Raw genomic sequence first — 55441 nt, forward strand, 5'->3', positions numbered from 1 at the left:
CCGGGAGAAACCCGGCGGCAACTTCCTTGACTGGCTACTGCCGTTTCGGCGGCAATTCGCTACGGCGTCGGTTGCATCGCGGCGGCTGCCTGGTCGATCTTGGCGGCAAGGACGCCCTGGGCCCAGGCCGTGACCTCGGCGTCGACGGGCTTGTTTGCCATGTCCGTCAGCGCCGCGTTGAGCGATGCATCATCGGTACCGGCGGATGCCGCCTCCGCCGCGTCATTGGCGGCGGTGACCACTGCCTCCTGGGCGGCGACCTCGGCCTGCAGAGCCGATATCTGCCCAGGCAGAGCCGCCTGGTCTTCGGGCGACATGGCGGCAATCTGATCGGGCGTCAGCGAAGTCAGCGCGCTCAACTGCGCATTCAGCGCATCCAGCTGAGCTTGGGCCGCGTCAGCCGCGGCCTGGGCGACCTTGGCTTTCGCGGACTGCGTTACGAAAGCCTGAATGGCAGCGAACTTCTTGCTCTTCGAGTTCATGTAGGCATTGATGTTGCGCTGCAGCGAGTTCAGCCGGCCGAGTTTGGCGTGGATGTTCTTCTCCTTGTGCACGGACGAGACCTGTGTGGTCGCATCGACCGTGGTTTTCGCCTTGGCTGCCCGCCCCGGGGCCGACGACTTGCCGTGCGAAGCGCCGCTCTTGCCATTGCCATGGCCGCTGCCACCACCGTTGCCGCCGGCATGGCCGCCACCACCGCCTCCGCCGTGCCCGTGGCCGCCAGCTCCGGCGAGCGCCGGAGACGCCAGAAGCACCAATGCGGCAAGCCCCGCGAACAGAGTTTTTCGACTTGTCATGGTAACCTCCTCGGGGAATCGCCACCCTTCGACCAACCGCTAGGGAGCGTCGTATGAGAAATCGCTAATTGTATAGAGTAAACTTTAGACAAATGCGGTCTCAACACGTGATCTTGCAACCAAGTGGCACCATAACCATTTGATATCAAACACAAATCAATTCCCTTAATTCGCCGTGGTACTGAAGTCCCATGTCGGGCCGGACCATAGTCCTACGGTCGGCCAACGGCACGGGTGACGGTCGTGGAATAATGTGCCGGAAAGGCGTTGAATGAGGGAAGCCGATGACAAAAAGCACAGGCCTCAAGCGATGCTCTCGCCGCCGTCGATCACCAAAGCCTGGCCGGTCATGAAGGATGACCGGTCGGAGACGAGGAACAGGATCGCTTCGGCGATCTCCTCGGCGCTCGCCCAGCGTTGCATTGGAATCTTGGTGCGGACATAGCGTTCGATCGCATCGCGCCCGCCCATCTGGGCGATGAACGGCCCGTTGAACGGCGTGTCGACCCAGCCCGGACAGAGCGCGTTGACGCGGACATGGTGCCTGGCGTAGTCGAGAGACATCTGCCTGGTCATCGCCACCACGGCATGCTTCGACGTCGCATAGGCGATCATCTCACGGTCGTAGAACACCCCCGAATTCGATGCGGTGTTGAGGATCACGCCACCCCCCTGCGCGACCATCGACGGCATGACGATCCTGGCAGCCAAGAACTGCGCCCGCACATTGATCCGCCAGGAGGCGTCCATGCCGTCGGTACCGACCTCGGTCAGCGTACCGCCGACCTGGATGCCGGCATGGTTGTGCAGGATATCGATCCGCCCATGCTTGCCCAGCGTTCCGATGATGAGCTGCTCGACCGCCGCGTCGTCGCCAACATCGGTCGCGATCGCTTCGGCGCGACCGCCGACAGCGCGGATGTCGCGGGCCGTTGCTTCGCCGGCTACCTTGTCCCTGTCGGCGATCACCACCGCCGCCCCTTCCCGGGCCATGATCATGGCGCCGGCGCGTCCGATGCCCGACCCTGCGCCTGTCACCACGGCGATGCGATCTTTCAGAATCATGAACCGTCTCTCAGTGCGATGGTTTTCGTTGGCGCAACTGCCATTGGGCAAGCACCACAAGCAGAACCGAGGCGACGAGCACGATCGTCGCGATGGCGTTGATTTCCGGCGTCACCCCGCGCCGGATCGAGGCGAAGACATAGATCGGCAATGTCGTCTGCGCGCCCGCCACGAAGAAGGCGACGATGAAATCGTCGAAGGAGAAGGTGAAGGCGAGCAGGAAGCCGGCGATCACCGCCGGCATGATCTGCGGCAGCACAATCGAGCGGAATGTCGTCAGCGGGGTGGCGTAGAGATCGCTCGATGCTTCGACCAGATTGCGGTCGAGACTGCCGAGACGCGTGCCGACGATCATCGCCACCAGCGCCATCGAAAACAGGCCGTGCGCGGCGATGATCGAGCCATAGCCGAGCGCCAGGCGGGGCGGCTGATCGTTTGGCCACAGCGAGGCCAGGAACGGATTGACGACCCCGAACAGCTGGACGAGCGCCACCAGCGTGGAGATGCCGATGACAACGCCCGGAACGACGATAGCCGCGCCGAGCAACGCGTCGAAGACAGCCCGGGTCCGCGCGCCGACCCGCTGCAGGCCAAGTGCCGCCGCCGTGCCGCATAGCGCTGCGAGCAAGGCGCTGGTGGTGGCGATGAACAGGCTGTTCTTCAGCGCCTCGACCAGGAACGGATTCGACAATGCCTTGCCGTACCATTGCACCGAGAAGCCGGTTAACTCGCTGGCATGGTGGCCGGCGTTGAACGAGAACAGCACGACCAGCGCGATTGGCAAATACAGGAAGCAAAAGACCGCAACGACGAAGGCGCGCATCAGATCAGATCCACCCGGCGAGCGCCCGAGAGCCGGGTCGAGATACGGTTGGCGGCAATCAGCACCACCACCGATACCAGAACCAGCGTGATGGCGATGGCCGATCCGAACGGCCAGTTGCGTGACTGCAGGAACAGGTCGACCAGCGCGTTGCCGATGAAAAAGACCTTGCCGCCGCCAAGCAGCGTCGGGATCAGGTATTCGCCGAGCAGCAGGATCATCACCAGCGAGAAACCGGTCATCACGCCGGGCAACGACAGCCGCAGCGTCACGCCGAGGAAGGTCGAGACCGGCGTCGCGCCGAGATCGGCGGAAGCTTCCAGCAGCCGGCGGTCAAGTCGCTCGAGGCTGACATAGATCGGCAGGATCATCAGCGGCAGATAGCCATAGACGATGCCGAGCAGCACCGCGCCCGGCGTGTTGATCAGCCTGATATCCTCTATCCCGACATAGGCCAAAAGCGCCGGTATTCCGCGTCCGCCCAGGACATACATCCAGGCATAGGTGCGCATCAAAAGGCTGGTCCAGAACGGGATGACGACGAGCGCAAGCAGGATCAGCCGCCACCGCTCCGGCGCGCGCAAGGCGAGATAATAGGCAACCGGATAGGCGACGAGCAGACAGGCAAGCGCGCCTGCCGGCGCCAGCACCATCGTATTCCAGAAGGCGGTCGCGCGCGCCGGCAGGTTGGCATATTGCGCCAGCGTGAAGGCGGCCTGATAGCCGCCTTCCGGTGCCCGCTCGCCAACGCTGAAGACGGTGATCGCGATGAATGGCAGCACCAGGAACACCACCAGCCACGCGGTCGCCGGGCCGAGCAGCAAAGCAGTCAGAAGATTGTGCCGAAACCTGTTGCCGTGCATTGAAAAACCGCCCCGGTGCCGACGGGCGTCTGCCCGCCGGTAGCTGTCCGCATCGTGCCCGTGGCCGCTTGGCTCAGGCCGATTTGAAGCGTGCCATCAGTTCGGCGCGACCCGGATCGGTCAATGTCGCCGCCGCACCGAATTCCAGCGGTTTCAGCAGGTCGGCCGCCGGGTAGAGGATCGGGTTGTCCAGCACCTCCTTGGGCAACAGCTTGTTGACCCGCGCGTCGGTCGACGGCGCACCATTGGCCAGGTGTTCCTTCACCGCGACCTGCGGGGTCATCAGATAGTTGAGCAGAGCATAGCCGGCGGGCTTGTTCGGCGCATCCTTCGGAATGGCGTAGAAGTCGGTCCAGATCTCGCCGCCTTCCTTGCCGAGCACATAGGCGATCTCGGGAATGTCGCGGTGGAGTTGCGCCCCGTCATTGGTCCAGCACATCGTCATCCAGGCGTCGCCGGCACGCATCGACGGCTGATAGTCGCTGGAGACCGCGAAGAGGTGCGGCTTGACCTTCAACAGCAGTTCCTCTGCCTTGGCGAGTTCGTCCGGCTTCAGCGAATTGAACGAGAAGCCGTAATATTTCAGCGCGTTGCCGATCGTGGTGAGCTGGTAGTCGTGCACCATGGTACGGCCGTCGCCTTCGGCCATCGCGGTGTCCCAGAACTCCTTCCAGCTGGTCATCGGCTTGGCGAGCTTCTTGGTGTTGACGGCAAAGCCGGTGGTGCCCCAGTTCTTCGGCACGGCATAGGTCACTCCGTCGATCGTACCTTCCGAAGTGAAGCGCGGATCCTCCTGCGAACCGTCGAAATTCGCCAGCTTGGCCATATCGAGCGCTTCGATGATGCCGAGCTTCTTGTAGGTGGAAATCGTGTAGTTGGTCGGCACGAACAGGCTCCAGCCCGAAGCGCCGGCCTGCAGCTTGGCCAGCATCTCCTCATTGGAGCCGAACACGTTCACCTCGACGGCAACGCCCGTATCCTTCTTGAAATTCTCGAACGTCGCCGGGTCATGATAGTTGGGCCAGGTGGCGATCGACATGCGATCGCCCAGGTTTTCCGCGGCAAAGGCCGGCGTCGGCATGAGGCCGATCTCGCGCGCCATCACCGCCGTTGCAACGCCAAGGCCGGTGAGGCCGAGAAATTCGCGCCGGCCGATGGAACCGCGCTTGAGACGCATCAACTGATCGACGAATTTGTCAGGGCTTATCGGCAGTCCGTCACGATATGATTTCGACATGTTGGTTTTCCCTCTGGTTGGTCCCGTTGTTCTTGGGTTGCGGAAACGCCAGCGGCGCCCCGGCGGCAAAGCCGATGGCGACGGGTTCGCCCGGCTTGAAGAGGTTGCCCTGACCGATCTGGTGATCGGCCTTGGCAAGCAGTGATCCGATGCCCTGGACCTCGATCGCATATTCGGCGGTGGACCCTAGGAAGATGCGGTTGCGAACAATACCCCTCAGGCTGCCGTTTCCGGGCGGCCCAAGGCTGAGCATTTCAGGACGCAGGCTGACCGATACGGTGTCGCCCTGGCTGAGCGGAACCCGCCTGCGCGCGGCAATCACGGTGCCATTGGCAAGCGCCACGTCGACGAGGTCACCCGACCGCCCGGCGACCTTGCCGCTCAGAAGGTTGGTCTTGCCGACGAAGTCCGCGACGAAGAGATCGGCGGGCTCGTCATAAATCTCGCTCGGCTGTCCAAGCTGGACGATGCGGCCGCCATTCATGACGCAGACGAAATCGCTCATCGACAGCGCCTCTTCCTGGTCGTGGGTGACGAGCACGAAGGTGATACCGATCTCGCGCTGCAGGTTCTGCAATTCGATCTGCATGTCGGTGCGCAGCTTCTTGTCGAGGGCGGCCAGTGGCTCGTCGAGCAAAAGCACGGCCGGCTTGTTGACCAGCGCACGGGCGAGCGCGACGCGCTGCTGCTGTCCGCCAGACAGTTCATGGATCTTGCGGCGGCCGTAGCCGGCAAGCCGCACCATGGCCAGCGCCTCGCCTGCCCTTGAGGTGATCTCGCGCGTCGACAGTCGCGGCCTTGCCTGGCGCAATCCGTAGGAGATGTTGTCCTCGACATCCAGATGCGGAAACAATGCATATTGCTGGAACACCATGTTGACGGGCCGCCGATAGGGCGGCGTGCCGGCCATGTCACGGCCACGGATGAACACCGCGCCTTCGCTTGGTTGTTCGAAGCCGCCGATCATGCGCAGGCAAGTCGTCTTGCCGCAGCCTGATGGTCCGAGCAACGCGACAAAAGCGGAAGGCGGGATGGCGAGATCGATGCCGCTGACGGCGGTCACGCTGCCATAGCGCTTGGTGACGCCGCGAAACTCGATGTCGGGCACTGCGGTCAAGGCTGCGGGCTCCAGCTAATATCGAAACGCTAGCAGAGCCAATGGCGGCTAGTATATACCTCGCAGGTGGTATATTCGATCAATTTTCTCGTTCAAAGGGGTATGGATTGAACGTGTCCCGCAGCGACGAATACAGCCAGCTCGCTACACTCATCGCGATGACACGGGAAACGAGCGGCGATCTTTTCGGCAAGGCAATGGTCGCCTGGCTGCGGCAGCATGTCCGTTTCGATCACTGCGTGATCTTCGGCTATCGCGGCGCCTCTCGCCCGCCGCTGCTGTTCGAGACATTCTCTCCGGCCGAAAACCACGTCTTCGTGGCGCTGTACCAGGAAGGGCCTTATCTGCTCGATCCGTTCCATCACGCGGCGGTCGAGCGCAAGGAAGGTTTTTGGCGCATGCGCGAACTGGCGCCTGACCGCTTTTATGCCAGCGAATATTACCGCTCCTACTACAGCCAGACCAAGCTGGCCGAGGAGGTTGGCTTCTTCGTGCCGCTGCCGGGCAAGGATGCGCTGGTGCTGTCGCTGATGCGATTGCGCGCTTCAGGGCCATTCGGAACCGCCGAAGCCAGGCTGCTGCGCGATATGGCGCCGGCTGTGATCGGTTTCGTCAGGCTGCGTTGGCCGGCTCTTCCGAATGACGACCCGGCGAGGACGAAACAATACGAAGCGATCGCTCCGGCCCATGAGTTCGACCGCGCCCACATCTGGAAGAGCCTTTCACTGACGCCGCGCGAAAAGCAAGTCGTCGACCTGGTGCTGCAGGGCCATTCCACGGAATCGATCGCCAGGGCCATGCGGATCGTGCCGGGAACGGTGAAGGTTCACCGCCGCAATATCTACCGCAAGCTGAAAATCAAGTCTCAGGCCGGTCTCTTCGCGCGCTTCGTCGAGATCATCGACGCGCGGATCCGATGATTCCCCAGAGCATTTTTGCGGCCAAGTAGAATCAACTGGCATCACACAAATGCGGCTAAACAAGCAGATAGAGCGGGATGCCTGGTTCGATTTGAACGTATCCAGCTCTAGCCTCACCACTCATCGCGCGATCAGACAGTTGCGCCGGCCTCCCAGGAACCGGTTTCAGCCATCGTCTTAAGCAGCGGGGCCGGCTTGAACACATCCTTGCCGGTCCGCTCGTGCCAATGCTCCAGCCGCGCGACGATCTTGTCCGCCCCTTCGAGGCCGGCCCAGAACATCGGCCCGCCCTTGCCGACCGGAAAGCCATAGCCATTGACCCAGACGACATCGATGTCGGAGGGGCGGGCGGCGATCTTCTCCTCGAGGATTTTGGCGCCTTCGTTGACCAGGGGATAGAGCGTGCGCTCGATGAGCTCGTCAGTGCCGATCATACGCGGCGCGATGCCCTTTTCGGTGGCCTTGGCACGGATCAGCGCTTCGACTTCCGGGTCGGGAACCGGTACGCGTGAACCGTTCTCATAGAGATAGAAACCCCTTCCGGTCTTCTGGCCGAAACGCCCCTGTTCGCACAGCGCATCGGCGATCGCGGCTGTCTGGCCGCGTGCCTTGCGGTTGCGCCAGCCTATGTCGAGGCCGGCAAGGTCGCCCATCTGGAACGGCCCCATCGGCCAGCCGAAACCGGTGAACGCTTGGTCGATCTGGCTGGGCGTCGCGCCTTCCAGCAGCAGCGCCTCGGACTCGGCGCCGCGCGCGGCCAGCATGCGGTTGCCGACGAAACCATGGCAGACGCCGACGACGACCGGCACCTTGCCGATGCGCCGCGCCAGCTCGACGACCGTCGCCAGCGCGTCCGGCGCGGTCTTCTCCGCGCGCACGATCTCCAGCAGCTTCATGACATTTGCCGGCGAAAAGAAATGCAGGCCAAGCACATCCTGCGGCCGCGAGGTGGAGGCGGCGATTTCGTTGACGTCGAGATAAGAGGTGTTGGTAGCCAGGATCGCGCCCGATTTGGCCACTGCGTCGAGCCTGCCGAACACATCTTGCTTGACCGCCATCTCCTCGAACACCGCCTCGACGATCAGGTCGCAATCGGCGAGATCGCCATAATCCGTCGTACCCTTGAACAGGCCGAGCCGGCGGCGCTTGGCCTCTTCGCTCAACGAACCGCGCGCGACGGAAACGGCATAGTTCCTGTCGATCGTCGCCAAGCCGCGTTCCAGCGCCGCGCCGCCGGTTTCCAGCAAGGTGACGGGGTAGCCGCCATTGGCGAAGGCCATGGCGATGCCGCCGCCCATCGTGCCGGCGCCGATGACGCCGACACGGGCGATCTTGCGCCGTGAAAGATCTTTGCCGGGAATCTTTGCCGCCTCACGTTCAGCGAAAAACAGATGCCGCTGCGCGCGCGACTGATCACCTCCCACCAATTTCAGGAACAGCGCGCGCTCCGCTGTCAGCGCTTCGTCGAAGGGCAGCGTGATGGCATTGCGGACCGCCTGCGCGCAGGCCATCGGGGCTTCGAGGCCTCGCGCCTTCCTGGCGAGATCCGCTGCCTCGGCGTCGAAGCTCACCAGGTCGGTTTCCCCAAGCCCGTCGTTGCGATCGCGTACCGGCGTGAAGGGACCACCCTTGCGGGCGATTTCCCTGGCGAAATTCACGGCATGCGTGGTCAGATCGCCTTCGAAGACGGCATCGACGAGACCGGCAGCGTGCGCCTCATCCGCACCGATCGGCGAACCGGACACGATCATCCTGAGCGCTTTCACCGCGCCGACCAGGCGCGGCAGCCGCACCGTGCCGCCCCCGCCCGGCAGCAGGCCGAGCTTCACCTCGGGCAGGCCGAGCTTGGCGCCGGCATCGGTGATGCGGAAATGGCAGCCGAGCGCCAGTTCCAAGCCGCCGCCGAGCGCCGTGCCGTGGATGGCGGCGACCGTCGGCTTGGCGATGGTCTCCAGCACGGCCACGATGGCGCGCAGATCGGGCTGCTGTACCGGCTTGCCGAACTCGGTGATGTCGGCGCCGGCAACAAAGGTCCGGCCGGCACAAGCAATGACGATGGCATCAACCGACGGATCATCCCGCAAGGAGACCAGCGCCTGCATAAGCGGTTCGCGGACATGAAAGCTCAACGCGTTGACCGGCGGATTGTCGATGGTGACTATGGCGACATTGCCGTCATTTGTAACGCTGACGAAATCGGACAAGCAGAACCTCCCGCAATAGCAAACCGCGCCTGCGGGTGTTTACAGGGCCAGTATCCCGATTGGAACCGGATTTCCGGCGAGGCCGGTATTCTGCCAGCGCTGGATCAATGGAAGCAGGCGCCCTCAGCGCAACGCCTTCTCCCCACCCGCGGCCGTAATCACCCCGACGATGATCAGTCCGGTCAGCACCAGCCGCACGCCGGCGCTGACCCCAAACGTATTGAGCATGGTCAGCAACAAGACAAGAAACAATGCGGCGCCCCAGACGCCCGGCACATTGGCCTTGCCGCCCGCCACCGAGGTGCCGCCGATGACCACCACGGCGATCGAGGCCAGCAAATATTCATTGCCGATATCGACATTGGCGCCGCGGAAATATCCGGCAAGCAGCGCCCCGTCGAGGCCACCGAGTGCGCCAGACAGCGTGTAGGTGAGGAAGCGGATGCGGCCGACATTGACGCCGGCCAGCCAGGCGGCGCGGATGTTCTGGCCGATCGCCAGCACCGAGCGGCCATAGATCATGCGCTGCAGCGCGATCGCCGCACCTATGGTGAACAGCACCGTGAGGATCGCCAGAACCGGAATCCCCAAGATCTGCCAGTTGGTGAAATCGGCAAAGCCAGGCGGCGGCTTGATCTGCAGGCCGCGCCCATAGCTGATGTCAATCGACTGGATGATGAAGCTGGCCGACAGTGTGGCGATGATCGGTGGAATGCGCAGCGCCCAAATCAAGAGATAGTTGGCGGCGCCGATCGCCATGCCGCAGGCGAGCGCCGCCAGCAGGCCGACGGCGATCATCGCATCATTGCCGTCCATCACTTTCATGGCGACGGCGCTGGCAAGGCCGATATTGGCCGGCAGCGACAGGTCGACATTGCCCGGCCCGAGCGTGATGACGAACATCTGGCCGACGCCGACGATGACGGTGAACACGGCAAGCGACAATGCCGCCGTAATCATGCCGCCGCCGCCATAGCCGCCGGTGAAGGCGATGGTCGCCAGCCAAACCAGAGCCGCGCCGATGAAGGACCAGATCCAGGGCTTGGCGAGCCATATCCGCAGCGAGGCCATCGTTCACCTCTCCCTGCGGCTGATCAGCACCCGCGCCGCCAGCACGATGATCAGGATGGCGCCATTGGCTGCTACCTGCCAGTCGGGTGGAATATGCATGAAGGTGAGCAAAGGCGAGGCGGCGAGCGCCAGTGTCAGCGCCCCGAGCACCGCGCCGATCGGCGACACCCGGCCGCCGACGAATTCACCGCCGCCAAGGATGACGCCGGCGATCGCCAGCAACGTATAGCCATTGCCGATATTGGCGTCGGCCGAGGTGGTGATACCGATCAGCGCCATGCCCGACAGCACGCCGAACAGGCCGGCCAGTGCGAACAGGACGATCCTGGTGCGAAGCAGCGACCAGCCGGCGCGTTCGAGTGCCGCGGCATTGCCGCCCGAACCACGCAGGATCACGCCATAGGAGGTCCGCATCAGGCCGAAATGCACGACCGCCGCGATCAGCAACGCTGCGATGATCGGGAAGGGGATGAAGGGCGGCTTGAACGCCATCAAGGACAGCAGCCAGTCCGGCGCCTTGCCGCCGGGCTTCGGCAGGACGAGAATGGCCAGCCCCTGCCAGACGAAGCTCATGCCCAGCGTCACCACGATCGAGGGCAAATTGCGCAGATGGATCAGCGCGCCGAGCAGCGCATAAACGCCGATCGATCCGAGCAGGATCAGAACGCCGATGAGTGGCGCATCCTTCAACCATGTCGCCGTGACGCAGCCGACGAAACCGACAAAGGTACCGATCGAGAGATCCAGCTCATTGCCGGCGATAACGAACATCTGCGCAATCGTCGCCAGCGCGATCGGGATCGCCAGGTTGAGCATCAGGCTGAAGCCGAAATAGCTGATGGCGCGCGGGTTGAGCCAGGCTATCGCGATGAGCACCAGCACCAGCGACAGGGCCGGCAGCAGGCCGCGCAGCATGCGCGCCCGCGCAGCACCCCGCGCCGAGGAATTCTTCGGACTGGTTCCCAATGAGACAATCGTCATCTCAGGCCGCGTCGCCGAATGAGGACTGGATGATCTTTTCCTCCGTCAGCTCGTCGCGGCGAAGATTGGCGACGATCCGGCCGTTCTTGAAGACATGGATGTGGTCGCAATTGTCGAGCTCTTCGGTTTCGGTTGTGTACCAGAGGAAAGTGCGGCCGTTGCGAGCCTCTTCGCGCACCAGCTCGTAGACCTCGAGCTTGGTTCCAATATCGACCCCGCGCATCGGGTCGTCCATCAGCACGATCCTGGCGTCGGAACCGAGTGCTCGGGCAAACAGCGCCTTCTGCTGGTTGCCGCCGGACAGTGAGAAAATGTTGTTGTTCATGTCTGGCGTGCGGATGCCGATTTTCTCCCGCCAGAAGCTGGCGAGTTCGGCTTCGCGCTGCGGCGAGATCAGCAAACCGTTGCGCAGACGCGCCAGCGAGCGGATGCCGATGTTCTGTGCAATCGACCATTGCGGGAAGATCCCGTCCGACTGGCGGTCGCCGGCCACCAGCGCCACCGGCGCGGTGACCTCGATGCCGGCTTTGGCACGCGACGCCGCGGCAAAGATCGCCAGCAGCAGGTCGGTCTGGCCATGTCCGGCAAGTCCGGCCAGCCCGATGATCTCGCCGGCATACGCCACCAGCTCCTTGCCGTCTTCCTGCCGCGCGGGACGGGCGCGGACCCGCAAGGGACCAGCCTCGGCCTTGGCGGTTTCGGTCGCGGCCCTCTGCTGTGCCTCGGTGCCGCCCATGGTGGCAACCAGCCTGTCGCGGTCGAAAGCCTTCGCCGCATCGGACGCGACGACCTTGCCGTCGCGCATCACCACGATGCGGTCGGCATTCCCGAGCACCTCGCCCAGCAGATGCGAGATCAGGATGCAGCTTTTGCCACTGGCCACGAAGCGCCGGACGAAGGCCAGCAACTGGCCGGCGGTATGCGCATCGAGCGAGGATGTCGGCTCGTCGAGGATGACCAGTTCGAGTGGATCCTGCGTCACAGTGAAAGCGCGCGCCACCTCCACCATCTGCCGCCTGCCGATGGAAAGGTCGCCGGCAATGTCGGCCGCCGAGATACTGTGGCCCGGGAAGATCTCGTCGAGCTTGGCGGCGATGAGATCGGCCGCCTTGCGCCGCCAGCCGAAGCCGCTGAGCGAGGCATGGTTGATACGCGTGTTTTCGGCGACGCTGAGATTGGGGCAGAGCGACAGTTCCTGGAACACGCAGCGTATGCCGAGCTCAAGCGCACGCGGCACCGAATAATGCTCCTCGATGCCGCCACGCACGGCGATCTGGCCGCTGTCGGGCATCAGCGTGCCCGCCACCATATGCATGAGCGTTGACTTGCCCGCGCCATTATGGCCGACGAGGCCAACGCATTCGCCGGCGCCGACATGAAAGTCGACGCCGGAGAGTGCGCGGACGGCGCCGAAATGTTTTTCGGCGCCGTCCAATCTGATGATGTCGGTGTTCGCCTTGAGCATGCTCAACGATATCCGGTCGGCGATGCCGGCGGCAACGTGTCCGTCATCACTTGATGTTGGCTTTGATAGCCGCGATCGCGTCTTCTTGCGTGTATTCGTGCGTGGCGACGCCACCCTCCTTGATCTTCGGCAGCGCGGCCTCGAAATCGTCCTGGGTGAAGGCGAGATACGGCACCAAAAGGTCGTGCGGGATATCCGTGCGGCCGTCGAGCACCTGCTGCGCCACCCAGAAGGCAAGCGACGAGACGCCGGGCGCGATCGAAGCCGACCATGTCTGGTAGCCGTCCTTGTCCTTCTGCTCCTTCCACCACTTCAGCTCATCCTGGCGGTTGCCCATGATGATGGTCGGGCGCGGCTTGCCGGCGGCGGCGAAAGCTTGCGCCGCACCGTAGCCGTCGCCACCCTGGTCGACGATGCCGACGATGTCGGGCAATGACGGCAGGATCGTCGCGACTGCTTTCTGCGCCGTCGTCTGGTCCCAGTCGCCGGTGACCGAACCGACGATCTTGAACTCGGGATGGGCGGCGACGCCTTCGAGTATGCCGGCATGGATGGCGTCGTCGATCGAGGTACCGGCAAGGCCGCGGATCTCCAGCAGGTTACCGCCCTTGGGCTGGAACTTGGCCATCTGCTCGACTTCCTGCTTGCCCATGTCCTTGAAGTCAACGACGACGCGGTAGGCGCAAGGTTCGGTGACGATGCCGTCGAAGGAGACGACGACGATACCGGCGTCGCAGGCCTGCTTGATAGCGCCGTTGAGCGCATCGGGCGAGGCGGCGTTGATGACGATCGCGTCATAGCCCTGCAGGATCAGGTTCTGCACCTGGGCGGCCTGCGTCGGCACTTCCTTGTCGGCCGTGGTGAAGACATCGGCGGCCGCGACCACCTTGTCCTCGACCGCCTTCTTGGTGACGATGCCGTAGCTGTCGAGCATCGCCTGGCGCCACGAATTGCCGGCATAATTGTTGGAGAAAGCGATTTTCTTGCCGCTCGTGTCGGCAAGCGCGGTACCTGACGCGAGCATCGCCGCGAATGCGCCCAAAACAAGCATTCTCTTCATGTCATACTCCTCCCTGAGTCGCTGGTCTTTGTTGGCTGCTGATGGCTGTTAAAAATTCACGTCCCTGTTTTTTATCTATTGTCAGACAAATGCAGATGGCTCGCAAGCTGTCAACTGCAATCCAGCGGCGTTGACGATCAACTTGCGGTGCGGCGATTGAAAAGCCCTCGGCTCATGGGCTAGGGAAGGGACCGGAGGCCAAAATCGGATGGCAGTGACGCCGACAATCGCGCCGGGCGCGCCCGGAATCCCGGCGCGCTGGACTTCAAGCGCCAAGAGCGGCGTCGGCACCGCGCTTTCCCTGGCCAGCCGCGTCTGGTTCACGATCAGCCACGGCATCCTCAACGAGATCTACTACCCCCATCTCGACAGCGCCTGCACACGCGACATGGGGCTGATCGTCACCGGCCCCGGCGGCTATTTCTCCGAGGAAAAGCGCGACGCCGGGCATGCTATCGAGCCATTCGAGGACGGCGTGCCCGCTTACAGGCTGCTGAACACAGCGGCCGACGGTACCTACCGGATCGAAAAGCGGATCATTACGGATCCGAAACGCCCCGCTCTGCTGCAGGAGATAACCTTCACGCCGCTGAAAGGCGGGGCCTCTGACCACAGCGTCTATGCGCTGCTGGCGCCGCATCTCGTCAACGCCGGCATGGGCAACACCGCCTGGGTCGGCGACCACGAGGGAAAGACTGTCCTGTTCGCATCCGGACGCGGTGTCTGCCTCGCTCTCGCTTCCTCTCTCCCCTGGCGCACGTGCTCCGCTGGCTATGTCGGCTTCTCCGACGGCTGGCAGCAGTTGCAGAACGCTGGCCGGCTCGATCCGGCCTGCCGAAGGGCAGGGGACGGCAATGTAGCGCTGACCGGCGAGATCGGCTTTTCGGCAGACAATCCGAAGGTCTTGCTGGCGTTGGGTTTTGGCGCCACGCCGGAAGAGGCGGCGGAGGTCGCTTCGGCCAGCTTGCAGCAGGGCTTCGAGGCCGCCGCCAAGGTCTATGTCCAGAAATGGCGGAAATGGCAGGCGGGATTGCTGCCCCTCGACCGGCACACGGAGCCCGGGCTCAACACTTACCGCGTCAGCACGGCGGTCTTGGCGGCGCATCGGTCGATCGCCACGCCAGGTGCGGCTGTCGCCAGCCTGTCGATCCCCTGGGGTTTCAGCAAGGGCGACGACGATCTCGGCGGCTATCACCTGGTCTGGCCGCGCGACCTGGTCGAAACCGCCGGCGGCTTTCTGGCCGCCGGCGATCCTGAGCAGGCGCTGGAGATTCTCGGCTATCTCCGCTCCATCCAGCAGCCCGACGGCCATTGGCCGCAGAACGCCTGGCTCGACGGATCGGCCTATTGGCCCGGCATCCAGATGGACGAGTGCGCCTTTCCATTGCTGCTCGCCGACGCGCTGCGCCGCGCCGGGCACCTGCCGCGCGCCAAACTGGCGGCCTTCATGCCGATGATCGAACGGGCTGCTTCCTATGTCATGCGCAATGGCCCCGTCACCGGCGAGGACCGCTGGGAAGAGGATGCCGGCTACAGCCCGTTCACGCTGGCCGTCGAGATATCAGCGCTGCTTGCCGCAGCCGACATGTTCGACGTTTGCGACAACCATCAGCCGGCAAATTATTTGCGCGAAACGGCTGATATCTGGAACGACCAGATCGAGCGCTGGACCTATGTCACCGGCGGTCCGCTCTGCGAAGAGGTCGGTGTCAGTGGTTACTACGTCCGCATCGCGCCACGCGACGCCGCGGGCGCGGCGTCACCAAAGGACGGCTATGTGCCGATCAAGAACCGGCCGCCTGGCGATACCAACCGGCCGGCCGAGGCAATCGTCAGCCCGGACGCGCTGGCGCTCGTCCGCTTCGGCCTCAGGGCCGCCGATGATCCGCGCATCGTCGACACACTGAAGATTATCGACGCCACGCTGCGCTGCGACCTGCCGCAAGGACCGGTCTGGTACCGCTATACCGGCGACGGCTACGGCGAACACGAAGACGGCGCGCCCTTCGACGGGACCGGCCGGGGCCGCGCCTGGCCGCTGCTGTCAGGCGAGCGCGCCCATTACGAACTGGCGGCGGGGCGCAAGGACAGAGCGGCGAGCCTGCTCCAGACGCTTGAGGGCTCGGCCGGACACGGTGGTCTTTTGCCCGAGCAGGTTTGGGACAGTCCCGACATACCGGAACGCGAATTGCGCCGCGGCGGACCATCGGGCAGCGCCATGCCGCTGGTCTGGGCGCATTCGGAGCATATCAAGTTGCTGCGCTCACTCCGCGACGGCGCGGTCTTCGACATGCCGCCGCAAGGCGTGAAGCGTTATGTCGAGGGCAAAACTGTGTCGCCGTTCCGGACATGGCGCTTCAACCACAAGATCCGCACCATTCCCTCTGGCAAGGTGTTGCGACTGGAATTGCTCGCCCCGGCGATCGTCCATTGGAGCCGCGACAACTGGGCGACCGCTCAGGACAGCCGGACCATCGAGAACGCCTTTGGCATCCATCTCACCGATCTGCCGGTTGCCGACGCTCCGCCGGGCACGACGATCATCTTCACTTTTCTCTGGTCGGATGCCGGCCGATGGGAGAATGTCAACTTTTCCGTCGCCATAGAGGGGCCGGGCTAGAGCATGATCCCGAAAAGTGGAGACCGGTTTTCGGAAAAGATCATGCTCCAACAATAAAACGATAGATCTTCGATTCCTCAAGCCACCGGGACGAGAACCATGCAGATCGGAATGATGGGACTGGGCAGGATGGGCGCCAACATGGTGCGCCGCCTGATGCGCGACGGCCACGAATGCGTCGTCTATGACATCAACCCGGCAAGCGTTGCTGGACTGGTCAAGGACGGCGCGATCGGCGCCGCCTCCATGGAGGAGTTTGTCGGCAAGCTGACCAAGCCGCGCAGCGCCTGGCTGATGCTGCCGGCGGCGATCACCGGTAAGATCGCCGACCAGGTGGCGGCGCTGATGGAGCCCGGCGACATCATCGTCGACGGCGGCAATTCCTATTATCACGATGCCGTCGACCAGGCGGTCGAGCTCGCTGCCAAGGGGATCAACTATGTCGATGTCGGCACCAGCGGCGGCGTCTGGGGTCTCGAGCGCGGCTACTGCCTGATGATCGGCGGCCCGGACGAGGCGGTTCGCCATCTCGATCCGGTCTTCGCCACCCTGGCGCCGGGCGCCGATGCCGGCACCACTCCGCCCAAGGATGCCGGGACCGCGCCCTTCGGCTATCTCCATTGCGGGCCGAGCGGCGCCGGCCATTTCGTCAAGATGGTTCATAACGGCATCGAATACGGCGTCATGGCCGCCTATGCCGAAGGTATGAACATTTTGAAGTCGGCGAATGCGGGCAAGCGGAAACGCACGGCGGACGCCGAGACGAGTCCGCTGGAGAACCCGCAATACTACCAGTTCGACATCGACCTGCCGCAGGTCGCCGAAGTCTGGCGGCATGGCAGCGTCATCGGCTCCTGGCTGCTCGACCTGACGGCTGGCGCGCTGAAGAACGACTCCACCCTGACCCAGTTCGGCGGCCGGGTTTCGGATTCCGGCGAAGGCCGCTGGACGCTGAAGGCGGCCATTGACACCGGCGTGCCGGCGCCGGTGCTGTCCTCGGCCCTGTTCGACCGCTTCTCTTCGCAAGGCGAATCCGAATTCGCCGACAAGCTGTTGTCCGCCATGCGCTTTGCTTTCGGCGGCCATGTCGAAAAGCCAAAGACCGGCGCGTGAGAGCGGGAAGACAGGATGAGCCAGGAACGGTCCGACACGCTGGTGCTCTTCGGAGCGACTGGCGATCTAGCCCACAAGAAGATATTTCCGTCACTTTACCAGATGGTCGCCAAGGGCAGCCTCACCGAGCCGGTGATCGGCGTCGCCTTCGATCCCTGGGACCTCAGCAAGCTGCAGGCGCGCGCCCGCGATGGCATCGTCAACGCCATCGGCAAGATCGACGAAAAAATCTTCGCCAGGTTCGCCTCGCAATTGCGTTATGTCAGCGGCGACTACCGCGACGGGGCGACCTTCGAGAAGCTTAAGAGCGCGCTCGGCTCGGCGCAGCGGCCCCTACACTATATGGCGGTGCCGCCGACCATGTTCGAAACCGTCGTCCAGGGGCTGGAACAATCCGGCACGGCGCATGGCGCGCGGCTGATGGTGGAAAAACCCTTCGGCCACGATTTGCAATCGGCCCGCTGGCTGAACCGGGTGCTGCATCTGGTGTTCGACGAGCAGTCGATCTTCCGCATCGACCACTATCTCGGCAAGGAAGCGATCCAGAACCTGCTCTATTTCCGCTTCGCCAATTCCTTCCTCGAGCCGATCTGGAACCGCAACTTCGTCGAGAGCGTGCAGATCACCATGGCCGAGGATTTTGGCGTCGAGGGCCGCGGCCGCTTTTACGACGATGTCGGCTGCATCCGCGATGTCATCGAGAACCATCTGCTCAACATCTTGCTGCTGCTCGCCATGGAGCCGCCGGTCGGCCGCTCTGCCGACGATTTGATCGACGAGAAGGTGCAGGTGCTGAGAGCCATCCGCACGCTGACCAAGGACGATGTCGTGCGCGGTCAGTTCGATGGTTACCTCGCCGAACCGGGCGTGGCGCCGAACTCGCCGGTCGAGACCTTTGCCGCGGTGCGCTTCTTCGTCGACACCTGGCGCTGGCAGGACGTGCCCTTCTTCATCCGTGCCGGCAAGAATATGCCGGTGCATGTCACCGAGGTCGTGGTGCGGCTGAAGCGGCCGCCGCTCGACGTGTTCGACCCGATCAAGCCGGCGGACCAGAACTACGTCCGCTTCCGCATCGACCCGCAAGTGGTGATCGCGATCGGCGCCCAGCGCAAGGATGCCGGCGACGACATGGTCGGCGAGCAGGTTGAGCTGACGGCGCTCGACGACTCGAAAGGCGACATGCCGCCCTACGAGCGGCTGATCGGCGATGCCATGAACGGCAACGGCCAATTGTTCACCCGCCAGGATGCGGCCGAGCTTGCCTGGCGCATCGTTGGTCCTGTGCTCGGCGACAAGACGGAGCCGCACATCTACGAGCCGAAGACCTGGGGACCGGTCGACGCCATGGACGGCTTCGGGCCGCCCAATGGCTGGATCAATCCATCGAAATAGGTTCCGGAGAGGCAAAGAGATGGCCAAGACGGCAAGGCCGGCGGCGGTGAATGGCGAACAGATTGTGCTGTCGATCGACATCGGCGGCTCGCACGTCAAAATCCTGACCAGCGCGGGCGGCGAGGAACGCCGGGCCGATTCAGGACCGGGCCTGACGCCGCAAGAGATGATCGCGGCCGTGAAGACGCTCGCTCAAGGCTTGGCATACGACGTCATCTCGATGGGCTACCCCGGACCGGTGAACCACAACAGGCCGCTGATTGACCCCGCCAATCTTGGCAAGGGCTGGGCCGGCTTTGATTTCGCGGCCGCGTTCGGCAAGCCGGTGAAAGTCGTCAACGACGCACTGATGCAGGCCATCGGCAGCTATGAAGGCGGCCGCATGCTGTTCCTTGGCCTGGGCACGGGCCTGGGCGCCGCGATGATCGTCGACAATGTTGCCCAGCCGATGGAACTTGCCCATCTGCCTTACAAGAAGGGTGGCAGTTTCGAGGATTACGTCGGCGAACGCGGGCTGGAAAAACGCGGCAAGAAGAAATGGCGCAAAGACGTCTTCGACGTGGTCGATCGGCTACGCGCTGCCATGCAGCCCGATTACGTGGTCATCGGTGGCGGCAATGTCGACAAACTCGACGAATTGCCTGTTGATTCCAGACGCGGCGACAACACGCGCGCCTTTGAAGGCGGATTTCGACTGTGGCGCGACAAATCACTTATCATCTGATATTGTGATGGCGTACGGCCAGGCTGTTGATCTGACCCTGCCGTTAGTATTGTTGTTCAAAATAATGTGTGACGTGATGCGGCGTCATTGCATTGCGCAGATTTGCCGACTAGGAATTCTGCCACCCCATGGATGGAGAAAATAGATTGACCGACGATAGCAACGACGCTCGCAAGGACATTGACCTTCTCGAACTGACCGCCCACATCGTGTCCGCCTACGTCGAAAAGAACCGGCTGCCCGCCTCAGGCCTCGGTGATCTCATCGCCAGCGTCAGCGCCTCCATAGGCGGGCTCGGACAACCCGCCATCCCGGCTCCAGTACCGCTGACGCCCGCGGTCAATCCCAAGAAGTCCGTGACGCCGGATTTCATCATCTGTCTCGAAGACGGCAAGAAGTTCAAATCGCTCAAGCGCCATATCGGCGTTCATTTCGGGCTGACGCCGGACGCCTATCGCACCAAATGGGGCTTGCCATCGGACTATCCCATGGTCGCCCCCAACTATGCGGCCTCGCGCTCGCAACTGGCGAAGGCAATCGGCCTAGGCCGCAAGGCCGCCCCACCCGCGCCTGTCAAGAAGGCAAGAAAGTCCAAAGCCACAGCCTGAAGGCACCCGGCACTGCGCTAATGGTTTTGTCAGATAGCCTCCCTCCGGGAAAAATCCTTGGGGAGCCATTCTGACAGGCCATGCAGTTCCGAAACGAGACCGACGAATATTTTGCCGATGGGCTCGAAAGATTCGGCTCGCGATATGACGTCGTGCGCGAGCCGGAACTTGGCCCGATATACAATAGGCTTTTGGCGAAATACGGAAAGGTATTTGACCTCAAGCCTGTGGTATGCCGGCCGATGGATGGCATCGACGTAGAGCCTTACAGGACACAAGGGCATCCGTTCTTCCTTCTGTTCTACGCGATAATGAAGGATCAGATCGGCAGGCCTCTGTATGTAATAACGGAGCTACACGGCCAGCTTTCCTATCCAGACGCCATATTTGAACTTGAAAGCTCCATCGGCCTTTCATTGGCGCACGCCGACAAAGGCGGTGTGGACCACATATGCTTCAAGGAGGATCTCGAATTCCTGATAGTTCGGGATCGGAACGATATCGTCACCGGCTACGGAAAAGCTGCCGCCTGGTTAAGAGCTTTCCGAAAGTTCTATCCCGAATTTGTCGTTTAAAGGTCAGATCGTTGACAACAGGCCTTCGCTGCTGAGATGGAGCTTTGGCTAGTCTCAGGGGGAACCATGAACTACACCAGGATGGTGATCGAGAAAGAGGCGCCGGAGGAATACGGCTATGACCGTATCCGCTACAATCTCTCCGAAAGCTCGATCGCCGACCAAAAACTCTCCGATATCGGCCTGTCGCTACCCGATCTGACGCTGTTCTACGGCGAGCACCGGGGCGACAAGGATTTGCGGGCGCTGATAGCGGCACAGGATGAGGGACTTTCGCCCGACGACGTGCTGGTCACCGCCGGTGCCGCCGGCGCGCTGTTCATCATCTCGACCGCGCTTTTGTCCGAGCGCGATCACCTCGTCGTCGTCAGGCCCAATTACGCCACCAACATCGAGACGCCCAAGGCGATCGGCTGCGCCATCTCCTATGTCGATCTGGACTTCGACGCGGGCTTCGCCATCGATGTCGGGCGCGTCGCAGCTCAGATGCGACCAGACACCCGTCTGATCAGCGTTACTTGCCCGCACAACCCGACCGGCACGATGATGAGCCAGGCCGACCTCAAAGCGCTGGTGTCGCTCACTGAGCGCCGCAAGTGCCATCTGCTGGTTGACGAAACCTACCGCGATCTCTCCTACGGCCAACGCCTGCCCACGGCGGCCTCGCTGAGCCCACGCGCGATCAGCGTCTCGTCACTATCCAAGGCCTTCGGCATTCCCGGCATCCGCATCGGCTGGCTGGTCACCAGGGATAAAACGCTCCAGGAAAAATTCCTCGCCGCCAAGGAACAGATCGGCATCTGCGGCAGCGTCATCGATGAGGCCATCGCGCGCAACATGCTCGAACGCCGGGATGACTTCCTGGCCGGGATGCTGCCGGAGATGGCGAAGCGACGAGATATCGTCCAGGCCTGGATCGACCGCGAGCCGCTTGTCGATTGGGTGCGGCCGCAGGGCGGCGTTGTCGGCTTCCCACGCCTCAATGTCGATGCCGGTTTCGATCTCGACCGCTTCTATGTGGATCTGCTGGAGAATCTTGGCACTTATGTCGGACCCGGTCACTGGTTCGACATGCCGAAGCGTTTCTTCCGCATCGGCTTCGGCTGGCCGAAGGAGGCCGAATTGCAGGGAGGCCTCGACGCCATTTCCGCCGCGCTGCGGCAGTAACTTCCCCGTGCGATCGGCCAAGCGAACCGAAAATTCCTTGATCCCGCGCTGATTTTGGCGCATATGCGCCCCGAACTTTATTTAGTTTCATTGGCCGGAACAGCGCCCTTTTGGGAAGTGCCCCGCTGGCCGATGTAGATGCAACGGGGCCCTCTCTCCATGACACTTGAACAAACCTCGCCGGAGCAGCGCTATGCCGCCTTCCGGCACAAAGCCTTCCTCAGCTATTGGGCGGCGCGCTTCCTCACCACTTTCGCGACCATGATCGTCTCCGTCGCGGTCGGCTGGCAGGTTTACGACCTGACGCGCGATCCCTTCGATCTTGGCATTGTCGGCATCGTCCAGTTCCTGCCCTCGCTACTCCTGGTTCTGGTCACCGGCGTCGTCGCCGACCGTTTCGGCCGCCGGCTGATCATGGCGCTGTCGACGCTGATCGAGGCGGCCTGCGCGCTCATCCTCCTGTATTTGACGCTGCGCGGTCTCGTCAGCCCGCTGCCGATTTTCGTGGTGCTTGCTTTGTTCGGCGTAGCGCGCGCCTTTTACGGACCGGCGTCGTCCTCGCTGTTCGCCAATCTGGTGCCGCCGGAAGATTTTGGCAATGCGATTGCCTGGAACTCGTCCGCCTGGCAGACGGCAACCATTGTCGGCCCGGTTGCCGGTGGCCTGCTCTATGGCCTCTCGGCCGAGGTCGCATACGCCACCGCCGCCGTCTTGATGGCGGTGGCCGCCCTGCTGATCTACACCATTCCGAAGCCGGCCCAGCAGACCGCCACCGACAAGCCGACGATGCAGACGCTGTTCGCCGGCTTCCGCTACATCTGGGGCGAGAAGATCGTGCTCGGCGCCATCTCGCTCGACCTCTTCGCCGTGCTCCTGTCCGGCGCCTCGGCGCTGCTGCCGGTCTACGCGCGCGATATTCTCGAACTCGGCCCCTGGGGCCTTGGCCTGCTGCGCTCCGCACCTGGCATTGGCGCCATCTGCGTAGCAGTCTGGCTGGCCGGACATCCGATCCGCAACCATGCGGGCGTGATCATGCTCGGCTTCGTTGCTCTGTTCGGCGTTTTTACCGTGCTGTTTGGGCTTTCGACCCTCACCTGGCTGTCGATTGTCGCACTCGCCTTCCTCGGCGCCACCGACATGTTCAGCGTCTATATCAGGGAGACGCTGATCCAGCTGTGGACGCCGGACGAGGTGCGCGGCCGCGTCAACGCCGTCAACCAGGTCTTCGTCGGCGCCTCCAACGAGGTCGGCGAATTCCGCGCCGGCACCATGGCGGCGTTGATCGGCACGGTGCCGGCGGTGGTGGTCGGCGGCGTCGGGGCGGTGGTCGTCGCCGGGCTGTGGGCGGTACTGTTCCCGCAATTGCGCAAGGTGCGCCATCTCAACGGGCGCAACTGACGCGTGGCACCGTAGTCCTATCGCGCCGCCGGCTTACCAAAGATCGTCTGCAGGAACTCGCCGAGCCAGCGCTTGAGATGCATGTCCCAGATCAGCCGGCCACCGAGATGGTCGCGGCCGGGTTGCGCGCCCGGCAGTTCGAAGCGATGCGCGCCGCGCACCACCCAGCGCTGCATCATCGCCCTGGTCAATTCGCCATGGAACTGGATGCCCCAGGCATTGTCGCCATAGCGAAAGGCCTGGTTGGGATAGGTTTCGGCCGTCGCCAGCAGCGTCGCGTCCTTCGGCAGCGAAAAACCCTCGCGGTGAAACTGGTAGACCATCTCGGGCCAATGCATCAGCTTGCGGCCGGCCTCGGTCGCCTTCAGCGGATACCAGCCGATCTCGACCAGCCCCTCGCCATGACCCTCGACCTTGCCGCCGAGATGGTTGGCCAGCATCTGCGCGCCGAGGCAGATGCCGAGGAACGGCCGGTTTTCCTTCAACGGAACGTTCAGCCAGTCGGTCTCGCGGCGGACGAACTCGTCCTCGTCATTGGCGCTCATCGGCCCGCCGAACACCACGGCGCCGGCATGGCCGTCCAGCGTTTCCGGCAAGGTATCGCCGAGCGGCGGGCGGCGCATGTCGAGGTCGAAACCTTCTTCGATCAGCATATGGCCAACGCGTCCGGGGCTCGAATTCTCCTGATGCAGCACGATCAGGATTTTTGGCCTTGGACTTCGCGGCATGCTCTAGCTCGTCCTGTCTATTCGTCGCTCGACGTTCCGGTGGCGCCCGGCGCTTGCGCCGCCGCCTTGCGGCGCGCCTCGACGCGGTCGCGGCGATCGACGCCGATCAGCTCGGCGACACGCCAGACGGTGTTGTCCTCGAGCTCATGCAGCTCGCCGTCGGCATAGACGACCTCCCACATCAGGCCGATAAAGGCCTTGCGCGCGTCCGCATCGAGATGGCGCTTCAGCACGCTGGTGAAGGCGTATAGGTCGATCGCCTCATTGTCGGCGCGCTCACCAGCCGCGGCCAGCGCATCGAGTTCGTCGCCGCTGATCGAATAGGTCTCCGCCAGCACCTCCTTGAACCGCTCCCACTCGACGTCCTGGCGCACGCCGTCGGCGCTCATCACATGGTAGAGCAGGGCCGATGCGGCAATGCGCGGGTCATCGCTGTTGCTGCGAGCGCCTCCGCCAGCCGGCAAATCCCTCAGAAATGACAGAACGCGTTCGAACATATGGCTATTCCCAATAGGCCGGAATCATCAATTCCGGGCCAGATCAAAACAAACGAAACCGGCGTGGCGATTTTTCCTTGTCGTCCGGATCGACGCCGGGATCGTCAGGAAGCCGGGCCGGTTCCTCAGCCGGCTCGACAGCTTCGGCATCCGCCGGCACGGCGGCAAAGGCCGCTGCCGTAATCGGCGCGACCTGATCCTCGCTTCGTTCCGACGCCGCCCTGGTCGCGACAGTTGGTTCTTCGGCCGGAGCAGACGGCGTCAGCTCGATCGCCTTTTCCTTTGCCGGCTTCTCCGGCGCTGCAATAACCGGCACCTCCGACCTATCCTCATCGCTGTCGATCAACTGCCCGAGCCGCTCCATCGGCGCGCGCCATTCGAAGGCATCGAGCTTGCCGGTGATCGGCGACACAGGCGCCCAGCGTTCGGAGACGACGCCATCGGCAACCCAGGCCGGGTCACGCGGCGCGCGCACCGCTTTGGACAAAAGCTGGCGCACCTTGCCCTGGTCGCCGGTCTCGGCCTCCTCGATGTCGGCCAGCAGCAGGTAGGCGCCTTCGCGGCGATCCATGCGTATGGCCGCCTCCGCCTCCTGGCGGGCGGTCTTGTAATCCTGCGCGTCGAGCGCGGCACGCGCCACCGTCAGCGAGGATTCGGCATGGTTCTTCTTCATCTCCTGCAGTTTCTTCGCCCGGTTCAGGCGGTCGAGCACGGCATCGGCAGGCCGGGCGTGGGTGTAGAGCTCGGCGATCTCGGGATGAGGCTCGGCCTTCCACGCTGCTTCGAGGATCTTCGATGCCTTGCGGATATCATTCTGCGCAAACAGCGCCTTTGCGGCGACGATCGCCGCCGGCGCGAAATCGGGCCGCAGCCGATTGGCCTCCAGAGCAGCGGTCCTGGCAGCATTGGGATCGCTGTCGATCAACGCTTGCGCCTTGGCGGTGAGCAGCACGGCGCGGCGCCGGTTGGCGGCATCGCGCTCGATCTGCCGCGTCGATTTCTGCGCCTCGACCAGCTTCAGCGCACCGTCCCAGTCGCCGCGCCCGGTCAGGTCTTCCAGCGTTGATTCGGCTGCCCAGGCCAGTTGCGGCGCCACGGCCGCGGCACGGCCGGCATAATGCCTGGCGGCATTGCGGTCGCCAAGCCGCTCGGCTTCGAGATAAAGCCCGCGCAGGCCGAGCAGCCGCATTTCCGGATCGTCGAGCATGATCTCGAACTTTTCGCGCGCGCCTTCATGGTCGCCTTCGAGCAGCGACGCCTGCGCCTCGAGCAGATGGATCAGCGGCTCCTGGTCGGAGCGGATGAGCTTTGCCGCTTCCTTGGTCTTCTTGTGGGCCAGCGCCCCGTCACCGGCACCGGCGGCGATCATGCCGGTCGACAGCGCCTGATAACCACGGTCGCGGCGGCGCACGCGGAAATAACGCGAGATGGTGTAGGGGCTGTTCCACAGCGATTTGATCAGCCACCAGACGATCATCACCGCGGCAACGACAGCGACCACGGCCACCGCCGCCACCATCAGGCTGACCTGGTACTGATAGCCGCTGAAGGTGACGACCATCTCGCCCGGCCGGTCGGCCAGCCAGGCGAAACCGAGCCCGAGCGCGAAAACGACGGCGAGGAAGATGAGAATTCGGATCATCGTCTGGTCCTCATGCCTTCATCGCGCCGGCTATCAGTGCATCGATCTGCGTCTCGACCTCGATGCGCGCCTTCAGTTTGCCGGCAAAGTCGGCGCCGGCGGCCTTAACAGCTTCGGGTAGCGTCGCGTATTCGCTGAGCGCCTTGGCGTAGTCGCCCTGGTTAACCGCCACCTCCATGCGCGCGACGGTTTCCGGCGCGCCGGCGCCTTCGACCGCACCGATCGGCCTGACCTTGACCAGCGATTCGGCGCTGGACAAAAGGTTCTGCAGGAAGCCGGCATTCTGGTCGACGGGCGTTGCTGCAGTGACCATGGCATTGGCCGCGACCTCCATTTCGGCCGCGATATCGGCGCGCTTTGGAACGCCCTTTTCGGCGTAGGGACGCAGCGAAGCCAACTCCGGCGCATCCGGCGAGATCGCCGCGAAGGTCTCAAGCTCGGCGGCGAATGGTGCGCCACGGTCGAGCGCCGCCTTCAGCGCCGACGCCGCGATGGCGAGCGCGATCTTCGGCTGCGAGGCCTGCGCCTCGACCTTGCCGGAAAGCTGCGACACCGATTGTTCCAGCGCGGCAAGCCGGCCTTCCTGCGCCGTCGCCGCCTCGCCGGCGGATTTCACCGCCGCGTCGAGCCCGGCCAGCTTTTCGTTGAGCGGGCCGAGATCGATCGGCGCCGTATTGCCGGCCTGGCCGAGTGCTGCGACCGCGGTTTCGATCTGCTTGACCTTGTCGCCCAACGCCGCAAGCCCGGCAGTGTCGCCTGCTCCGCCCTGTTCGACCGCCGACCTCAGCGCCGCGACGTCCGTCTTGACCTGGTCCAGCGCCGACGCCAGCCCGTCCACCTTGGCCGATGCGTCGCTGTTGCCAGTCGTCTCCTTTAGCCCGGCGATCTCGCTCTTCAGCGAGGAGATTTCGCCATTGACGCCGTCGAGCGACACTATGCCTGTATTCGAACCCGGGGCGCCGAGCAGGCCGGCAAACTGCAGTCCTCCTGCACCGGCGAGCGCGATGACGCCGCCGATGATGCCGGCAGCGATGCCGTTGATGCCGCCACGCTTCGGCTGCGCTGCCATGTCCGCATTCCTCGTTTGGGTTGTTTTCGGCGCGTCATCGGTAACGCCAGACCCTGACCCGCTTGCCCCCTTTTCGCTGGCCCCCGTCCCGCCGGCTTTGACGTTCGCGTCGTCGAAACTGTAGTCGAAGGCGCGGTGCGGCGGTGCGTCCGAACCGGCCGGATAAGGAAGCTCCGATCCCCCGGAACTCTTTGTGCCGGCAGCCTCCTGCCCGGCCTGCGCCGCATCGGTGTGCTCCCACGGCTCGAGATCGGTCTGGTCGGCATGCACCGGCTCTTCGGGCGCCTCCGGCTGCGAAGCCGCTTCAGCGGCCTTCGCCTCGTCGGCCTGCGCCCCATCCTCCAGTGCTTTGGCCGCATCCCCCTCGACGATGCGCGAGACGGAGCCCGGTTCGAGCTCGATGGTCACCGGCTCGCGACGGCTTTTCGAATGTCGCATCTTCGGCGTCTTGACCATGCTTTGGGCTCCGCAAAATTCGCTTCGGGATGGTTCAGGAAGGGTCTAGCACATCACCAAGCGGTGAAAAGGGGCGGCGTGATGACACGGGCTCAGCGCCACTGCCGCAAAAGCGCCAGAAGCGCCTCTTCGCTGGGCTCTTTCGCAATCTGCATTCTTTCGCCGGAAATATCCCCAAGGGCTGCGGCGATACGTCCCGACAGGGCAAAAAAATGAGTATTTTCAAAAAGATCATGCGGCTTTGGTCGCTCGATCAGGATCCGCATCGCTGCCGCGGCCTTGGCCGAATAAAGCAGGATCATCTCGACCGGCTGACCGGCCAGCCGCTCGATGATATCAGCGTCGGAATAGTCCAGCGCGATGGTGTCGTAAATCTCGACGGCGCGGACATGCACTGCGGCCGCCTTGAGCCGCTCCTCGAAGGTTGCAAAGCGCACGCGGCCGCAGAGATAGGCGATCGTCTTGCCGGAGAGGCTGCCCGCAAGCGTACTGGCCAGCGCTTCGGCATCGCCGGACCCTTCGCTGACGGACAGAAACCCGGCCTCTCGCGCGGTTTCCGCCGTCCGTTTGCCGACGGCAAGGCAGGGCAAGGCCGCGAGTGCCGCAATCAGCGCCTTCGGCGCATGGCGCAACGCATTGGCGCTGGTGACCGCGACGGCCACGGCATCGTCCGGAACCGCGCCGGCATCGGCTGGCAAGGGGACCGTTTCGGTCAAGGGCAACAGGATTGGCTGGAAGCCCATGTCCTGCAGCCGCCGTGCGGTGCGCGAGGCACCCGGTTCCGGTCTCGTCACCAGGACGCGGACCATGTCAGGCCCAGCCGTCGAAGAATTTTTCGCCGGCCCTGGCCCGCACGGTCCTGGCGGCGTCCGCTCCGATCAGCGCTGCGTCCCCGGCCGGGCCTTGCGCCTTGACCTCATGCGCGTCCGTGCCATCCGGCGAGATGATCAATCCGGCGAAGACGACCGTTCCCTCCGCGATCGTCGCATGGCCGGCGATCGGCGTACGGCAGGATCCGTCGAGCGCCGCGAGGAAGGCGCGTTCGCAGGCCAGCGCCTGCCCGGTCGGCAAATCATGGATTGCCGTTAGCATTTTCTCGACATCGCGATCGCCGATGCGGGTTTCGATGCAGATCGCGCCTTGCCCCGGCGCCGGCGGAAAGAGGTCGAGCGGCATCAGGTCGGTGACGACGTGTTCGAGCCCGAGCCGTTTCAGCCCGGCATAGGCGAGGATGGTGCCGTCGGCGATGCCCTCGTCCAGCTTGCGCAGCCGCGTCTGCACATTGCCGCGGAACATCACCACGTCGAGATCAAGCCGCATCCGCCGGATCAGCGCCTGGCGCCTCAGCGACGACGAGCCGACCTTGGCGCCTTGCGGCAGGTCGGCAATCGCCTTCGCCGCCTTGCCGATGAAAGCGTCGCGCGCATCCTCGCGCGGCAGGAAGGCGGACAGCTCCAGCCCGTCCGGCAATACCGTTGGCATGTCCTTTGACGAATGCACCGCAATGTCGATGCGGCGCTCAAGCAACGCCTCCTCGATCTCCTTGGTGAACAAGCCTTTGCCGCCGGCTTCCGACAATGGCCGGTCCTGAATGCGGTCTCCGCTGGTCGAGATGACGACGACTTCGAACGCTTCAGCCGGCATGTCATGCGCCGCCATCAGCCGCGCCTGCGTTTCATGCGCCTGCGCCAGCGCCAGCGGGCTGCCGCGTGTTCCGATTTTCAAGGTTGTTTGCATGGCGCGCGGTCCGTGATAACCCCCGAGCAAGCGAGACCTTGCCAAGCTTTCTCCTAACGGGGAAAGGTCTGCTATTCAATCATCGAGGACAGCGACGAATTGATCCGCGTTCTGGGCATTGAGACGAGTTGCGACGAGACCGCAGCCAGCGTGGTGACGCTGGAAGGCGATGCCGCGCCAAAAATCCTGTCCAATATCGTGCTCAGCCAGATCGAGGAGCACGCCGCCTTTGGCGGCGTCGTGCCGGAGATCGCCGCGCGCGCCCATGTCGAGGCGCTGGACGGCATTATTGAAGCAGCCCTTGCCGATTCGGACACAAAACTCGCCGACATCGATGCCATCGCCGCGACCGCCGGTCCCGGCCTCGTCGGCGGGCTGATCGTCGGGTTGATGACGGCCAAGGCGATTGCCGCGGCAGCGCACAAGCCGCTGCTCGCCATCAACCACCTCGAAGGCCACGCGCTGACCGCAAGGCTGACCGACGGGCTCGAGTTCCCCTATCTCTTGCTGCTGGTATCCGGTGGCCACACGCAGATCGTTGTCGTGCGCGGCGTCGGCGACTACCAGCGCTGGGCGACGACCATCGACGATGCGCTCGGCGAAGCCTTCGACAAGACGGCCAAGATGCTTGGCCTGCCCTATCCCGGCGGACCGAATGTCGAGAAGGCAGCCGCATCAGGCGATGCCACGCGTTTTACCTTTCCGCGTCCGATGAAAGGTTCGGCGCAGCCGGATTTCTCCTTCTCCGGACTGAAGACCGCCGTGCGGCAGGCAGCAACGGCGATTGCGCCATTGAGCGACCAGGATGTCGCCGATATCTGCGCCTCGTTCCAGGCGGCGGTGGCGGACGCGTTGGGCGATCGTGTTTCGCGGACGCTGAACCGGTTTCGTCAGGAATTTCCGGGCAAAGCGGAGCCGGCGCTGGTCGTTGCCGGCGGCGTCGCTGCCAACCGCACGATCAAGGCGACTTTGGAAGCCCTGTGCGTCGAGGCAGGCTTTCAATTTGTCGCACCGCCGTTGAAGCTCTGCACCGATAACGCCGCGATGATCGCCTGGGCCGGCATCGAAAGGCTGCGCGCCGGCATCGCGCAAGAAAACGCCGCCGATTTCGTGCCGCGTTCACGCTGGCCACTCGACAGCATCTCTGCCCCGATGGTCGGTTCGGGCCGGCGCGGAGCCAAGGCATGATCGGCGGCGAGGATAGGACACCAAGCGCCTGGCGCGTCGCCGTGCTTGGCGGCGGCGCCTGGGGCACGGCGCTGGCGCTGGCAATGCTGCGTGCCGGCCATTTCGTCCGCCTCTATGCGCGCGATCCGGAGACCGTCGCCGCGATCGACCACGGCGAAAATCCACGCTATCTTCCGGGTATTGCGATTGAGCCCGGCATCGTGGGGACGAGCGACATCAAAGCCGCGCTTGACGGCGCCGATTGCGTGTTGGCAGTGGCGCCGGCGCAGTCGCTGCGCGCCATGCTGACAGCCGCGAAAGACCATATGCCGCGAGGCGTCCCGCTGGTTCTCTGCGCCAAGGGCATCGAGCGCGACACCGGCGCGCTACTGTCGGCCATCGCCAGGGAGATCCTGCCTGAGAATCCGGTCGCCGCTCTGTCGGGGCCAAGTTTCGCCACCGACGTCGCCAGGGGCCTGCCGACCGCCGTGGTGGTCGCCGCCCGTGACGCGGATCTGGCGGCGGACCTTGCCGCACGCTTTTCGGCGGAGAACTTGCGCTGCTATTCGAGCGACGACCTGATCGGCGTCGAGATCGGCGGAGCGCTGAAGAACGTCTTCGCCATCGCCGCGGGTGCGGTCACCGGCGCCGGGCTCGGCGCCAGCGCCCAGGCCGCCATGGTGACGCGTGGCTTTGTCGAATTGCGCCGCCTGGGTGCGGCCTTCGGCGCCAAGCCGGAAACGCTGATGGGGCTTTCCGGCCTTGGCGACCTTTTGCTCACCTGCTCGTCCACGCAGTCGCGCAATTTCGCCTATGGGCTGGCGCTCGGGCAAGGCAAGCCACTTGCCGGCCTGCCATTGGCCGAAGGCGTGCCAACGGCGGCGATCGCTGCCCGCATCGCCATCGAACGCGGCATCGACGCGCCGATCATCACAGCCGTTGCTGCCATACTGGACGGCACAGTTACCATAAGCCAGGCTGTCACGGCGTTGATGACCAGGCCGCTGAAGACCGAAACTGACATATAATCGAGAACAATCCGGAGCTGCAAAAAATGCTGTTTGCGTGGATCTGCAAGGACAAGCCTGGAAAGCTGCAGGTGCGGCTCGATACACGGCCCGAGCACGTTGCCTTCCTGGAAGGGCTGAACAGCGAGAAGAAACTGGCCTTCGCCGGTCCGTTCCTCGACGCCGACGGCAAGCCGAATGGCAGTCTCGTCGTGGTCGAGGCACCCGATCTGGCCGCGGCGGATGCACTCTCCGCCGCCGATCCCTATGCCAAGGCCGGGCTGTTCGAGAGCGTCGAAATCCGCCAATGGAACTGGGTCTTTAACAAGCCGGCAGCTGGCTAATCTCCAGGCCTGAGAAGGAGCAAAAAATGAACTACTGGCTGTTCAAATCCGAACCCTCGGTCTTCTCTTTCGAAATGCTGAAGGCGAAGGGCAAAGCCGGCACGCAATGGGACGGCGTGCGCAACTATGCGGCGCGCAACAACATGAAGGCGATGCAGATTGGCGATCTCGGTTTCTTCTATCACTCCAACGAAGGGCTTGACGTCGTCGGCATCGCCGAGGTCTGCGCGCTTGCCCATCCCGACACCACCACTGACGATCCGCGTTGGGAATGCGTCGACATCCGCGCTTTCAAGGACGTGCCGAACCCGCCGACGCTGGAACAGGTCAAGGCCAATCCCAAGCTGGCCGAAATGGCGCTGGTCCGGCTCGGGCGGCTTTCCGTGCAGCCGGTGACGCCGGCCGAATGGAAAGAGGTCTGCCGCATGGGCGGCCTGTCACCCGCTCCGTGACGGCACTGACGCCGGACAACGCGAAGAAATTCATCCTCGACAACACGGCGCTGATGGCGCCGCCGCATGTGCCGGAAATTGTCCTGCATCTTGCTGACGAGGCGCATGATCTTTGGCTGCGGACAGAGGACGAGCTGACCGAAATCGGCCTGCCGCCACCCTTCTGGGCGTTCGCCTGGGCCGGCGGCCAGGGCCTTGCCCGCTATGTCATCGACAATCCGGGGACAGTGAACGGCAAGCGCGTGCTCGACTTCGCTTCCGGCTCCGGCCTTGTCGCCATTGCGGCAGCGAAGGCCGGTGCAGTAGAGGTGATTGCCGCCGACATCGACCCGTTCTGCGCGACCGCGATCCGCCTCAATGCCGAGGCCAATGGCGTCGGGATCAAATTCCTCGGCACCGACTGTATAGCAACCGATTCCGGTTGGGATGTGGTCCTGGCCGGTGACGTCTTTTACGACAGATCCTTCGCTGACAGGCTGATGCCATGGTTCGCGGCGCTGAAAGCGCGCGGCGCCGAGATACTCGTCGGCGACCCCGGCCGTGCCTATCTGCCGAAAGCGGGGCTAGAATCGCTTGCCGTCTACGAGGTGGCGGTAACGCGGGCGCTGGAAGACTCCCTGGTCAAGCGCACCACCGTGTGGCGCTTTGCTTGACGGCAGCGCCGAACAGGCGTTCCATCGCGCACCGATTTTGAGAGTACGCATGTCGTGTCCCAAAACCGCTGAACACTTTTGGGCGACATGCTTCGGGGGGAGGCAAATTCATGGATTTTTCGGCAGTGAACTGGCTGGCGGTGATCGTCGCCGCCGTGGTGGCGTGGCTGTTCGGCGCGGTCTGGTACATGGGTTTGAGCAAACCGTGGCTGAAGGCCGCCAAGCTTGATCCGGCAACGATGAAGAAATCGCCGCTGCCCTTCGTCATCTCCTTCATCGCCGAACTGTTGATGGCATTTGTCACCGCCCTGATCGTCGGCGCGATGACCGGCGGCGAACCCAGCCTCGTTGCCGGGCTCGTCTTCGGTTTCGTCCTGTGGCTGGGTTTCGTTGCCACGACGCTCTCCGTCAACCATCGCTATGAAGGCTTCGGCTGGGATCTGACCCTGATCGACGCCGGCCACTGGCTTGGCGTGCTGCTTCTCATCGGCGCGGTGATCGGCTGGTTCGGTGCGCCGATAGTCGCGGGCTGAGCATCGCCGCAGCGAAAACGGGGCGACGCTAAAGCTCGTCCCAGCTTTGGCGTGTCGGATCTGGCTGCGGCTTGTGAACTTCGTTCAGGAGCCAGTCCCTGAACGCCACGATCCTGGCGTCATCAGCGGCTCCCTGCGGGTAGACCAGGTGATAGGCGAAGTCGGGCGCCACCTTGATGCCCAGTGCGAATGGCTGCACCAGCCGCCCTTCGGAGAGGTCATTTGCCACCATAGCGAACTCGGCAAGCGCCACGGCATTGCCGTCGAGCGCGGCCTGCACCGCATCCGATGAGCTGCCGAAGACGATGGTCCGGCTGTCATCGAAATCGTCGACGCCGGCCGCCGCCATCCACATGCGCCAGTTCGGCCATGTCACACCCTGGCGCGACCACGCGATATGGGCAAGCGTATGATGGAAGAGGTCGCGCGGCTCCTTCAGCGGCGGCCCTGCCCGCAGCAGCGCCGGACTGCAGACAGGAATGATGACATTGTCGAACAGGCGGTGGCTGCAAAGCCCGGGATATTTCCCGGTTCCGAAGCGGATGCCTGCATCGACGTCGTCACGTTCGAAGTCGCGCACCTCATAAGTAATGTCGAACCTCAGTTCGATGCCCGGCCGCTGCTTGCGAAAATCCTCGACGCGCCGCATCAGCCATTTTGTCGCGAACTGCGCGTCGAGCGTTATCTTCAGCAACGTCGTTCCGCGCGTCATCTTGTGCGCCCGCGAAACCGCCCGGCCGAGCAGGTCCAGCGCGTCGGCCGAGGCCTCGAACAGCACGGCGCCCGCCTCGGTCAGCCGGATGGTGCGGCTGGTGCGCGTGAACAGCACGATGCCGAGTTGATCCTCGATTTCCTTGATCTGATGGCTGACCGCGGCCGGCGTCAGGCCGAGTTCGTCGGCGGCGCGGGTGAAATTGAGGTGCCGGGCCGCCGCTTCCAGCGTCCTTAGGGCACGCGTTCCCGGCAGCAGGCGGGCCATCAGCGCGGCATGATTTTTGGCAGGATCATCGCTTCCGATCCACAAATAAAACTTGATGATACGGCAAAAACTACTCGTTTCCCTCTTAAATTTCAATACGGCATGATGTGATCATCAAGAAACCATCAAACCGGATTTGATATCCGGATGGAACGGATCAGGTCATGTCACACATCGTTTTGAAGTCTCCTTCTGCCGAGCCAATCTGGCTGCGCGCGGCAATTGAATGGTTCCGCCACGCCAAAATCGCGGTCAACCTCCCGCAGAAGCCCAACCTCCGGCATGAAAATGTCGAGGACCTGTCGGATCGCCAACTGCGCGACATCGGCGCCGAACGCAAGGATGTCGCCCGCGCCGTGGACCGGGAACTAGGCCGGCTCGGTCTGCTCGACATTGGCTGGCAGAAGCCGCGACACTAATGGGAAGGCAGTAGGCAGTAGGAAATAGGCAGTGGGAAAGAGAGAACACTGCTATTCCCTACTCCCTACTGCCTACTGCCTCCTACCTCACCACCTTCACCACCGTCCTGTCCGACAACAGCGGCAACAGCCGCACCATCGTACGTGCCGTCACCGCCACGCAGCCTTGCGTCGGTGTGAAGCCGGGGCGCGCCAGATGGAAGAAGATGGCACTGCCGCGCCCGCGTCGGCGCGGCGCGATGTTCCAGTCAAGCACCAGGCAGGCGTCATAGAGCCGGTCTGAACGGCGCATCCGCTCATGGCTGGCGCCATAGGGGATCTTAACCGGACGATTGTAGTTGCGGTCGTCCGGCACTTCGCACCAGCCGAGATCTGGCCCGATCGGCGACATCGCCAGCCGGGTTTTGCGAGCTCCGGAAAAATGATCTCCGCGAAAGTATCCTGACAATATCCGCATCGAGGCAAGCGGCGTGGCGCCGTCGCCTTCGCGCTTGCCGGCCGAGATGCCGCCGCGTCCCAGTGCGCATGGAAACACCAGTCCGCCGGCCTGCAGGAGCCCCTGGCTGGCATTGCCTGGCCTGGCGCGCACGGTGAGCACGCGAAGCGCTTTTGGCAAAAATGCGCCGGCTGCATTGCGCTGCCGTTTTTTCTTGTATGATCGTGTCACGGAACAAATCACTGTGATCGGCTGTTGTGTCGGTCAACTTCAGCATAAACGGGGGGCGGTCAACTGAATTTTCTTTTCAAAACAACGGATTGATCCATGACCTCACGCACCATTCTGATCGTTGACGATGATGACGACCTGCGCGGCACACTCGTCGAGCAATTGTCCCTCTACGAGGAATTCGACGTCCTGCAGGAAGCAACCGCCGCCAAAGGCGTCGCCGCGGCGCGCGGCGGCCTCATCGATCTGCTCATCATGGATGTCGGCCTGCCCGACATGGATGGCCGGGAAGCGGTGAAGATACTGCGCAAGGGCGGCTACAAGGCTCCGATCATCATGCTGACCGGACACGACACCGATTCCGATACGATTCTCGGTCTCGAAGCCGGCGCCAACGACTATGTGACGAAGCCGTTCCGTTTCGCCGTGCTTCTGGCCCGCATCCGGGCGCAGCTTCGCCAGCACGAGCAGAGCGAGGACGCCACCTTTTCGGTCGGTCCCTACACTTTCAAGCCAAGCCAGAAGCTTCTGATCGACCAGCGCGGCACCAAGGTGCGGCTGACCGAGAAGGAAGCCTCGATCATCAAATATCTCTACCGCGCCGATCAGAAGGTGGTGACACGCGACGTGCTACTCGAGGAAGTCTGGGGCTATAATTCCGGCGTCACCACGCACACGCTTGAAACCCATGTCTACCGGCTGCGCCAGAAGATCGAGCGCGATCCTTCCAATGCGGAAATTCTTGTGACAGAAAGCGGCGGCTACAAGCTGGTTCCTTAAACATTTCATCATCCAATGAGCGGTCGGGGCGGGGACGTTTTTCGGGTACGGTCCTGAGGCTGGAGGTGGTTCTGGATCGAACCCGCTGGCGCATCGGTCCAAAGATCGGAATCGGTTTTTGGAAGGCACGATGCGTAGATTCAAGGCGTTGGAGCGTTCCTTGCGTCCTGAGGGACGCGCGGCGCTCAAAGGGAGGAGCGGACTGTCGGTTCGGGGACATAGCTAGATGGCGCTGGATGACGACATTCGCATCCTGTCCACCGTAAGGCTCTTCGAGGACTTTACGGAGGAACAGTTGCGTCTGCTCGCCTTCGGCGCCGAAACCACCTTGCTGCAGGCCGACCACAAGCTTTACCGCGAGGACGATGTAGCGGATTCCGCCTATATCGTGGTCAGCGGGCGCATTGTGCTCTATCGCGAGCAGAATGGCGACCGCGTCCCGATCGGCACAGCCGGCCCCGGTACGATGCTGAGCGAGCTGGCGCTGATCGCCGACACCAATCGGCTGACCAGCGCCTACGCCGAAATCGATTCGGAAGTTCTGCGGCTCAGCCGCAAGATGTTCCGCCGCATCCTGGAGGAGTACCCCGATATCGCGGTCCATCTGCACCAGCGTATCTCCGAGGATTTCCAGGCAATGATCCGTCGCATCGAGAAACTGGCAACGCGTTTCGAAGGCTGAGCGAAATCCGCACGGATCTTCGACCAACTCTCTCAGCTGGGAACCCGCATAAGCCTTCGCCGCGCCAAGATATGTCGAGATTCAGGTCAGGCCGAGTCGAAAACCGCCATTTGCAGGCCGGCATCACCCAAATATCGACATACCTTATTCCAGGTCGAAGCGCGCTATGACCGGCACATGGTCCGAGGGCCGTTCCCAGCCGCGCGCCAGCCGCAGGATCTCGTAGCCGGCAAAATTCGGCACCAGGTTTGGCGACGACCAGACATGGTCCAGCCGCCGGCCGCGATCCGATGCTTCCCAATCCTGCGCGCGGTAGCTCCACCAGGTGTAGAGCTTCTGCTCATGCGGCACGTTGAGCCGCATCAGGTCGACCCAGTCGCCGGCCAGTCGCATCGCCTCGAAGCTTTCCGTCTCGACCGGCGTGTGGCTGACCACCTTCAGGAGCTGCTTATGCGACCAGACATCGTGCTCGAGCGGTGCGATGTTGAGATCGCCGACCAGGATCGAACCGGAGACCTCGTCATGCTCGGCGCGGATGGCGTTCATTTCGGCGACGAAATCCAGCTTGTGCCTGAACTTGCGGTTGATCTCCGGGTCGGGCTCGTCGCCGCCGGCCGGAACATAGAAATTATGCAGCAGGATCGCACTTGCCGCCGGCCCTCACGGTGACCGACAGATGCCGGCTGTCGTCGATCTCGCAGAAGCGGCGCTTTTCGACCACTTCGATCGGTCGGCGCGCCACCGTCGCCACGCCGTGATAGCCTTTCTGGCCATGGAAGGCGATGTGCTCGTAGCCAAGCTTGCGGAAGGCCTTTTCGGGAAACAGCTCGTCGGGAACCTTCGTTTCCTGCAGGCAAAGCACATCCGGCGCCTGTTCCCTAAGCAGGCGCTCGACGATCGGCATGCGCAGGCGGACGGAATTGATGTTCCAGGTGGCGACGGAAAAGGGCATGCGCAGGATCCAACGGGCGACGCCGGAACCTGCCAGCCGCAGGCCTCAAAAACAAGCTGAGCCGCGCCCTGCACAGCGCGGCTCGCTTCTATCCACAGCTATCGAAATGCTCAGCGCGATTTGGTGTTCAGTTCACGGTTAGCCGTATAATCGATGGCGAAGGTGTCGGGAGCGAAGTTGACGCCCTCCTTGACGTTGAAGATCATCACCGTCGTGTCCTTGCCTTGCGCGTCGGTGATGGTCCATTGGCGCAATTCGTAGGATTTCGGATCGAACATCATGGTGATCTTCGAATTGCCGAACACCGATTTGTCGGCGAGCTGAATGGTGGTGAGGTCGTTCTCTTCCTTGACGCTTTTGACGCGGCCGCCGGAGAGATCGATCCTGGTGTCGAGCAGCAGTTTGAGCGGCGTCTTCGACAGCGGATAGAGGTCGGATGTGTTCAGCCTCTTGTTGAGGATGACCACTGACTTGCCGTCGGAAATCACCCTGAAATTCGACGCTCCGTCATAGTTGAAGCGGATCTTGCCCGGCCGCTCCAGGAAGAACTTGCCGCCGGTCTGCTCGCCCTTGGGCCCGAACTGGACGAACTCGCCGCTCATCGATTTGACAGAGGAGAAGTGGTCGGCGATTTTCTGCGCCGTCTCTGGCGCCGCCGCCTGCGCCGAGGCCAGCAGCTGGAATCCAGGCATTACATTGACGGCCGCGGCCCCGGCGAGCACCAGGCCAAGGCCAAGCAACTGGCGGCGGTTTGGGGCGAAAGCTGAGTTGTTCATGCCGGTCACTCTCTTGTGGTTCCGGCGCATGACCCCGAAAATCGGATTCGGAAAGGAACATGCGCGAATTAAATGTTGTCGATGTCCTGGACCCCCAGTTGGGCTTAAGTTTGGCGGATCGAACAGAGCTCGGTCGCTAGAACGCGCCAGAAGGTCCAAAGGTTGCCGGCCAGGGTCCATCGCACCGCCCCGGCCAATCAGAACTTGTCGTCCTCCGTCGGTACCAGAATCTCGCGCTTTCCGGCATGGTTGGCCGGGCCGACAATGCCTTCCTTCTCCATCTTCTCGATGATCGAGGCGGCACGGTTGTAGCCGATGCCGAGCCGGCGCTGGATGTAGCTGGTCGAGGCCTTGCCGTCGCGCAGCACCACCGCGACCGCCTGGTCGTAGGGATCGTCGGAATCCTCGAAATTGCCGCCGCCACCGCCACCGGATCCGCCTTTGCCCGACGGCTCGTCATCGTCCTCCTCGTCGTCCTCGGTGATGGCGTCGAGATATTCCGGCACGCCTTGCAGCTTCAGATGCGCGACGATCCTCTCGACCTCGTCATCGGACACGAAGGGACCATGCACGCGCTGGATGCGGCCGCCGCCGGCCATATAGAGCATGTCGCCCATGCCGAGCAGCTGTTCGGCGCCCTGCTCGCCGAGGATGGTGCGGCTGTCGATCTTCGACGTCACCTGGAAGGAGATGCGGGTCGGGAAATTGGCCTTGATCGTGCCGGTGATGACGTCGACGGAAGGGCGCTGCGTCGCCATGATCACATGGATGCCGGCGGCGCGCGCCATTTGCGCCAGGCGCTGCACCGCGCCTTCGATGTCCTTGCCGGCGACCATCATCAGGTCGGCCATCTCGTCGATGATGACGACGATATAGGGCATCGGCTCGAGATCGAGGTTTTCCGTTTCGTAGATCGCCTCGCCGGTCTGGCGGTCGAAGCCGGTCTGCACGGTGCGCGAGATCTTCTCGCCTTTCTTGTCGGCTTGGCTGACGCGAACGTTGAAGCCATCGATATTGCGCACGCCGACCTTCGACATCTTGCGGTAGCGATCCTCCATCTCGCGCACCGTCCATTTCAGCGCCACCACGGCCTTCTTCGGATCGGTGACGACGGGCGTCAAAAGATGCGGGATGCCATCATAGACCGAAAGTTCCAGCATTTTCGGATCGATCATGATCAGCCGGCAGTCCTGCGGCGTCAGCCGGTAGAGCAGCGACAGGATCATGGTGTTGATGGCGACCGATTTGCCCGAGCCGGTGGTGCCGGCGACCAGCACATGCGGCATCTTGGCGATATCGACGATGACCGCCTCGCCATTGATGGTCTTGCCGAGCGCAAGCGCCAGCTTGGCCTTGGTCGTCTCGAAATCGCGGCTGGCCATGATCTCCCTGAGATAGACGGTCTCGCGCTTGGCGTTCGGCAGTTCGATGCCGATGGCGTTGCGGCCGGGCACCACGGCGACGCGGCAGGCGATCGCGCTCATCGAGCGGGCAATGTCGTCGGACAGGCCGATGACCCGCGACGATTTGATGCCTGGCGCCGGCTCGAGCTCGTAGAGCGTAACCACCGGACCTGGGCGCACGGCAATGATCTCGCCCTTGACGCCGAAATCCTCCAGCACGCCTTCGAGCAGGCGGGCATTTTGTTCCAGCGCATCCTTGGACAGGCTGGCGTCGCGCACCACATTCTTCGGCTCGGACAGGAAATGCAGCGACGGCATTTCGAATGTCTCGGAGCCGATCAGCGAGGTCTGTGCCTCGCGCTGGACACGGGCGCCCGGAACCGGACGCGGCGCCGGCGCTTCGACGCGGGTCGCCGCATCGGAGCGGAAGTTCTGCACTTTCGCATTGGGCGCGGCGCGACGCTGGCCCATGGGTTCGGGCGCAAAGTCCATGTCGTCATCATCGTCGAAGACATCGGCATCGTCTGGGTCGAGCGAGGCATTGCGGTCGTTGACCATCGCGGCGAAGAATTCCGGTTCGACGCGGGCGCGGCCATCCGGGCTCATCCGCGCCTCGGCGAACTCTGCCGATTCGACCCGCTCGGCGGCGCGCCGCCAGGCGCTGGGACGCGGTTCCATCTCGGGTTCGAAATCGTCATGCTCACGCCGCCGTGCGGCGCGGCGACGAAGATAGCCACGAAACGACAGCCACCAATGGGTGATCGCGCCAAGCGCCAATATGCCTTCGTCGCCTTCGTCGTCGTCATCGTCGAATAGCAACTCGTCCTCGCGCGCATCGGGCGCGGCCGGCTCCTCTTCCATGACCGCAAAGCCGTTCTTGCGCGCAATCAGCGCCGAGCCATAGGCAAACAGCCACAGCGACGGCGCGGCCAGAAGCACGGCGAGCACGCTGGCGATGAGGCCGGTCGGATAGCCGCCGATGACGAGGCCCGGGATATTGAGCACCATGTCGCCGAACACGCCGCCGAGGCCGGTCGGCAGCGGCCAGGTCTTGGGCGGCACCACGCAGCCGGCGATCGCGGCGGCAAGCAATGCAAAGCCGAACCAGGCGAGCCCGCGCTTCGGCAACCTGTCGACGCCGCGCGCCGAGAACAGCAGAAATCCCCAGATCACCGCCGGCACCAGGGCCGCGACGGCGGCGAGACCGAAGAATTGCATGGCAAGGTCGGAGAAGACAGCGCCGGCATAGCCCATGGCGTTGGTGACGATGTTGCCGGTGGCGTGGGAGAAGCTCGGATCGGCGACGTTCCAGGTGGCGAGACTGGCGACGCCAAAGGCGACCAGCGCAAACAGGCCGGCGCCGACCAGCCGGCCGACCTGACGCCGCGCGAACGCCCGGATGCCCTGCCCCGTATCGGCCAGCGCGAGCGGTGCTGAAGCCCCTGAACGCATGCTCTTCCCCGTCTGTCATTGTCCGGCCCGAGCGCATGACGCACTCCGGCAGATTCGGACACCAGACTATCGGCGGGAAGGTTAAGGCCGCATTAACTATAAGAGGTTGAGAGCGCTATTGCTCATCACCGGCGGTTGAGCGGCACGTCGCGGCACGGCTGGACGAGGTGCGTGCATACAAACAAGAAAGCCTCGCGGGCCGAGCCAGCGAGGCCTTATCTTGAACAGGCAAAAGTGGGATTTCGCCCTCAGATCGATCCGGGGGGGTGGATCGGGATGGGTTCTACCAGCAAGCGCAGATGGCGCGGAATCACGATCGCTTGAGACGTTTGTGAGCCGACGCCCTCGCCATTGGCAAACGCAGAAATGATCAGGCTTCAGCCTGGGCGCGAAAACTAGTTGGCGCCACCGAGCGCCTGCACATTGGCGCAGAATTCGGCGTGCGGTTTGCTCATCGCCGCATCATTGCATTCCTTCTTCATCGCTTCCTGTTTTTCCATCGGCATCGCCATGAAAGCGGACTTGAACTCCGCCATCGGCTTCATGGTTTTCATGCCGGAATCGGCGAAGAACGGCGCCATATTGTCCGGCTCGTCGAGCGCGCCGGCAAAGGCCGTGCCGCTGACCATGGCAAGAGCAAGTGCCCCGAGGCAGGCAGACTTGAGGCAGATGTTTCCTATGTTCATGGAATGGTTCCTTCCCTGGTTTTCACGAGCGTCCAGACGACGATCGCCACACCAGTTCGGGGCCGGCAGCGCCGATGTTTCATGGCCTTCGGCCGATCGGGCGCCTGATCAAGCGATTGTGATCCGGGCAGCACCCGTCATCGGCGCGCAAAAAAAAGAGGCCCGGACATGTCCGGGCCTCAAGGCGTGAGCCCCTTTCGGGAGCGTCACGACGGGATGGGAGGATGCGGGGGGGCCGAGGCCGCCCCCGACAAAAGCTTACGGGTGGTAAGCCGCTTCGCCGTGCGAGGTGAGATCGAGTCCTTCGCGCTCTGCATCGGCGGTTGGGCGCAGGCCTACGATCAAGTCGACGATCTTGTAGAGGATGGCGCTGCCGATGCCCGACCAGAGGAGGGTTACCAGGACACCCTTGAACTGCGACCACAACTGGGTGGCCGTGCCGGCATAGCCGGCGGCGAAGTCGGCTGTCGAATAATCGACGATGCCGGCGCCACCGAGCGCGGGATTGACCAGGATGCCGGTGCCGAGCGCGCCGATGATGCCGCCGATGCAGTGGATACCGAAGACGTCGAGGCTGTCGTCGTAGCCGAACTTGTTCTTCACCACCGAGACGAAGAAGTAGCAGACGCAGGTGGCGACGATGCCGAGCACGATGGCGCCCATCGGTCCGGCAAAGCCGGCGGCGGGGGTGACGGCAACGAGGCCGGTAACAGCGCCCGAAACGGCGCCAAGCATGGACGCTTTGCCGCGCAGCAGCGTTTCAAGCACGATCCAGGTCACTGCCGCCGCCGCAGTAGCGACGAAGGTGTTGACCATGGCCAGCACCGCATAGGCGTTCGCCTCGAGATTCGAACCGGCGTTGAAGCCGAACCAGCCGACCCACAGCAGTGAAGCGCCGACCATGGTCAGCGTCATCGAGTGCGGCGCCATGACGTCCTTCTGGTAGCCGATGCGCTTGCCGATCATCAGCGCGCCGACAAGGCCGGCAATGCCCGCATTGATGTGGACCACCGTGCCGCCAGCGAAGTCGATGGCGCCGAAGCTGAAGATGAGCCCGGACGGGTCGCTATAAGCGCTCGGGCCACCCCAGAACCAGACCATGTGCGCGATCGGGAAGTAGATGAACGTGACCCAGAGGATGGTGAAAAGGATCACGGCGGAGAACTTGATGCGTTCGGCGAAGGCACCGACGATCAGGGCAGGCGTGATGCAGGCGAAGGTCATCTGGAAAAGGACGAACACCAGTTCAGGAATGGCGACGCCCTTGGTGAAGGTTTCCGACAGCGTCGTCACGTCGACGCCGGCAAGAAACATCTTGGAAAGGCCACCGACGAAGGCATTGCCGGGGGTGAAGGCAAGGCTGTAGCCGTAGAAAACCCAGACGATCATGACCACGCTGGTGATGGTGAAGACCTGCATCAGCACCGACAGCATGTTCTTGGCGCGAACCAGGCCGCCGTAGAAAAGGGCAAGGCCGGGAATGGTCATCAACAGCACCAGTATGGTGGAAACCATCATCCACGTCGTGTCGCCCTTGTCGACGGTGAAGGCCGGGGCCGCAGGCGCCGCCGCTTCAGCGGCAGGCGCCGCTTCCTGTGCGAAAGCGGCAACCGTGCCCAGCGCTCCGAGCGTGACCGCGCCCAGCAGCGCGGTGCGCGCCGCTGACTTCAAGGTGGAAGAAATATTCATTGAACTCTCCATTGGAATACGTGCGCGGCTCAAAGCGCGTCGGTGTCTGTTTCGCCGGTGCGAATGCGCACGGCCTGGTCGATGCCGAAGACGAAGATCTTGCCGTCGCCGATCTGTCCGGTCTTGGCCGCGGCGGTGATGGCTTCGACGGCCTTGTCGACCATGTCGGCACCCACTGCGACCTCGATCTTGATCTTTGGCAGGAAGCTGACCGCGTATTCCGCCCCGCGATAGATTTCAGTGTGTCCCTTCTGACGCCCGTAGCCTTTGACTTCGGTGACGGTCAGGCCCTGGATGCCGACTGCGGTGAGCGCTTCGCGCACCTCGTCGAGCTTGAACGGCTTGATGATTGCCATCACGATTTTCATAAGGTTTCACCCTTTGCTGTTGCGGGTCCCCCGCGTTTGCACGACTTCGCCGATCCCGTGAGAGCCGGAGAGTGCCCACGAGGATTCAAGCTCCGTGCCAATTGCCGAAGCAGTCCATTAACCTGTTGTAAACAAAGAGATTAGCCGGCCACCAACAGCCGACTGTTCAGAGTTGCGGCACTGTGCCTGATTAAAAAATAGGCAATTTTTAGAAAATGCCTATTCCTCAGGCGGGCGCTTCAACCGGATAAGGCCTTCCTGTGCAACCGAGGCGATCAACGTGCCGTCGCGGGCAAACAGCAAACCGCGTGTGAACCCCCGCGACCCCTGCGTCGACGGGCTGTCCTGCGTGTACAGGATCCAGTCGTCGAGCGGATGGCTGCGGTGGAACCACATGGCATGGTCAAGGCTTGCCGCCTGGATGTCGCGGTCGAAGATGGCGCGGCCATGGGCGAAGGTCGAGGTATCGAGCAGCGTCATATCGGAGAGGTAGGCGAGCACGGCGGCCTGTGTGGCGCGATCGGCCGGCACCGGGCCGGTGGTGCGGATCCAGATGTTCTGCTTCGGCTCCAGCTTTTCCCGGCTTGTATAATGCTTCAGCATCACCGGCTTCATCTCGATCGGTCGGTCACGCTCCCAATAGCGCCTGATGCCGTCGGGCACGGCCTCGCCAAATTTGCCGAGCAATTCGCGCTGCGACAGCAACGTGTCGGGCGCCGGCACGTCCAGCGGCATCGGCACCTGATGCTCGAGGCCGACCTCATCCTGCTGGAACGAGGCCTCCAGTGAAAAAATCGCCTGGCCGTGCTGGATCGCCACGACGCGGCGCGTGGTGAAGGAGCCGCCATCGCGGATGCGGTCGACTTCGTAGATGATCGGCACCTTGGTGTCGCCGGGCCGCATGAAATAGCCATGCAGCGAATGCACATGGCGTTCGGGCTCGACCGTTCGCTGCGCCGCGACCAGCGCCTGGGCGATGGTCTGGCCGCCGAAAATGCGCTGCCAGTCGAGTTTGGGACTGCGACCACGGTACAGGTTGTGTTCGAGCTGTTCGAGGTCGAGAATGTCGAGAAGCTCGTCCATGGCCGCCGTCATGTTTCACGCTCCTGCCGCGGAAGTGTTATGGCGGTTTCCGACAGGAATGGCGGGCAGTCAAGGCCGGAGGGAATTTGGCCGGAAGGGAATTTGCCATGGTGGACCGCAAGGCGAATGCAAAAACCTCGCTCGATGTTCTGGTCGCCGGCGCCGGCTATGTCGGGCTTGCCGCCGCCGTATCGCTGAAACAGGCGCGGCCAAGCCTCGCCATCGCCGTCGTCGACGCGGCACCAGCCGGCGTCTGGCAAAAGGACGGCCGCGCCTCGGCCATCGCCGCTGCCGCTTGCCGCATGCTCGACCAGCTCGGCGTCTGGGCCGAGATCGCGCCGGAGGCACAGGCGATCACCGAGATGACCGTCACCGATTCGCGCACAGCAGATCCGGTGCGCCCGGTGTTTCTCACCTTCGATGGCGAGGTCGCGCCCGGCGAACCCTTCGCGCATATGGTTGCCAACCGGGACTTGAACGGCGCCTTGCGTGGCAGTGCGGAAAAACTCGGCATCGACATTATCGAGGGCGTTGCCGTCAGCGCCTTCGATCTGAGCGGCGCCGGTGTCACCGTGCATCTTGCCGATGGCGCGACGCTAAAAGCGCGGCTGCTGGTCGCCGCTGACGGCGTCAATTCGAAGCTGCGCGACATGGCCGGCATCAAGACGGTGAAATGGGAATATGGCCAGTCCGGCATCGTCTGCACCGTCGCCCATGAACGCCCGCACAATGGCCGCGCCGAAGAGCATTTTTTGCCCGCCGGCCCCTTCGCCACATTGCCGCTGAAGCCCAGCAAGGACGGCAACCGCTCGTCGATCGTCTGGGTCGAACGAACAGAGGACGCTCAGAAACTGGTCGATGGCGACGACCTCGTCTTCGAGCATGAGCTCGAACTGCGTTTCGGCCTGAAGCTCGGCGAGATCCATCTTGCCGACAAGCCGCGTGCCTGGCCGCTCGGCCTGACGCTTGCCCGCGCCTTCGTCGCGCCGCGCATTGCGCTGGTCGGCGATGCCGCCCATGGCATCCATCCGATCGCCGGCCAGGGCCTCAATCTCGGCTTCAAGGACGTGGCGGCATTGGCCGAGGTGGTGGTCGAGGCCGACCGGCTCGGCCAGGACATCGGCGCCCTCGACGTGCTCGAACGCTATCAGCAGTGGCGGCGCTTCGACACGGTTCAGATGGGCGTCACCACCGATGTGCTCAACCGGCTGTTTTCCAACGACATAGGCCCGTTGCGCGCCGTCCGCGACATCGGCCTTGGCCTGGTCGAGCGCATGCCGCGCCTGAAAGATTTTTTCATCCGCCAGGCGTCCGGCCTGTCCGGCGACACGCCGAAACTATTGAAAGGCGAGGCGATCTGATCCGCCAGGGTGTGTTGAGATTCAGGCCGAGTCGAGAATGGCGGAGTCCGAGAACCGGAGCGGAGCGTACTTCAAGCACGTGAGCACCGGAAGCGCAGGAAACCGCCATTCGCAGGCCGGCATCACCTGAATATCAGCACACCCTAGTTGACCTCGAAGCCCAGCTTCTGCCGCAGCCGCAGCATGCGCTGGTCGGATATCTGCAGGCGCTGCTCGCCGGTCTGGGCTACGCGGTTCAGCATCTGCAGCAGATCGTTTCTTTCGTTGATATCGAGCCGTTCGCGCAGGAACGGCGCCAGCTTATCGATGACGATCGTGGTGTCGTCGATCTGTGATGCCGCCCATTTGGCGTAGACCACCGCCTCGTCCATCTTTTTCTTGTCGTTGGCGATCTCCGAAATCACCGAACGAATGACCGCTTCTCGCCCCGGCAGCATCGGACCGTTTTCGGAAACGATGGCGGTGATCAGCGTCGCGGCGGCAACCACCGGATCATCGATCGCCGTCAGCGGCGAAAGCGCCGCCTGCTTGCGCAGCTTGTTGCGCCGAATATTCCCTTGCACACGCCCGACGACGTCCGCGACCTCACGCGCCGCCTCGTTCATGGCCTTCATCCGATACCACCAGAAGGCCGCCGCGCCCAACAGGCCAAGTACAGCAATTAGGAAAGGCATGCCGAATTCCCCCAAGCCTCGGCGAGGATAGGAGAAGTGGTGTTTCGCATCAACACGCAAAAGTTGCGCCCAGCGAAGAATCCGGGGCCTCTCTTCAGGGCGGTGGCTGTCTAGGAACCAGGCACGTTGTAGATCGCCCTGACCTCGATGGTGCCGATTTCGGCCAGTGGTATCTCGCCGGCGATCGCCAGCGCCTCGTCGAGGTTCTCGGCCTCTATCATGACGAAGCCGAGCAACTGCTCCTTGGTCTCGGCGAAAGGACCGTCGGTGACCAGCCGCTTGCCCTTGCGCCGCCGCACGGTCTTTGATGACGTCACCGATTGCAGCGCCTGCGCGATAATCAGCTTGCCTTGCTGGTCCAGTGACCTGTCATAGGCCAGCGAATCGGCGTCGAGCTTTGCCAACCTGTTCGGGGTCATGGCGTGAAGATCTTTCTCTTCGCCGTAGACCAGGCAAACATATTGCATGTCTATCTCCCTTGTTCTGAGGAACCATAAGATGCCGCTGCCACGGTGTCAGCGGCACCGTTGACGGCCGCCGCGTGATCGAGAACGCATGCAGCGACCCCGATGATGGCGACCGCCGCCAGAAGCCTGCCGAAACCGGAAGGCGGCGGATGCAGCCAAAAATCGTCCTGCCGCGCGGCCTTGCGGCCTGGCCTCTTCCACAATGCGAAAAACAAATTGTCCATGTGAACCTCCATCCGGCCACGAAATCCGTGACCGCCCGCAGGACGGTCGAGACCGATGGAAGTCGACATTTTTGCACGTGCATTTTTCAGAAAAATTTTCGCCGCCGTCGACATTGCGCTTTCCACTCGAACAGCGCGGTGGTCTTCCCGCTCGCCCGCGCTATAGTCGCAGAGAACGCCGCCGCCCGGCCGGCGCGACCACGACAATCAAGGAGGACTTCATGGACCGCACCGCAAACGCCGTCTGGAAAGGCAATCTGAAGGAGGGCAAGGGCACGCTCGACACCCAGAGCGGGACCCTGAAGGGAACGCCCTATTCGTTCAAGGCACGCTTCGAGGACGAAAGCGGCAAATCTGGCACCAATCCGGAGGAGCTGATCGCCGCCGCGCATGCCGGCTGCTTTGCCATGCAGTTCTCCCACTTCCTGGCCGAGAACGGCACGCCTGCCGACCAACTCGACGCCAAGGCAGTGGTGACGCTGGTCCCCGGCACCGGGATCACCGGCAGCGCGCTCACGGTGGTCGGCAAGGTGCCGGGCATCGATGCGGCAAAATTCCAGGAATTGGCCGAGAAGGCCAAGGCCGGCTGCCCGGTGTCGAAGGCGCTCGGCGCCATAAATGTCTCGCTCGACGCCAAGCTCGGCTGAGCGAAACGACCTTGTGTTGGAAAACGCCGGCTTTGCAGCCGGCGTTTTCGTTACCGGTCAATCGTTCAGGCGACCTTCGCCGGTCAGAGTGTCGATGCGTGCCCGCAGCTGCACGATCTCGTCCTCAAGAGCCTGCACGCGCGTTTCCAAATCCGGGGCCGGCGTAGACGATCGCACCGGCATCGCAGCCGCTGCGATCTGCGGTGCGCCGCTCAGCAGATGCACATAACGCTCCTCGCGCTGGCCCGGCGCCCGATCGAGCAACTGAATCAGCGGCGGTCTGCGGCCAATCAAAAGGTCGAGATCGCCGCGAAGCGCCTCGATGGAGGAGAACCGCGCCATGCGCTCGGCTCGCGCCAGCAATTCATGCGCCGTTTGCGCGCCACGCAACAGCAACAGGCCGATCACCGCGATTTGCGACGAGGTCAGCGAAAAGTGCTGCGCGACAGTGTGCTCATAGCGCTCGACGCGCGAAGCGAAGGCGCGCCTGACCAGACCTTTCTGCTCGAGCTGGCCGAATGCCCTGGCGATCTCGCCGAGCTCCAGTGCCATCACCGGCTCGCGCGCCGTCTTCTGGTTGGCGGCGGCGTGTGCGGCATTGAGCGTCAGCGGATAGATGTCGGGCGTCAGTTCCTTCTTCTCGATCAGGCAACCGAGCACACGCGCTTCGGCGGGTGAGAGAACGGGCAATTCGGTGTCGGTCATTGGATGGTATCCTTCTGAGGCTGGAAGGGACAGCACCGCCCGTCCTGCCGGACAGAGGGGGCACGAAGGATCGCAGCGGACGAGGCTGCCGCGAGCGAACCCGCCAGAGACTAAACCCTTCTCTCCACCATCATCTTCTTGATCTCGGCGATCGCCTTGGCCGGATTGAGCCCCTTGGGGCAGGTCTGGGCGCAGTTCATGATGGTATGGCAGCGATAGAGCCGGAACGGGTCCTCGAGATTGTCGAGCCGCTCACCCTTGGCCTCGTCCCGGGAGTCGATCAGCCAGCGATAGGCCTGCAGCAGCGTCGCCGGACCGAGATAGCGATCGCCGTTCCACCAATAGCTCGGGCATGAGGTCGAGCAGCAGGCGCACAGGATGCACTCGTAAAGCCCGTCGAGCTTTTCGCGGTCCTCATGGCTCTGCAGCCATTCCTTGGCCGGCTGCGGCGACACCGTCTTCAGCCATGGCTCGATCGAGGCATGCTGGGCATAGAAATTGGTGAGGTCGGGCACCAGATCCTTGACCACTTGCATATGCGGCAGCGGATAGACTTTTACGGCACCGGAAATGTCATCGCAACCCTTGGTGCAGGCCAGCGTGTTGGAGCCGTCAATGTTCATGGCGCAGGAGCCGCAAATACCTTCGCGGCAGGAGCGGCGCAGCGTCAGCGTCGGGTCGATCTTGTTCTTGATCCAGAGCAGCGCGTCGAGCACCATCGGCCCACAATCATCCATGTCGACAAAATAGGTGTCGATGCGCGGGTTGTCGTCATCGTCCGGCGACCAGCGGTAGATGCGATATTCCCTGAGGTTGGTGGCGCCTTCCGGCTTTGGCCAGGTCTTGCCCTGCTTGATCTGCGAGTTCTTGGGGAGCGTCAGTTCGACCATTACCTCAGGTCCTTTCGGATGACGAGCTTCAGCCCGGACCATATATCGTTCACGGCGGCGACCTTGACGTCGACCAGGTCGAGTTTCAGCGCCTCGGCGCGGATCACGTCCTCAGTGACGTCAGTCTCAACCTTCGATGCCTTCTTCGGCCAGGATACCCAGACCATGCCGTCGCGCTTGATGGCCATCTCGACATCGCTCAGGCGATCCTCGATCTCGGCGCGCTGCCGGGTGAAGGCATGGACGGCATCGTATTTCAGGGCAGCGCCGGAAATCTTCGACCAGTCCGACAGCCTGTCGACATGGGCGAAATTAACGGCATCAGTGAGATCGCCGAGTTCCGCCGGCAGACCGATGAAGGCGGCAGTCATCCCGTCCCTCAGGCCGAGCTTGGCCGGAAGAGGCGTGCCGGAATATCCCGTGGCCGCCAACGCCATGGTCAATACACCCTGGCCTTGGGCGCGATCTTGGCCGGGTTGATGCCGCCGTCCGCTTCCTTGAGCAACAGTTCGGTGTGCACCGGCCGGTAGTTCAGCGTCACCTTGCCGGTCTCGTTGACATGGGCCAGAGTGTGCTTGCGCCAGACCGCGTCGTCGCGGCCCGGAAAATCTTCCCGCGCATGCGCGCCGCGGCTCTCCTTGCGCGCCGCCGCGCCATGGACCGTGGTGATGGCGTTGGCCATCAGGTTCTCCAGCTCCAGCGTCTCGACCAGGTCGGAGTTCCAGATCATCGAGCGGTCGAACACTTTGATGTCCCTGAGCTCGCCCCAGATCTGCGAAATACGCTCGCAGCCATTGTCCAGCGAGTCCTGCGTGCGGAACACCGCTGCGTCCTCCTGCATCGCCTTCTGCATCTTTTCCCGCAGCACCGCCGTCGGCGTCGAGCCGTTGGCGTGGCGCAGCCGGTCGAAGCGATCCATGATCTTTTCGACCGAGGCTTCGTTGGGCGACGGGATCGCCGAGGTGCGGTCGATCACCTGGCCGGCGCGGATCGCGGCCGCACGGCCGAACACCACGAGATCGATCAGCGAATTCGAGCCCAGCCGGTTGGCGCCGTGCACGGAGGCACAGCCGGCCTCGCCGACCGCCATCAGCCCGGGCGATACCCGGTCGGGGTTTTCCGCCGTCGGATTGAGCACCTCGCCCCAGTAATTGGTCGGCACGCCGCCCATATTGTAATGGACCGTCGGCAGCACCGGGATCGGCTCCTTGGTCAGGTCGACACCGGCAAAGATCTTCGCCGATTCCGAAATGCCCGGCAGCCTTTCGTGCAGCACGGCCGGATCAAGATGGTCGAGATGCAGGAAAATATGGTCCTTCTTGGGACCGACGCCGCGGCCCTCGCGGATCTCCAGCGTCATGCAGCGCGAGACCACGTCGCGCGAGGCAAGGTCCTTGGCCGACGGCGCGTAGCGCTCCATGAACCGCTCGCCCTCGGAATTGACGAGATAGCCGCCCTCGCCGCGCGCGCCCTCGGTGATCAGACAGCCGGCACCGTAGATGCCGGTCGGATGGAACTGCACGAACTCCATGTCCTGCAATGGCAGACCGGCACGTGCGGCCATGCCGCCGCCGTCGCCGGTACAAGTGTGCGCCGAGGTCGCTGAGAAATAGGCGCGGCCGTAGCCGCCGGTTGCCAGCACCACCATCTTCGCCGAAAAGCGGTGGATGGTGCCGTCGTCAAGGTTCCAGGCAACGACGCCGGTGCAGGTGCCGTCCGGCTCCATGATCAGGTCGAGCGCGAAATACTCGATGAAGAACTGGGCGTTGTTCTTCAGCGACTGGCCGTAGAGCGTGTGCAGCATGGCATGGCCGGTGCGGTCGGCGGCCGCGCAGGTGCGCTGCACCGGCGGTCCCTCGCCGAAGTTCATCATCATGCCGCCGAACGGCCGCTGGTAGATCTTGCCCTCCTCGGTGCGCGAGAACGGCACCCCGTAATGTTCGAGCTCGTAGACGGCAGCGGGTGCCTGCTGGACCATGTATTCCTGGGCATCGATGTCGCCGAGCCAATCCGAACCCTTGACCGTGTCGAACAGATGCCATTGCCAGTTGTCGGGACCCATATTGGCGAGCGAGGCGGCGATGCCGCCCTGCGCCGCAACGGTATGCGAGCGCGTCGGGAACACTTTGGTGATGCAGGCGGTGCGCAGACCTTGTTCGGCCATGCCGAGCGTGGCGCGCAGGCCGGCGCCGCCGGCGCCGACGACCACCACGTCGAATTTGTGGTCGACATAGGTATAGCCTGCCATGTTGGCTGATTTCGCGTCCTTGGCCAAATCAGCCTCCGAATGCCAGTTTGAGCAGGGCGAAGAGCGAGGCAACGCCGACCGCTATGGTAAAAAATGTGTTGAGCGCGATCAACGCCAGCTTGATGCCTTCGCCATGCACATAGTCCTCGATGATCACCTGCATGCCGAGCCGCATATGGTAGAGGCCGGAGATGAGCACCAGCGCCAGGACCAGCGCCACGAATGGATTGGCGAGTGCAGCGCGCACTTCCATGTAGCCATGGCCGTTAAGCGCAATCAGGAAGCCGATGAAGAACAGGATCAGCGGGATATTGGCGATCGCCGTCAGCCGCTGGCGCCAGAAATGTCCGGTGCCCTCGCGGGCGGAGCCGAGGCCGCGGACCTTGGCCAGCGGCGTGCGCATGTCGGTGTTGGTGCCGCTCATATCAGGCCCCCCGCGCCATGTAGCCGGCGATCCAGATCAGCAGCGTCAGCACAATCGAGCCGGCGAGTGTCGCCCAGGCAATCCTGGAGGCCGTGTGTTTTTCGAGACCGGCACCAGTGTCCCAGACCAGGTGGCGCACGCCGCCCAGCATGTGGTGCATCAGCGCCCAGGTGTAGCCGAACAGCACCAGCCGTCCCAGCCACGAGCCGAAAGCCCAGTTGACCCAGTCGAAGGTGCCTTGTGAACTGGCCGCTGCCATCAGCCACACGGCAACCAGCAGCGTGCCGAAATAGAGCGCTCCACCGGTGATGCGATGGATGATCGACATCGTCATGGTGATCGGCGGCCGGTAGACGGTCAGATGCGGCGAAAGCGGCCGTTCACGTCTGGCAGATGCGCGGGTGGCTGGTGATTTGCTCATGGCTCCCCCAGTTCGACGTCTCTGGAGCCCCAGGTGGAAATGCGGCATCGCCGCTTCCGGTTGCGACTTCGGACAGCCGGTTTCTAATGCTCTTTTTGCACCGCGTCAAAGCCAGAAAATCGTTTCGAAAACGTAATTTAGTCTGACAAAAGGGATGGTCTTTGCTTCAATCGATTAGGGCGCGACCCCAAGCCGGCGCAATGTTCGCTGCAGTGCGGAAAACTGCGATTATCTTGTGCACGTCTGCGGTGTCGACCCTCTCTTCATCACCAGCGCTTCGCGTCCATCGATCACGACTGCGTCATGCGTCGCCGGTTCTTGGTAGCGGCTGCTCTGGTTGGCGGGCGACGCCGCAAACTCCTCGGGGATGCCATCCGGCCCGACCACACGCAGCGACGAGCCGAGATTCTGGATGGTCATCTTGCCGCCATCGGCGCAATTGTAGGTCGCGGTGCGCGGCTGCGGCGTCAGATCGGTGGCGGCAGCCGCGGCCGCATTTCCGGCTTTCGGCGCATTGGTCTGCGGGACGCAGGCCGCGGTGATCAGCAATGGGCACAAAACAAGCGTCATCCGAACCGTCCGGTATAACGCCATACGCTGTCCTCCTCGGGCAGCAAAACAGCCGCCATACCAGTTCAAGGTCGCCCGGCGACACGCTTTCAGCCGCCTTTGGCACCGGCCGCGATGGTGCGGGCAAGCATGGCCGAATGATGGCCGCAGCCGTTCGAGCCGTCGGATATTAACCATGTTTGCCGAGACCTTGGGTCAAGCGCGGTTGCCCTCTTAACAAAGGTTAAGAAAAGGTTAATTTCTGATTCGAACGGACCATGATCCCGAAAAGTGGAAACCGGTTTTCGGAAAAGACCATGGTCCAACCAAAGTTGGAGCACGCCATGCGTTCGAATTCAGGCAAATCGCGTCTTCCGGCACTCGTCCTGGTGGCGTTGGCCACCGGCTTAGCCATGCCAGCGCTCGCGGGAGGCCATCGCGACCGCGTCTATGCCGATTCTTTCGGCAATCTCGTCATCGAGAGCGCCGCCGGCTACAAGCGCATCCTCGTCGGCGAGGGCAAGCTGGCCAAGGAATTGTCGGACTACACCGGCGCCGGCCAGCCCAGCGTGATCTATGAGAACGAATCCGACGACGTCTCCAGCCGCGATTGCTACAGGCCACCGGTTTTCGTGAAGGGCCGCAGCTACATGTACGGCCTTTCCGACGGCGAGATGCCCGAACTCAGCCCCTGCCGCTAAAAGGCGCTGTGCCCTATCCGGCGCTGGCGACCGCCGGCCTGGCCGGGCCGAGCGAGATCCGCACGCGATCGCGTCCGCCGCGCTTGGCCTGATAGAGCGCTTCATCGGCGCGCTGTGTCAGCCCGGCGAAACCTTCGCCCGGCTGGAGTTCGGCAACACCGAAGCTCGCCGTGCAGCGATGATCCTGCGGCAGCCCTTCGACCGGCAGCGTGCCGAAAGCATTGCGCGTGCCTTCGGCGAACAACCGGGCGACGGCCAGGTTGGTTCCCGGCAGGATGATGGCGAATTCCTCGCCGCCGAGGCGGCCGGCAACGTGATGGTCGGCGGCCGCCTCGCGCAGCAAACCGGCAAAGGCTTCGATGACGCGATCGCCGGCGGCGTGGCCGAAATTGTCGTTGATGTTTTTGAAATGATCGAGATCGGCGATGACCAGCGTGACCGGAACACCTTTGCGCTCGGCCTCACGCATCGCGCGCTCGGCATGGCGCTCGAAACCGCCCCGGTTGAGCAGCCTTGATAGCGTGTCGATCTCCGATCGCGACATCACCTCGGCCAGCACATCACGGACCATGATGACCAGGATGAGAAGCGCGATCGCCAAGGCGAAGACGGTGCCGAGCGATTGCGACACCAGGGCGTAATTGCTCTGCAGATAGGCCTGCGGATTGGCGCCCCAGCCGCCAAGTGCGGCGGCGATAAACGGCTTTGA

Annotated in this window: 57 protein-coding genes and 2 pseudogenes (1 of these 59 running past the window's edge); 22 read left to right on the plus strand and 37 right to left on the minus strand. The window is 63.3% G+C overall.

The genetic code is table 11. From position 1 onward, the window contains the following. Positions 1–59: 59 nt before the first annotated feature. From OHD62_RS16140 to OHD62_RS16165, 6 genes are all read right to left on the minus strand, one after another. Complete coding sequence (locus OHD62_RS16140) at positions 60–797, minus strand: hypothetical protein (RefSeq protein ID WP_263783767.1); 738 nt, start codon at positions 795–797, stop codon at positions 60–62. 303 nt (positions 798–1100) lie between these two features. Further along, positions 1101–1862 carry an SDR family NAD(P)-dependent oxidoreductase gene (locus OHD62_RS16145; protein ID WP_263783768.1) on the minus strand — a complete coding sequence of 254 codons (762 nt, stop codon included), beginning with the start codon at positions 1860–1862 and terminating at the stop codon, positions 1101–1103. Between the two features lie 10 nt (positions 1863–1872). Continuing rightward, entirely contained in the window at positions 1873–2685 is an 813-nt protein-coding gene (locus OHD62_RS16150; RefSeq protein WP_263783769.1) for an ABC transporter permease, read from the minus strand. Continuing rightward, positions 2685–3548: an ABC transporter permease gene (locus tag OHD62_RS16155; protein ID WP_263783770.1), complete on the minus strand. Its 864-nt coding sequence runs from the start codon at positions 3546–3548 to the stop codon at positions 2685–2687. Before OHD62_RS16155 ends, OHD62_RS16150 begins: the two co-directional genes overlap by 1 nt. 73 nt (positions 3549–3621) lie before the next feature. After that, positions 3622–4785, minus strand: a complete 1164-nt coding sequence (locus OHD62_RS16160) for an ABC transporter substrate-binding protein (RefSeq protein ID WP_263783771.1) — start codon at positions 4783–4785, stop codon at positions 3622–3624. Then, complete coding sequence (locus OHD62_RS16165) at positions 4766–5902, minus strand: ABC transporter ATP-binding protein (RefSeq protein ID WP_263783772.1); 1137 nt, start codon at positions 5900–5902, stop codon at positions 4766–4768. The genes OHD62_RS16160 and OHD62_RS16165 overlap by 20 nt, the downstream gene beginning before the upstream one ends. Before the next feature lie 158 nt (positions 5903–6060). On the opposite strand from OHD62_RS16165, the gene OHD62_RS16170 reads away from it, so the two are divergent. Beyond that, positions 6061–6822: a helix-turn-helix domain-containing protein gene (locus OHD62_RS16170; RefSeq protein WP_412177388.1), complete on the plus strand. Its 762-nt coding sequence runs from the start codon at positions 6061–6063 to the stop codon at positions 6820–6822. A 131-nt stretch (positions 6823–6953) separates the two neighbouring features. On the opposite strand, the gene OHD62_RS16175 is transcribed toward OHD62_RS16170, so the two are convergent. The 5 genes from OHD62_RS16175 to OHD62_RS16195 all read right to left on the minus strand — a co-directional run bounded on the left by OHD62_RS16175 (position 6954) and on the right by OHD62_RS16195 (position 13603). Then, the gene (locus OHD62_RS16175; RefSeq protein ID WP_263783773.1) at positions 6954–9026 is read right to left on the minus strand and encodes a 3-hydroxyacyl-CoA dehydrogenase NAD-binding domain-containing protein; all 2073 of its coding nucleotides are present in this window, start codon (positions 9024–9026) and stop codon (positions 6954–6956) included. 123 nt (positions 9027–9149) lie between these two features. Further along, positions 9150–10097 (minus strand): ABC transporter permease, encoded by a 948-nt coding sequence (locus tag OHD62_RS16180; RefSeq protein WP_263783774.1) that lies wholly within the window; start codon positions 10095–10097, stop codon positions 9150–9152. 3 nt (positions 10098–10100) lie between these two features. Beyond that, complete coding sequence (locus tag OHD62_RS16185) at positions 10101–11078, minus strand: ABC transporter permease (RefSeq protein ID WP_263783775.1); 978 nt, start codon at positions 11076–11078, stop codon at positions 10101–10103. Between the two features lies 1 nt (position 11079). Continuing rightward, positions 11080–12543 carry a sugar ABC transporter ATP-binding protein gene (locus tag OHD62_RS16190; protein WP_263783776.1) on the minus strand — a complete coding sequence of 488 codons (1464 nt, stop codon included), beginning with the start codon at positions 12541–12543 and terminating at the stop codon, positions 11080–11082. Positions 12544–12589: 46 nt separating this feature from the next. Further along, a complete protein-coding gene (locus tag OHD62_RS16195; RefSeq protein ID WP_263783777.1) occupies positions 12590–13603 on the minus strand; it encodes an ABC transporter substrate-binding protein in 1014 nt (337 codons plus the stop codon). Positions 13604–13811: 208 nt separating this feature from the next. Here OHD62_RS16195 and OHD62_RS16200 point away from each other — a divergent pair, with 208 nt between their 5' ends. The 8 genes from OHD62_RS16200 to OHD62_RS16235 all read left to right on the plus strand — a co-directional run bounded on the left by OHD62_RS16200 (position 13812) and on the right by OHD62_RS16235 (position 23200). Beyond that, the gene (locus tag OHD62_RS16200; RefSeq protein ID WP_263783778.1) at positions 13812–16223 is read left to right on the plus strand and encodes a glucan 1,4-alpha-glucosidase; all 2412 of its coding nucleotides are present in this window, start codon (positions 13812–13814) and stop codon (positions 16221–16223) included. Between the two features lie 99 nt (positions 16224–16322). Continuing rightward, complete coding sequence (gene gnd / locus OHD62_RS16205; protein WP_263783779.1) at positions 16323–17336, plus strand: phosphogluconate dehydrogenase (NAD(+)-dependent, decarboxylating); 1014 nt, start codon at positions 16323–16325, stop codon at positions 17334–17336. A 15-nt stretch (positions 17337–17351) separates the two neighbouring features. Next, positions 17352–18728 (plus strand): glucose-6-phosphate dehydrogenase, encoded by a 1377-nt coding sequence (gene zwf, locus OHD62_RS16210; protein WP_263783780.1) that lies wholly within the window; start codon positions 17352–17354, stop codon positions 18726–18728. 19 nt (positions 18729–18747) lie between these two features. After that, entirely contained in the window at positions 18748–19452 is a 705-nt protein-coding gene (locus tag OHD62_RS16215; RefSeq protein ID WP_263783781.1) for an ROK family protein, read from the plus strand. Between the two features lie 146 nt (positions 19453–19598). Beyond that, complete coding sequence (locus tag OHD62_RS16220) at positions 19599–20060, plus strand: MucR family transcriptional regulator (RefSeq protein WP_318528604.1); 462 nt, start codon at positions 19599–19601, stop codon at positions 20058–20060. 80 nt (positions 20061–20140) lie between these two features. Then, a complete protein-coding gene (locus OHD62_RS16225) occupies positions 20141–20635 on the plus strand; it encodes a hypothetical protein (protein WP_263783783.1) in 495 nt (164 codons plus the stop codon). A gap of 66 nt (positions 20636–20701) precedes the next feature. Further along, positions 20702–21802, plus strand: coding sequence for a pyridoxal phosphate-dependent aminotransferase (locus OHD62_RS16230; RefSeq protein WP_263783784.1), 1101 nt, complete (start codon positions 20702–20704; stop codon positions 21800–21802). Between the two features lie 159 nt (positions 21803–21961). Then, the gene (locus OHD62_RS16235) at positions 21962–23200 is read left to right on the plus strand and encodes an MFS transporter (RefSeq protein WP_263783785.1); all 1239 of its coding nucleotides are present in this window, start codon (positions 21962–21964) and stop codon (positions 23198–23200) included. A gap of 17 nt (positions 23201–23217) precedes the next feature. Here OHD62_RS16235 and OHD62_RS16240 read toward each other — a convergent pair whose 3' ends face one another. From OHD62_RS16240 to hemC, 6 genes are all read right to left on the minus strand, one after another. After that, positions 23218–23928 (minus strand): glutamine amidotransferase, encoded by a 711-nt coding sequence (locus OHD62_RS16240; protein ID WP_263783786.1) that lies wholly within the window; start codon positions 23926–23928, stop codon positions 23218–23220. A 17-nt stretch (positions 23929–23945) separates the two neighbouring features. Continuing rightward, entirely contained in the window at positions 23946–24425 is a 480-nt protein-coding gene (locus OHD62_RS16245) for a TerB family tellurite resistance protein (RefSeq protein WP_263783787.1), read from the minus strand. A 43-nt stretch (positions 24426–24468) separates the two neighbouring features. Then, a complete protein-coding gene (locus tag OHD62_RS16250; protein WP_263783788.1) occupies positions 24469–26067 on the minus strand; it encodes a heme biosynthesis protein HemY in 1599 nt (532 codons plus the stop codon). Positions 26068–26077: 10 nt separating this feature from the next. Beyond that, positions 26078–27592: a COG4223 family protein gene (locus OHD62_RS16255; protein ID WP_263783789.1), complete on the minus strand. Its 1515-nt coding sequence runs from the start codon at positions 27590–27592 to the stop codon at positions 26078–26080. A gap of 92 nt (positions 27593–27684) precedes the next feature. Then, entirely contained in the window at positions 27685–28401 is a 717-nt protein-coding gene (locus tag OHD62_RS16260) for a uroporphyrinogen-III synthase (RefSeq protein ID WP_263783790.1), read from the minus strand. A 1-nt stretch (position 28402) separates the two neighbouring features. Then, positions 28403–29329, minus strand: a complete 927-nt coding sequence (gene hemC, locus OHD62_RS16265) for a hydroxymethylbilane synthase (protein ID WP_263783791.1) — start codon at positions 29327–29329, stop codon at positions 28403–28405. 102 nt (positions 29330–29431) lie between these two features. Here hemC and tsaD point away from each other — a divergent pair, with 102 nt between their 5' ends. The 6 genes from tsaD (at position 29432) to OHD62_RS16295 (ending at position 33485) form a co-directional block, all read left to right on the plus strand. Next, positions 29432–30517: a tRNA (adenosine(37)-N6)-threonylcarbamoyltransferase complex transferase subunit TsaD gene (gene tsaD / locus OHD62_RS16270; protein ID WP_263783902.1), complete on the plus strand. Its 1086-nt coding sequence runs from the start codon at positions 29432–29434 to the stop codon at positions 30515–30517. Further along, positions 30514–31524 (plus strand): NAD(P)H-dependent glycerol-3-phosphate dehydrogenase, encoded by a 1011-nt coding sequence (locus tag OHD62_RS16275; protein ID WP_263783792.1) that lies wholly within the window; start codon positions 30514–30516, stop codon positions 31522–31524. Before tsaD ends, OHD62_RS16275 begins: the two co-directional genes overlap by 4 nt. Positions 31525–31550: 26 nt before the next feature. Next, the gene (locus OHD62_RS16280; RefSeq protein WP_263783793.1) at positions 31551–31847 is read left to right on the plus strand and encodes a YciI-like protein; all 297 of its coding nucleotides are present in this window, start codon (positions 31551–31553) and stop codon (positions 31845–31847) included. Positions 31848–31873: 26 nt separating this feature from the next. Then, on the plus strand, positions 31874–32299 hold the full coding sequence (locus OHD62_RS16285) for an EVE domain-containing protein (RefSeq protein ID WP_263783794.1): 426 nt from the start codon (positions 31874–31876) through the stop codon (positions 32297–32299). Continuing rightward, positions 32254–32952: a class I SAM-dependent methyltransferase gene (locus tag OHD62_RS16290; protein WP_263783795.1), complete on the plus strand. Its 699-nt coding sequence runs from the start codon at positions 32254–32256 to the stop codon at positions 32950–32952. Before OHD62_RS16285 ends, OHD62_RS16290 begins: the two co-directional genes overlap by 46 nt. A 110-nt stretch (positions 32953–33062) precedes the next feature. Further along, complete coding sequence (locus tag OHD62_RS16295) at positions 33063–33485, plus strand: DUF1761 domain-containing protein (RefSeq protein WP_263783796.1); 423 nt, start codon at positions 33063–33065, stop codon at positions 33483–33485. A 28-nt stretch (positions 33486–33513) separates the two neighbouring features. Here the strand turns inward: OHD62_RS16295 and gcvA are convergent, their stop codons facing one another. Then, complete coding sequence (gcvA, locus tag OHD62_RS16300) at positions 33514–34464, minus strand: transcriptional regulator GcvA (RefSeq protein ID WP_263783797.1); 951 nt, start codon at positions 34462–34464, stop codon at positions 33514–33516. 164 nt (positions 34465–34628) lie between these two features. Between gcvA and OHD62_RS16305 the strand changes: the two genes are divergently transcribed. After that, entirely contained in the window at positions 34629–34883 is a 255-nt protein-coding gene (locus tag OHD62_RS16305; protein ID WP_263783798.1) for a hypothetical protein, read from the plus strand. A gap of 82 nt (positions 34884–34965) precedes the next feature. Here the strand turns inward: OHD62_RS16305 and OHD62_RS16310 are convergent, their stop codons facing one another. Next, positions 34966–35421 (minus strand): L,D-transpeptidase family protein, encoded by a 456-nt coding sequence (locus tag OHD62_RS16310; protein ID WP_412177389.1) that lies wholly within the window; start codon positions 35419–35421, stop codon positions 34966–34968. Between OHD62_RS16310 and OHD62_RS35745 the strand changes: the two are divergent. From OHD62_RS35745 to OHD62_RS16320, 3 genes and pseudogenes are all read left to right on the plus strand, one after another. Then, positions 35394–35477: pseudogene (locus OHD62_RS35745) on the plus strand (hypothetical protein); the annotation flags it as partial. The gene OHD62_RS16310 and the pseudogene OHD62_RS35745 sit on opposite strands and share 28 nt — an antisense overlap. A 169-nt stretch (positions 35478–35646) precedes the next feature. Next, a complete protein-coding gene (locus OHD62_RS16315; protein ID WP_263783800.1) occupies positions 35647–36330 on the plus strand; it encodes a response regulator transcription factor in 684 nt (227 codons plus the stop codon). 226 nt (positions 36331–36556) lie between these two features. Next, a complete protein-coding gene (locus OHD62_RS16320) occupies positions 36557–37012 on the plus strand; it encodes a cyclic nucleotide-binding domain-containing protein (protein WP_263783801.1) in 456 nt (151 codons plus the stop codon). 144 nt (positions 37013–37156) lie between these two features. On the opposite strand, the pseudogene OHD62_RS16325 reads toward OHD62_RS16320, so the two are convergent. From OHD62_RS16325 to tesB, 7 genes and pseudogenes are all read right to left on the minus strand, one after another. Continuing rightward, positions 37157–37964 (minus strand): annotated as a pseudogene (locus tag OHD62_RS16325) (exodeoxyribonuclease III). 110 nt (positions 37965–38074) lie between these two features. Continuing rightward, positions 38075–38740, minus strand: a complete 666-nt coding sequence (locus OHD62_RS16330; protein WP_263783802.1) for an outer membrane lipoprotein carrier protein LolA — start codon at positions 38738–38740, stop codon at positions 38075–38077. 197 nt (positions 38741–38937) lie between these two features. Then, on the minus strand, positions 38938–41595 hold the full coding sequence (locus OHD62_RS16335; protein WP_263783803.1) for an FtsK/SpoIIIE family DNA translocase: 2658 nt from the start codon (positions 41593–41595) through the stop codon (positions 38938–38940). 395 nt (positions 41596–41990) lie between these two features. Next, positions 41991–42281 carry a hypothetical protein gene (locus OHD62_RS16340; protein WP_263783804.1) on the minus strand — a complete coding sequence of 97 codons (291 nt, stop codon included), beginning with the start codon at positions 42279–42281 and terminating at the stop codon, positions 41991–41993. A 258-nt stretch (positions 42282–42539) separates the two neighbouring features. After that, positions 42540–43970 carry an ammonium transporter gene (locus OHD62_RS16345; protein ID WP_263783805.1) on the minus strand — a complete coding sequence of 477 codons (1431 nt, stop codon included), beginning with the start codon at positions 43968–43970 and terminating at the stop codon, positions 42540–42542. Positions 43971–43999: 29 nt separating this feature from the next. Next, the gene (locus tag OHD62_RS16350; RefSeq protein ID WP_006327120.1) at positions 44000–44338 is read right to left on the minus strand and encodes a P-II family nitrogen regulator; all 339 of its coding nucleotides are present in this window, start codon (positions 44336–44338) and stop codon (positions 44000–44002) included. Positions 44339–44557: 219 nt separating this feature from the next. Beyond that, the gene (tesB, locus tag OHD62_RS16355; protein WP_263783808.1) at positions 44558–45433 is read right to left on the minus strand and encodes an acyl-CoA thioesterase II; all 876 of its coding nucleotides are present in this window, start codon (positions 45431–45433) and stop codon (positions 44558–44560) included. Between the two features lie 95 nt (positions 45434–45528). Between tesB and OHD62_RS16360 the strand changes: the two genes are divergently transcribed. After that, positions 45529–46782, plus strand: a complete 1254-nt coding sequence (locus tag OHD62_RS16360; RefSeq protein WP_263783809.1) for a ubiquinone biosynthesis hydroxylase — start codon at positions 45529–45531, stop codon at positions 46780–46782. A gap of 143 nt (positions 46783–46925) precedes the next feature. On the opposite strand, the gene OHD62_RS16365 is transcribed toward OHD62_RS16360, so the two are convergent. The 3 genes from OHD62_RS16365 to OHD62_RS16375 all read right to left on the minus strand — a co-directional run bounded on the left by OHD62_RS16365 (position 46926) and on the right by OHD62_RS16375 (position 48261). Further along, positions 46926–47456, minus strand: coding sequence for a hypothetical protein (locus tag OHD62_RS16365; RefSeq protein WP_263783810.1), 531 nt, complete (start codon positions 47454–47456; stop codon positions 46926–46928). A gap of 110 nt (positions 47457–47566) precedes the next feature. Beyond that, positions 47567–47923: a YciI family protein gene (locus OHD62_RS16370; RefSeq protein ID WP_263783811.1), complete on the minus strand. Its 357-nt coding sequence runs from the start codon at positions 47921–47923 to the stop codon at positions 47567–47569. 2 nt (positions 47924–47925) lie between these two features. Further along, entirely contained in the window at positions 47926–48261 is a 336-nt protein-coding gene (locus OHD62_RS16375; protein WP_263783812.1) for a hypothetical protein, read from the minus strand. A gap of 107 nt (positions 48262–48368) precedes the next feature. On the opposite strand from OHD62_RS16375, the gene OHD62_RS16380 reads away from it, so the two are divergent. Continuing rightward, complete coding sequence (locus OHD62_RS16380; RefSeq protein ID WP_263783813.1) at positions 48369–48794, plus strand: OsmC family protein; 426 nt, start codon at positions 48369–48371, stop codon at positions 48792–48794. Between the two features lie 57 nt (positions 48795–48851). On the opposite strand, the gene OHD62_RS16385 is transcribed toward OHD62_RS16380, so the two are convergent. The 7 genes from OHD62_RS16385 to OHD62_RS16415 form a co-directional block, all read right to left on the minus strand. Further along, entirely contained in the window at positions 48852–49499 is a 648-nt protein-coding gene (locus OHD62_RS16385) for a YceH family protein (protein WP_263783815.1), read from the minus strand. Between the two features lie 110 nt (positions 49500–49609). Further along, positions 49610–50389, minus strand: a complete 780-nt coding sequence (locus tag OHD62_RS16390) for a succinate dehydrogenase iron-sulfur subunit (RefSeq protein ID WP_263783816.1) — start codon at positions 50387–50389, stop codon at positions 49610–49612. After that, positions 50389–50826 (minus strand): DUF3052 family protein, encoded by a 438-nt coding sequence (locus OHD62_RS16395; protein ID WP_263783817.1) that lies wholly within the window; start codon positions 50824–50826, stop codon positions 50389–50391. Before OHD62_RS16395 ends, OHD62_RS16390 begins: the two co-directional genes overlap by 1 nt. Before the next feature lie 2 nt (positions 50827–50828). Next, on the minus strand, positions 50829–52664 hold the full coding sequence (sdhA, locus tag OHD62_RS16400) for a succinate dehydrogenase flavoprotein subunit (RefSeq protein ID WP_263783818.1): 1836 nt from the start codon (positions 52662–52664) through the stop codon (positions 50829–50831). Position 52665: 1 nt separating this feature from the next. Further along, positions 52666–53061: a succinate dehydrogenase, hydrophobic membrane anchor protein gene (sdhD, locus tag OHD62_RS16405; protein WP_263783819.1), complete on the minus strand. Its 396-nt coding sequence runs from the start codon at positions 53059–53061 to the stop codon at positions 52666–52668. Between the two features lies 1 nt (position 53062). Then, on the minus strand, positions 53063–53482 hold the full coding sequence (sdhC, locus tag OHD62_RS16410; RefSeq protein ID WP_263783820.1) for a succinate dehydrogenase, cytochrome b556 subunit: 420 nt from the start codon (positions 53480–53482) through the stop codon (positions 53063–53065). A gap of 228 nt (positions 53483–53710) precedes the next feature. After that, positions 53711–54076 (minus strand): hypothetical protein, encoded by a 366-nt coding sequence (locus OHD62_RS16415; RefSeq protein ID WP_263783821.1) that lies wholly within the window; start codon positions 54074–54076, stop codon positions 53711–53713. 299 nt (positions 54077–54375) lie between these two features. Here OHD62_RS16415 and OHD62_RS16420 point away from each other — a divergent pair, with 299 nt between their 5' ends. Next, a complete protein-coding gene (locus OHD62_RS16420) occupies positions 54376–54732 on the plus strand; it encodes a hypothetical protein (protein WP_263783822.1) in 357 nt (118 codons plus the stop codon). A gap of 13 nt (positions 54733–54745) precedes the next feature. Here OHD62_RS16420 and OHD62_RS16425 read toward each other — a convergent pair whose 3' ends face one another. Beyond that, on the minus strand, positions 54746–55441 hold the 3' portion of the coding sequence (locus OHD62_RS16425; protein ID WP_263783823.1) for a sensor domain-containing diguanylate cyclase. It continues 495 nt past the right edge of the window; the window shows 696 of its 1191 coding nt (coding positions 496–1191); its start codon lies off the right edge, out of view; the stop codon is at positions 54746–54748.

The organism is Mesorhizobium sp. YC-39, assembly GCF_025753795.1.
In the GTDB taxonomy this organism is placed as follows: Bacteria; Pseudomonadota; Alphaproteobacteria; order Rhizobiales; family Rhizobiaceae; genus Mesorhizobium.

What these genes read in the sequence shown, in the direction of transcription:
- OHD62_RS16215 (WP_263783781.1), top strand. Translation starts at nt 18,748, where the DNA reads ATGGCCAAGACGGCAAGGCCGGCGGCGGTGAATGGCGAACAGATTGTG.
- OHD62_RS16290 (WP_263783795.1), top strand. Translation starts at nt 32,254, where the DNA reads ATGGAAAGAGGTCTGCCGCATGGGCGGCCTGTCACCCGCTCCGTGACG.
- OHD62_RS16180 (WP_263783774.1), bottom strand. Translation starts at nt 10,097, where the DNA reads ATGGCCTCGCTGCGGATATGGCTCGCCAAGCCCTGGATCTGGTCCTTC.
- OHD62_RS16200 (WP_263783778.1), top strand. Translation starts at nt 13,812, where the DNA reads ATGGCAGTGACGCCGACAATCGCGCCGGGCGCGCCCGGAATCCCGGCG.
- OHD62_RS16245 (WP_263783787.1), bottom strand. Translation starts at nt 24,425, where the DNA reads ATGTTCGAACGCGTTCTGTCATTTCTGAGGGATTTGCCGGCTGGCGGA.
- OHD62_RS16140 (WP_263783767.1), bottom strand. Translation starts at nt 797, where the DNA reads ATGACAAGTCGAAAAACTCTGTTCGCGGGGCTTGCCGCATTGGTGCTT.
- hemC (WP_263783791.1), bottom strand. Translation starts at nt 29,329, where the DNA reads ATGCAAACAACCTTGAAAATCGGAACACGCGGCAGCCCGCTGGCGCTG.
- OHD62_RS16345 (WP_263783805.1), bottom strand. Translation starts at nt 43,970, where the DNA reads ATGAATATTTCTTCCACCTTGAAGTCAGCGGCGCGCACCGCGCTGCTG.
- OHD62_RS16415 (WP_263783821.1), bottom strand. Translation starts at nt 54,076, where the DNA reads ATGGCGTTATACCGGACGGTTCGGATGACGCTTGTTTTGTGCCCATTG.
- OHD62_RS16350 (WP_006327120.1), bottom strand. Translation starts at nt 44,338, where the DNA reads ATGAAAATCGTGATGGCAATCATCAAGCCGTTCAAGCTCGACGAGGTG.
- OHD62_RS16155 (WP_263783770.1), bottom strand. Translation starts at nt 3,548, where the DNA reads ATGCACGGCAACAGGTTTCGGCACAATCTTCTGACTGCTTTGCTGCTC.
- OHD62_RS16380 (WP_263783813.1), top strand. Translation starts at nt 48,369, where the DNA reads ATGGACCGCACCGCAAACGCCGTCTGGAAAGGCAATCTGAAGGAGGGC.
- OHD62_RS16360 (WP_263783809.1), top strand. Translation starts at nt 45,529, where the DNA reads ATGGTGGACCGCAAGGCGAATGCAAAAACCTCGCTCGATGTTCTGGTC.
- OHD62_RS16315 (WP_263783800.1), top strand. Translation starts at nt 35,647, where the DNA reads ATGACCTCACGCACCATTCTGATCGTTGACGATGATGACGACCTGCGC.
- OHD62_RS16275 (WP_263783792.1), top strand. Translation starts at nt 30,514, where the DNA reads ATGATCGGCGGCGAGGATAGGACACCAAGCGCCTGGCGCGTCGCCGTG.
- OHD62_RS16365 (WP_263783810.1), bottom strand. Translation starts at nt 47,456, where the DNA reads ATGCCTTTCCTAATTGCTGTACTTGGCCTGTTGGGCGCGGCGGCCTTC.
- OHD62_RS16190 (WP_263783776.1), bottom strand. Translation starts at nt 12,543, where the DNA reads ATGCTCAAGGCGAACACCGACATCATCAGATTGGACGGCGCCGAAAAA.
- OHD62_RS16330 (WP_263783802.1), bottom strand. Translation starts at nt 38,740, where the DNA reads ATGAACAACTCAGCTTTCGCCCCAAACCGCCGCCAGTTGCTTGGCCTT.
- sdhD (WP_263783819.1), bottom strand. Translation starts at nt 53,061, where the DNA reads ATGAGCGGCACCAACACCGACATGCGCACGCCGCTGGCCAAGGTCCGC.
- tesB (WP_263783808.1), bottom strand. Translation starts at nt 45,433, where the DNA reads ATGACGGCGGCCATGGACGAGCTTCTCGACATTCTCGACCTCGAACAG.
- OHD62_RS16145 (WP_263783768.1), bottom strand. Translation starts at nt 1,862, where the DNA reads ATGATTCTGAAAGATCGCATCGCCGTGGTGACAGGCGCAGGGTCGGGC.
- OHD62_RS16260 (WP_263783790.1), bottom strand. Translation starts at nt 28,401, where the DNA reads ATGGTCCGCGTCCTGGTGACGAGACCGGAACCGGGTGCCTCGCGCACC.
- OHD62_RS16385 (WP_263783815.1), bottom strand. Translation starts at nt 49,499, where the DNA reads ATGACCGACACCGAATTGCCCGTTCTCTCACCCGCCGAAGCGCGTGTG.
- OHD62_RS16185 (WP_263783775.1), bottom strand. Translation starts at nt 11,078, where the DNA reads ATGACGATTGTCTCATTGGGAACCAGTCCGAAGAATTCCTCGGCGCGG.
- gcvA (WP_263783797.1), bottom strand. Translation starts at nt 34,464, where the DNA reads ATGGCCCGCCTGCTGCCGGGAACGCGTGCCCTAAGGACGCTGGAAGCG.
- OHD62_RS16335 (WP_263783803.1), bottom strand. Translation starts at nt 41,595, where the DNA reads ATGCGTTCAGGGGCTTCAGCACCGCTCGCGCTGGCCGATACGGGGCAG.
- OHD62_RS16250 (WP_263783788.1), bottom strand. Translation starts at nt 26,067, where the DNA reads ATGATCCGAATTCTCATCTTCCTCGCCGTCGTTTTCGCGCTCGGGCTC.
- OHD62_RS16235 (WP_263783785.1), top strand. Translation starts at nt 21,962, where the DNA reads ATGACACTTGAACAAACCTCGCCGGAGCAGCGCTATGCCGCCTTCCGG.
- sdhC (WP_263783820.1), bottom strand. Translation starts at nt 53,482, where the DNA reads ATGAGCAAATCACCAGCCACCCGCGCATCTGCCAGACGTGAACGGCCG.
- OHD62_RS16295 (WP_263783796.1), top strand. Translation starts at nt 33,063, where the DNA reads ATGGATTTTTCGGCAGTGAACTGGCTGGCGGTGATCGTCGCCGCCGTG.
- OHD62_RS16390 (WP_263783816.1), bottom strand. Translation starts at nt 50,389, where the DNA reads ATGGTCGAACTGACGCTCCCCAAGAACTCGCAGATCAAGCAGGGCAAG.
- OHD62_RS16170 (WP_412177388.1), top strand. Translation starts at nt 6,061, where the DNA reads ATGACACGGGAAACGAGCGGCGATCTTTTCGGCAAGGCAATGGTCGCC.
- OHD62_RS16195 (WP_263783777.1), bottom strand. Translation starts at nt 13,603, where the DNA reads ATGAAGAGAATGCTTGTTTTGGGCGCATTCGCGGCGATGCTCGCGTCA.
- OHD62_RS16240 (WP_263783786.1), bottom strand. Translation starts at nt 23,928, where the DNA reads ATGCCGCGAAGTCCAAGGCCAAAAATCCTGATCGTGCTGCATCAGGAG.
- OHD62_RS16280 (WP_263783793.1), top strand. Translation starts at nt 31,551, where the DNA reads ATGCTGTTTGCGTGGATCTGCAAGGACAAGCCTGGAAAGCTGCAGGTG.
- OHD62_RS16230 (WP_263783784.1), top strand. Translation starts at nt 20,702, where the DNA reads ATGAACTACACCAGGATGGTGATCGAGAAAGAGGCGCCGGAGGAATAC.
- OHD62_RS16320 (WP_263783801.1), top strand. Translation starts at nt 36,557, where the DNA reads ATGGCGCTGGATGACGACATTCGCATCCTGTCCACCGTAAGGCTCTTC.
- OHD62_RS16340 (WP_263783804.1), bottom strand. Translation starts at nt 42,281, where the DNA reads ATGAACATAGGAAACATCTGCCTCAAGTCTGCCTGCCTCGGGGCACTT.
- zwf (WP_263783780.1), top strand. Translation starts at nt 17,352, where the DNA reads ATGAGCCAGGAACGGTCCGACACGCTGGTGCTCTTCGGAGCGACTGGC.
- OHD62_RS16305 (WP_263783798.1), top strand. Translation starts at nt 34,629, where the DNA reads ATGTCACACATCGTTTTGAAGTCTCCTTCTGCCGAGCCAATCTGGCTG.
- OHD62_RS16255 (WP_263783789.1), bottom strand. Translation starts at nt 27,592, where the DNA reads ATGGTCAAGACGCCGAAGATGCGACATTCGAAAAGCCGTCGCGAGCCG.
- OHD62_RS16375 (WP_263783812.1), bottom strand. Translation starts at nt 48,261, where the DNA reads ATGTCGACGGCGGCGAAAATTTTTCTGAAAAATGCACGTGCAAAAATG.
- OHD62_RS16420 (WP_263783822.1), top strand. Translation starts at nt 54,376, where the DNA reads ATGCGTTCGAATTCAGGCAAATCGCGTCTTCCGGCACTCGTCCTGGTG.
- gnd (WP_263783779.1), top strand. Translation starts at nt 16,323, where the DNA reads ATGCAGATCGGAATGATGGGACTGGGCAGGATGGGCGCCAACATGGTG.
- OHD62_RS16370 (WP_263783811.1), bottom strand. Translation starts at nt 47,923, where the DNA reads ATGCAATATGTTTGCCTGGTCTACGGCGAAGAGAAAGATCTTCACGCC.
- OHD62_RS16285 (WP_263783794.1), top strand. Translation starts at nt 31,874, where the DNA reads ATGAACTACTGGCTGTTCAAATCCGAACCCTCGGTCTTCTCTTTCGAA.
- OHD62_RS16395 (WP_263783817.1), bottom strand. Translation starts at nt 50,826, where the DNA reads ATGGCGTTGGCGGCCACGGGATATTCCGGCACGCCTCTTCCGGCCAAG.
- OHD62_RS16225 (WP_263783783.1), top strand. Translation starts at nt 20,141, where the DNA reads ATGCAGTTCCGAAACGAGACCGACGAATATTTTGCCGATGGGCTCGAA.
- OHD62_RS16160 (WP_263783771.1), bottom strand. Translation starts at nt 4,785, where the DNA reads ATGTCGAAATCATATCGTGACGGACTGCCGATAAGCCCTGACAAATTC.
- OHD62_RS16150 (WP_263783769.1), bottom strand. Translation starts at nt 2,685, where the DNA reads ATGCGCGCCTTCGTCGTTGCGGTCTTTTGCTTCCTGTATTTGCCAATC.